Source organism: Algoriphagus sp. UBA3586 (genome assembly GCF_002376385.1).
Classification (GTDB): domain Bacteria; phylum Bacteroidota; class Bacteroidia; order Cytophagales; family Cyclobacteriaceae; genus Algoriphagus; species Algoriphagus ornithinivorans.
In genome coordinates this window covers 57,672-112,821 of the sequence record NZ_DFMT01000032.1, presented here as the reverse complement: position 1 = coordinate 112,821, position 55,150 = coordinate 57,672, and the positions used below count along the sequence as shown (strand labels likewise).

General features: G+C 41.3%; 52 protein-coding genes (1 of these 52 running past the window's edge). 29 read left to right on the top strand and 23 right to left on the bottom strand.

Annotation, left to right across the window (positions count from 1 at the left end):
- Positions 1-65: 65 nt before the first annotated feature.
- From B2906_RS12200 to B2906_RS12165, 8 genes are all read right to left on the bottom strand, one after another.
- Positions 66-1,847: a glycoside hydrolase family 15 protein gene (locus B2906_RS12200; protein WP_091651359.1), complete on the bottom strand. Its 1,782-nt coding sequence runs from the start codon at positions 1,845-1,847 to the stop codon at positions 66-68.
- A gap of 228 nt (positions 1,848-2,075) precedes the next feature.
- A complete protein-coding gene (locus B2906_RS12195; RefSeq protein ID WP_219957654.1) occupies positions 2,076-2,363 on the bottom strand; it encodes a hypothetical protein in 288 nt (95 codons plus the stop codon).
- Positions 2,364-2,590: 227 nt separating this feature from the next.
- The gene (locus B2906_RS12190; RefSeq protein ID WP_219957655.1) at positions 2,591-3,718 is read right to left on the bottom strand and encodes a 6-bladed beta-propeller; all 1,128 of its coding nucleotides are present in this window, start codon (positions 3,716-3,718) and stop codon (positions 2,591-2,593) included.
- A 62-nt stretch (positions 3,719-3,780) separates the two neighbouring features.
- A complete protein-coding gene (locus tag B2906_RS12185) occupies positions 3,781-3,984 on the bottom strand; it encodes a hypothetical protein (protein WP_219957656.1) in 204 nt (67 codons plus the stop codon).
- A 183-nt stretch (positions 3,985-4,167) separates the two neighbouring features.
- Positions 4,168-4,734: a nicotinate (nicotinamide) nucleotide adenylyltransferase gene (gene nadD, locus B2906_RS12180; RefSeq protein ID WP_091651348.1), complete on the bottom strand. Its 567-nt coding sequence runs from the start codon at positions 4,732-4,734 to the stop codon at positions 4,168-4,170.
- Positions 4,735-4,737: 3 nt separating this feature from the next.
- Entirely contained in the window at positions 4,738-5,310 is a 573-nt protein-coding gene (gmk, locus tag B2906_RS12175) for a guanylate kinase (protein ID WP_091651345.1), read from the bottom strand.
- A gap of 6 nt (positions 5,311-5,316) precedes the next feature.
- On the bottom strand, positions 5,317-5,589 hold the full coding sequence (locus B2906_RS12170) for a mycothiol system anti-sigma-R factor (protein WP_091651343.1): 273 nt from the start codon (positions 5,587-5,589) through the stop codon (positions 5,317-5,319).
- Positions 5,590-5,602: 13 nt separating this feature from the next.
- The gene (locus B2906_RS12165) at positions 5,603-6,196 is read right to left on the bottom strand and encodes a sigma-70 family RNA polymerase sigma factor (RefSeq protein ID WP_091651340.1); all 594 of its coding nucleotides are present in this window, start codon (positions 6,194-6,196) and stop codon (positions 5,603-5,605) included.
- A 117-nt stretch (positions 6,197-6,313) separates the two neighbouring features.
- Between B2906_RS12165 and B2906_RS12160 the strand changes: the two genes are divergently transcribed.
- From B2906_RS12160 to B2906_RS12120, 9 genes are all read left to right on the top strand, one after another.
- Positions 6,314-7,150 (top strand): lysophospholipid acyltransferase family protein, encoded by an 837-nt coding sequence (locus B2906_RS12160; RefSeq protein WP_219957657.1) that lies wholly within the window; start codon positions 6,314-6,316, stop codon positions 7,148-7,150.
- 109 nt (positions 7,151-7,259) lie between these two features.
- The gene (locus B2906_RS12155; protein WP_286939854.1) at positions 7,260-9,533 is read left to right on the top strand and encodes an ATP-dependent helicase; all 2,274 of its coding nucleotides are present in this window, start codon (positions 7,260-7,262) and stop codon (positions 9,531-9,533) included.
- 245 nt (positions 9,534-9,778) lie between these two features.
- Positions 9,779-10,408 carry a DUF4290 domain-containing protein gene (locus B2906_RS12150; RefSeq protein ID WP_091651332.1) on the top strand — a complete coding sequence of 210 codons (630 nt, stop codon included), beginning with the start codon at positions 9,779-9,781 and terminating at the stop codon, positions 10,406-10,408.
- Positions 10,409-11,713, top strand: coding sequence for a UDP-N-acetylglucosamine 1-carboxyvinyltransferase (gene murA, locus B2906_RS12145; RefSeq protein ID WP_286939853.1), 1,305 nt, complete (start codon positions 10,409-10,411; stop codon positions 11,711-11,713).
- Between the two features lie 154 nt (positions 11,714-11,867).
- Positions 11,868-13,586, top strand: coding sequence for an IlvD/Edd family dehydratase (locus B2906_RS12140; RefSeq protein WP_286939851.1), 1,719 nt, complete (start codon positions 11,868-11,870; stop codon positions 13,584-13,586).
- Positions 13,587-13,634: 48 nt separating this feature from the next.
- Positions 13,635-14,396: an SDR family NAD(P)-dependent oxidoreductase gene (locus B2906_RS12135; RefSeq protein ID WP_286939849.1), complete on the top strand. Its 762-nt coding sequence runs from the start codon at positions 13,635-13,637 to the stop codon at positions 14,394-14,396.
- Entirely contained in the window at positions 14,389-15,066 is a 678-nt protein-coding gene (locus B2906_RS12130) for an acetoacetate decarboxylase family protein (RefSeq protein WP_286939848.1), read from the top strand. Before B2906_RS12135 ends, B2906_RS12130 begins: the two co-directional genes overlap by 8 nt.
- Positions 15,059-15,841, top strand: coding sequence for an SDR family NAD(P)-dependent oxidoreductase (locus B2906_RS12125; RefSeq protein WP_286939846.1), 783 nt, complete (start codon positions 15,059-15,061; stop codon positions 15,839-15,841). The genes B2906_RS12130 and B2906_RS12125 overlap by 8 nt, the downstream gene beginning before the upstream one ends.
- A 34-nt stretch (positions 15,842-15,875) precedes the next feature.
- Positions 15,876-16,517 (top strand): hypothetical protein, encoded by a 642-nt coding sequence (locus tag B2906_RS12120; protein ID WP_286939845.1) that lies wholly within the window; start codon positions 15,876-15,878, stop codon positions 16,515-16,517.
- 51 nt (positions 16,518-16,568) lie between these two features.
- Here the strand turns inward: B2906_RS12120 and B2906_RS12115 are convergent, their stop codons facing one another.
- Positions 16,569-16,988, bottom strand: a complete 420-nt coding sequence (locus tag B2906_RS12115) for a hypothetical protein (RefSeq protein WP_286939843.1) — start codon at positions 16,986-16,988, stop codon at positions 16,569-16,571.
- A 38-nt stretch (positions 16,989-17,026) separates the two neighbouring features.
- The gene (locus B2906_RS12110; RefSeq protein WP_217643090.1) at positions 17,027-17,224 is read right to left on the bottom strand and encodes a hypothetical protein; all 198 of its coding nucleotides are present in this window, start codon (positions 17,222-17,224) and stop codon (positions 17,027-17,029) included.
- Positions 17,225-17,648: 424 nt separating this feature from the next.
- On the opposite strand from B2906_RS12110, the gene B2906_RS12105 reads away from it, so the two are divergent.
- Entirely contained in the window at positions 17,649-18,557 is a 909-nt protein-coding gene (locus B2906_RS12105) for a DUF6263 family protein (protein WP_286939839.1), read from the top strand.
- Between the two features lie 80 nt (positions 18,558-18,637).
- Here the strand turns inward: B2906_RS12105 and B2906_RS12100 are convergent, their stop codons facing one another.
- The 3 genes from B2906_RS12100 to B2906_RS12090 form a co-directional block, all read right to left on the bottom strand.
- Entirely contained in the window at positions 18,638-19,231 is a 594-nt protein-coding gene (locus tag B2906_RS12100; RefSeq protein ID WP_286939838.1) for a gluconate 2-dehydrogenase subunit 3 family protein, read from the bottom strand.
- A gap of 3 nt (positions 19,232-19,234) precedes the next feature.
- A complete protein-coding gene (locus tag B2906_RS12095) occupies positions 19,235-20,941 on the bottom strand; it encodes a GMC oxidoreductase (RefSeq protein ID WP_286939836.1) in 1,707 nt (568 codons plus the stop codon).
- A gap of 82 nt (positions 20,942-21,023) precedes the next feature.
- Positions 21,024-21,455, bottom strand: coding sequence for a DUF2147 domain-containing protein (locus tag B2906_RS12090; RefSeq protein ID WP_286939834.1), 432 nt, complete (start codon positions 21,453-21,455; stop codon positions 21,024-21,026).
- 701 nt (positions 21,456-22,156) lie between these two features.
- Here B2906_RS12090 and tnpA point away from each other — a divergent pair.
- The 3 genes from tnpA to B2906_RS12075 all read left to right on the top strand — a co-directional run bounded on the left by tnpA (position 22,157) and on the right by B2906_RS12075 (position 26,332).
- Positions 22,157-22,603, top strand: coding sequence for an IS200/IS605 family transposase (gene tnpA, locus B2906_RS12085; protein ID WP_286939832.1), 447 nt, complete (start codon positions 22,157-22,159; stop codon positions 22,601-22,603).
- Between the two features lie 569 nt (positions 22,604-23,172).
- A complete protein-coding gene (locus B2906_RS12080; protein ID WP_286939831.1) occupies positions 23,173-24,462 on the top strand; it encodes a M20/M25/M40 family metallo-hydrolase in 1,290 nt (429 codons plus the stop codon).
- A 4-nt stretch (positions 24,463-24,466) separates the two neighbouring features.
- A complete protein-coding gene (locus B2906_RS12075; protein ID WP_286939829.1) occupies positions 24,467-26,332 on the top strand; it encodes an alpha-amylase family protein in 1,866 nt (621 codons plus the stop codon).
- A gap of 190 nt (positions 26,333-26,522) precedes the next feature.
- On the opposite strand, the gene B2906_RS12070 is transcribed toward B2906_RS12075, so the two are convergent.
- Together B2906_RS12070 and B2906_RS12065 are read right to left on the bottom strand one after the other, a co-directional pair.
- Positions 26,523-27,350 (bottom strand): outer membrane beta-barrel protein, encoded by an 828-nt coding sequence (locus tag B2906_RS12070; protein ID WP_286939827.1) that lies wholly within the window; start codon positions 27,348-27,350, stop codon positions 26,523-26,525.
- Positions 27,343-28,629, bottom strand: coding sequence for a T9SS type A sorting domain-containing protein (locus B2906_RS12065; RefSeq protein WP_286939825.1), 1,287 nt, complete (start codon positions 28,627-28,629; stop codon positions 27,343-27,345). Before B2906_RS12065 ends, B2906_RS12070 begins: the two co-directional genes overlap by 8 nt.
- A 210-nt stretch (positions 28,630-28,839) precedes the next feature.
- On the opposite strand from B2906_RS12065, the gene B2906_RS12060 reads away from it, so the two are divergent.
- From B2906_RS12060 to B2906_RS12035, 6 genes are all read left to right on the top strand, one after another.
- Entirely contained in the window at positions 28,840-29,157 is a 318-nt protein-coding gene (locus B2906_RS12060; protein ID WP_286939824.1) for an alpha amylase C-terminal domain-containing protein, read from the top strand.
- Between the two features lie 100 nt (positions 29,158-29,257).
- Entirely contained in the window at positions 29,258-30,232 is a 975-nt protein-coding gene (locus B2906_RS12055) for a hypothetical protein (RefSeq protein ID WP_286939822.1), read from the top strand.
- A 7-nt stretch (positions 30,233-30,239) separates the two neighbouring features.
- Positions 30,240-31,562, top strand: coding sequence for a hypothetical protein (locus B2906_RS12050; protein ID WP_219957674.1), 1,323 nt, complete (start codon positions 30,240-30,242; stop codon positions 31,560-31,562).
- Complete coding sequence (locus B2906_RS12045; RefSeq protein ID WP_219957675.1) at positions 31,562-32,848, top strand: PQQ-binding-like beta-propeller repeat protein; 1,287 nt, start codon at positions 31,562-31,564, stop codon at positions 32,846-32,848. Before B2906_RS12050 ends, B2906_RS12045 begins: the two co-directional genes overlap by 1 nt.
- A gap of 28 nt (positions 32,849-32,876) precedes the next feature.
- The gene (locus tag B2906_RS12040) at positions 32,877-33,506 is read left to right on the top strand and encodes an outer membrane beta-barrel protein (protein WP_219957676.1); all 630 of its coding nucleotides are present in this window, start codon (positions 32,877-32,879) and stop codon (positions 33,504-33,506) included.
- A gap of 405 nt (positions 33,507-33,911) precedes the next feature.
- The gene (locus tag B2906_RS12035) at positions 33,912-34,712 is read left to right on the top strand and encodes a glycoside hydrolase family 25 protein (protein WP_219957677.1); all 801 of its coding nucleotides are present in this window, start codon (positions 33,912-33,914) and stop codon (positions 34,710-34,712) included.
- A 44-nt stretch (positions 34,713-34,756) separates the two neighbouring features.
- On the opposite strand, the gene B2906_RS12030 is transcribed toward B2906_RS12035, so the two are convergent.
- Together B2906_RS12030 and B2906_RS12025 are read right to left on the bottom strand one after the other, a co-directional pair.
- Positions 34,757-36,412 (bottom strand): sulfatase family protein, encoded by a 1,656-nt coding sequence (locus B2906_RS12030; protein WP_286939819.1) that lies wholly within the window; start codon positions 36,410-36,412, stop codon positions 34,757-34,759.
- A gap of 149 nt (positions 36,413-36,561) precedes the next feature.
- Entirely contained in the window at positions 36,562-36,702 is a 141-nt protein-coding gene (locus B2906_RS12025) for a hypothetical protein (RefSeq protein ID WP_219957679.1), read from the bottom strand.
- Between the two features lie 348 nt (positions 36,703-37,050).
- Between B2906_RS12025 and B2906_RS12020 the strand changes: the two genes are divergently transcribed.
- From B2906_RS12020 to B2906_RS11995, 6 genes are all read left to right on the top strand, one after another.
- Positions 37,051-38,559 (top strand): Gfo/Idh/MocA family oxidoreductase, encoded by a 1,509-nt coding sequence (locus tag B2906_RS12020; RefSeq protein WP_219957680.1) that lies wholly within the window; start codon positions 37,051-37,053, stop codon positions 38,557-38,559.
- Positions 38,560-38,743: 184 nt separating this feature from the next.
- Positions 38,744-39,679 (top strand): TIM barrel protein, encoded by a 936-nt coding sequence (locus tag B2906_RS12015; protein ID WP_144602162.1) that lies wholly within the window; start codon positions 38,744-38,746, stop codon positions 39,677-39,679.
- A 6-nt stretch (positions 39,680-39,685) separates the two neighbouring features.
- Positions 39,686-40,048 carry a glyoxalase/bleomycin resistance/extradiol dioxygenase family protein gene (locus tag B2906_RS12010; RefSeq protein WP_144602161.1) on the top strand — a complete coding sequence of 121 codons (363 nt, stop codon included), beginning with the start codon at positions 39,686-39,688 and terminating at the stop codon, positions 40,046-40,048.
- Between the two features lie 9 nt (positions 40,049-40,057).
- Positions 40,058-41,863 carry a serine hydrolase gene (locus B2906_RS12005; protein WP_286939817.1) on the top strand — a complete coding sequence of 602 codons (1,806 nt, stop codon included), beginning with the start codon at positions 40,058-40,060 and terminating at the stop codon, positions 41,861-41,863.
- Positions 41,864-42,339: 476 nt separating this feature from the next.
- Positions 42,340-42,546 (top strand): type II toxin-antitoxin system VapB family antitoxin, encoded by a 207-nt coding sequence (locus B2906_RS12000; RefSeq protein ID WP_144602159.1) that lies wholly within the window; start codon positions 42,340-42,342, stop codon positions 42,544-42,546.
- On the top strand, positions 42,546-42,944 hold the full coding sequence (locus B2906_RS11995) for a PIN domain-containing protein (protein WP_219957682.1): 399 nt from the start codon (positions 42,546-42,548) through the stop codon (positions 42,942-42,944). The genes B2906_RS12000 and B2906_RS11995 overlap by 1 nt, the downstream gene beginning before the upstream one ends.
- A gap of 56 nt (positions 42,945-43,000) precedes the next feature.
- Here B2906_RS11995 and B2906_RS11990 read toward each other — a convergent pair whose 3' ends face one another.
- Positions 43,001-43,780, bottom strand: coding sequence for a hypothetical protein (locus tag B2906_RS11990; RefSeq protein ID WP_219957683.1), 780 nt, complete (start codon positions 43,778-43,780; stop codon positions 43,001-43,003).
- 38 nt (positions 43,781-43,818) lie between these two features.
- On the opposite strand from B2906_RS11990, the gene B2906_RS11985 reads away from it, so the two are divergent.
- Positions 43,819-44,022, top strand: a complete 204-nt coding sequence (locus tag B2906_RS11985; RefSeq protein WP_219957684.1) for a hypothetical protein — start codon at positions 43,819-43,821, stop codon at positions 44,020-44,022.
- Positions 44,023-44,343: 321 nt separating this feature from the next.
- On the opposite strand, the gene B2906_RS11980 is transcribed toward B2906_RS11985, so the two are convergent.
- Positions 44,344-44,946: a DUF7010 family protein gene (locus B2906_RS11980; protein WP_219957685.1), complete on the bottom strand. Its 603-nt coding sequence runs from the start codon at positions 44,944-44,946 to the stop codon at positions 44,344-44,346.
- Between the two features lie 141 nt (positions 44,947-45,087).
- Between B2906_RS11980 and B2906_RS11975 the strand changes: the two genes are divergently transcribed.
- The gene (locus B2906_RS11975; RefSeq protein ID WP_219957686.1) at positions 45,088-45,588 is read left to right on the top strand and encodes an RNA polymerase sigma factor; all 501 of its coding nucleotides are present in this window, start codon (positions 45,088-45,090) and stop codon (positions 45,586-45,588) included.
- A complete protein-coding gene (locus B2906_RS11970; protein ID WP_286939815.1) occupies positions 45,575-46,144 on the top strand; it encodes a hypothetical protein in 570 nt (189 codons plus the stop codon). Before B2906_RS11975 ends, B2906_RS11970 begins: the two co-directional genes overlap by 14 nt.
- Before the next feature lie 155 nt (positions 46,145-46,299).
- On the opposite strand, the gene B2906_RS11965 is transcribed toward B2906_RS11970, so the two are convergent.
- The 4 genes from B2906_RS11965 to B2906_RS11950 form a co-directional block, all read right to left on the bottom strand.
- On the bottom strand, positions 46,300-47,874 hold the full coding sequence (locus tag B2906_RS11965) for a glucoamylase family protein (RefSeq protein WP_286939813.1): 1,575 nt from the start codon (positions 47,872-47,874) through the stop codon (positions 46,300-46,302).
- Positions 47,875-48,026: 152 nt separating this feature from the next.
- Positions 48,027-49,514 (bottom strand): RagB/SusD family nutrient uptake outer membrane protein, encoded by a 1,488-nt coding sequence (locus tag B2906_RS11960; protein ID WP_286939811.1) that lies wholly within the window; start codon positions 49,512-49,514, stop codon positions 48,027-48,029.
- 13 nt (positions 49,515-49,527) lie between these two features.
- On the bottom strand, positions 49,528-52,527 hold the full coding sequence (locus B2906_RS11955) for a SusC/RagA family TonB-linked outer membrane protein (RefSeq protein ID WP_286939810.1): 3,000 nt from the start codon (positions 52,525-52,527) through the stop codon (positions 49,528-49,530).
- Between the two features lie 234 nt (positions 52,528-52,761).
- Entirely contained in the window at positions 52,762-54,654 is a 1,893-nt protein-coding gene (locus tag B2906_RS11950; protein ID WP_286939808.1) for a 7TM diverse intracellular signaling domain-containing protein, read from the bottom strand.
- Between the two features lie 139 nt (positions 54,655-54,793).
- On the opposite strand from B2906_RS11950, the gene B2906_RS11945 reads away from it, so the two are divergent.
- A protein-coding gene (locus B2906_RS11945) for a VOC family protein (RefSeq protein WP_286939806.1) crosses the window boundary here: on the top strand, positions 54,794-55,150 show its 5' portion. Its footprint extends 30 nt past the window's final position; only the first 357 of its 387 coding nucleotides appear in the window; its start codon is at positions 54,794-54,796; its stop codon lies off the right edge, out of view.

The window sequence follows — 55,150 nt, the reverse complement described above, 5'->3', positions numbered from 1 at the left end:
CCTACTGCTTCTGCCTACTGCCTACTGCCTCTGCCTACTATTCTTCTAGGGAGAAAAAATAAGTATTACAGAAAATTCGGCATATCCAATCTCTTTCCTATCCTAAAGGCCGCATTCATCAAACCCACATGGGAATAAGCCTGCGGGAAGTTCCCCCATTGGCTTCCTGTAGCCTGATCCACATCCTCCGAAAAGAGATTCAAATGATTGCAATACTTGGTCAAAGTTTCAAATCCCTGAATGGCCTCATCCAATCTATTCACACAAGCCAATGCTTCGATATACCAAAATGCACAGATCAAAAACGTGGTTTCAGGCACACCAAAATCATCCATGTGCTTATAGCGATAGAAAAGAAAATCCTTTGCCAACAATTCCTTCTCCAATTGCTTCAAGTGATTGTTTGCCCGCTCCAGATCGTCTCCGAAATAACCCATGGTAATTAATTGCAGAGTCGAGGCATCCATATGTTGGGCTCCTATTGCCTGAGCGTAAGCTTTTTTATCAGGTAAATAACAGGCCTCAATCTTTTTCACTGCCTCTTCCCGAAGTGCGATCGCTTTTTGATACATCGCTTCATTCTTCATTCGGATACCGATTTTTGCGGCAGCACAGGCGCCTGCCCAGTGAAATAAAAAGGTATAACAATGCTCTTGAGCCAGATTCCTGAATTCCCATAATCCTGCATCTTTCTCATGCATAGTGGCCTCAATCTTATCCAAAAGATTCATAATCATGGGCTCAGAGTGACTCCGCTCAGACTCTGTAAATCTATGATCAGAGTATAGGGGAAGCAAAGAAACCAAAACCTGTCCATATAGATCATTCTGAATATGGGTATAGGCTTGATTACCAAATCTTACTGGCTTGTTGCCTAAGTATCCATCCAAATCAGATATTTCCTCAACCAACAATCCATGACCCGAAATGGAGTACAGTGGCTGATATCTTCCTTCAGGCCCAACAGGTAGATTTTGGATATATTCAAAATACTTTTCTAACTCTTCAAAGTGTCCCAAACTGTTGAAACAGGTCAGGGTATAATAGGTATCACGAATCCAGCAATAGCGGTAATCCCAGTTTCTGGTAGAACCGGGGGATTCAGGTAATGAAGTGGTTGAAGCTGCGATAATCGCTCCGGTATCTTCAAATTGGTGAATTTTCAGAATCAACGCGGATCTCAAAACCAGTCTTTGGTGAAAATTGGGGATGCTGGTAGATTTGACCCAAGCTTGCCAGTACTCACGGGTGGATTGCAAGAATCGCTCTGAGGTAGATTCTATTGGTGCTTCTAATGGTCTTCCGTAGGTAAGAACCAGGTAAACGGGTCTCTGGAGAGCAAAGGACTTTTTTTCGCAGACATAAGTCAGGGGAGCATTGGTGGTGAGTCTCAACTCCTGATCAATTCCCATGTATCTGATATGATTGCTGCCTTGACTTGGAGTAAGCTGAATCTGACCCCGCTCAGTTACAGGCTGACACTCGATTCTTATCTTTGGTGATCCAGAAATAGGCTCCACCTTACGAATCAGCATCAGAGGCTTATAATATCTATCATAGTTTTTGAAGCGCGGTGCAAAGTCCGTTACCTTATAGCTATCACTTCCATTTCTTACAATCGTTTCGAGAATGTTGGTGTTCTCCACATAAGTTTGTGTGGAAGTATAATCTCCGGATTCTGGCAGTACGGTAAATTTCCCGCCTTTTTTTCGGTCCAGCATTCCACCAAAAATAAAATCCGAATCAAATCGGGGCATGCAAAGCCAGGAAATATTGGTGTCTTTTTCGATATGGGCGATATAGGCACAGTTACCGATCAGGCCGGAGTCATAGGTATGTTTGCTCATAAGGTCTTAACTAAGGTTTGAAAAAAATAGTGCGGCTAATGGGTCATTAGCAAATAAGTAAAAAAGGGGATAGGATGCAAAAAAGGCTCTTCTTTATTCCACTCGTAAAGAAAATGTAATTATTTAGGCTAAAGGAGTTGTTTGAATTATAACAGATTGAGCTTTAAGCCATTTCAAAATCCTCCTTCTTCAGTTTTCTTTATACTAAACGTAACTTTTATATATAATTTAATTGATTGAAAGAAATTGCTTGACCTGTTTATCGAATAATTCCGGAACTCCAGGTTCCGCCGATTCCACAACTTTCTGGTCATCTACTAAATAAATTTGGATATCATTCAACTCATACGGGAAAAACTGCAGGTTATTGAGGTCAAAGAAAGTGTTTTCTTCATCATAAAGGACTGCAAAGGGAACTTCATGTTTTAGCAGAAATTCTTCTAAAAATGTTTGATCAAGCCCTTTGCTCACATTTTTTCCTCCAAATACATATATGACATTTAAGTCTGGGTACAATGAGGGAATTTTCTTGAAGGTTTTAAGGGTCATTTGAAAATATGTAAGTGAACGTGTATTGTTCATCCCAAAGTACGCAACTAGTTTTTTTTGGCAATGTAAGCAAGGTTTAATTTGTCCCTCTCCGGTATTGACCAATTCAAGATTTTCATGAAACCTTAATTCTGAGACCGTCTTTTTTTGACAAGAGACTATCAGAATTATAAGAAAGGAAAAAAGAATTTTATTCATATCGAGGATGGAACTTTTACTTTGAACATAACTGGATAGTCATACTTTCCCTCCATTAATTTATTTTTCAATGTATCGGGGATGGTTTTTCCGAGTTTATCAACCACTGTAGAGTGACTAGAAAAAAATGTGATTTGGTTATCAGAAATATGAATAGGCTCATTAAAAGGGTCGCCTTCCAAAGCTGTACTTTCTAGAATTTGGGTATTCCTTGTTAACTTATTGACGATTGCCAGCTTTTTAAATGACCCTCCTTTTTTTTGAATATGTATGTTGAAAAGTATATAATCTCTAGTTTCAAAAGCAGCTTTATAAATTGCAAAGCCCTTTTCTGATATGTTTTTCAGACTTTCCAAAACGCTGATATTCCAAAAATCTGATGGTAATGAGTATTTGCCAAAATGCATTTTGGACAATGGCTTTAACTGAAAATTTTCTACTTTATAAATAGTATCATTGAATATTTCTGAATACAGAATACTATTTTCGGATTCATAGAAGTTCCTTTCAGCCGTTGGAATCATTTCATTTTGATAATTATTTGGTAAAAATGAATCTATTTTCTTTCCGGTAGAATCAGTTAAAATAACTCTCTCTGTAACATAGGGGAGATTATGTCCTCCTGAAAATAAATAGTTTCCAGATCCCAAAACTGTAAAGGAACTTGCCAAATAATCGATGTCAAATTCTTTTGTTAAATTCCCAGTGATAGAATGCCTATACAGGAAAGATTGATCTCCAATTGAAGATAGAATAAGAATATCTCCATTTTCAACTATTTGAAAATCCTGCATGCCAAGAACTTGATCTGGACCTTCACCTACAGAAACGGCAGAACCTAAATATTTCCCTTCTAGAGAAAATCGGTGGATCGCATCTCTCATCCCAAGATCCATGATGTAGTAAGAATCTTGAGTCTTTCTTACTCTAACATCTAAAGTCATTAAATTTTCTGAAGTTGTTTCCAGTGGGATAATTTCAAGTATTTCAAAATACTCCTGACTGATAACTTTTGAATTTTCAAGATCAATCGATATCAAACGGGGATCTGAATTAATGGGGCTTTCTTGCGAGCATGCCCAATTAGTCCCTATCAAAAAAAGAATTACATATATTTTATTCATGATGTAGTTATTTGAAAAAGTTCGGGAGCTATTTACTCCCGAATAAGCATTTTTGAACTTAGTTAAGTGATTGCATCACATTTATAACAGTGCGCATAAACTTTAGAACATAAATTCCCTGTTGCATAATTTTCACAATTGTATGCTTCAAGCTCTCCTGCACACCAGTACATTCTCTGATAGCATCTGGCAGCTTCTGCGTTGGTACTAAAACCCGAAAACGCCATAGCCCCCAAAAAGGCTATTCCAAATAATACTTTTTTCATTTTGTTAAAAGTTAGAATTACTAAAAAGTTTTTGGCCCAAAAACGACTTCAACTCTGAAGCTGTAACTAATCTATTGTAGTAGTTGTATTTATCAAAACCAAACAATTAAAAAAAAAATCTAAAATTTACGTAGAAGGCATTTTTTTTTTTTTTTGATCGGTAGCCTGATTGGCCAAGGTTTGCTAAAAGTATAGTTTTTTAGCCTGAATATACTCTTCCACTTGTCTGGGCAAGAGGTATTTGACGGAATGTCCGGATTGAATAGAATCTCGGATAAAAGTCGCCGAGATATCCAGTAAAGGGGCGTCTACTTCCTGTACAGAAGGGTGAGTGAAATCTGTTTTTTCACCTGGACGGGGATAGACATAGACTTGGTAATGCTCCAAAATCTGTTCATAGTTTTTCCATTTGCGGAGCTGTTTCAGATTATCTGAGCCTAAAAAAATACTGAAATTATGCTGTGGATACTGCTCACTGAGATAGGTCAAGGTATCTATTGTATAGCTGGGTCTCGGCATGTGAAACTCCACATCACTGGCCCTGAAATGAAAATTATCCTCGATTGCCAATTCAACCATGCGAAGCCGATCAAACTCATGGATGAGTGACTTTCTTTTTTTCAGGGGATTTTGGGGACTGACCACAAACCATACTTCATCTAAGTCGGTCCGATCGTAGATGGTATTGGCAATAATGAGATGACCGATGTGAATAGGATTGAAGCTACCGAAGAAGAGTCCGATATTCACGGCTTAAGAGGCTATAAATTCCCTGACCAATTGCTCTGCTTCTTGAGAGGATCTCTCAAAATCGTCATTAAGGATGCTGACGTCAAACTGAGGCTCAAATTTCATTTCAAATTCTGCTTTGAAAACTCTGCGGGAAAGAGATTCCTCCGTTTCCGTGCCTCTCTCATTCAGCCTTGACTTCAACACTTCAATGGAAGGGACTTTGACAAAAATAGCCAATGCCTGATCGCCGAAGTATTTTTTCAATGCCAATCCTCCTTTGACATCCACGTCAAAAATCACCGCCTTGCCGGAATCCCAGATGCGCTGAATTTCTTCTTTGAGCGTGCCATAAAAGTTTCCGGCATAGACTTCCTCCCATTCAATGAAGGCTCCTTCATCTATTTTTTTAATGAATTCTTCTTGGGTTAAAAAATAGTAATCTTTCCCATGAACTTCATGTCTGCCTCTTCTGTCTCTGGTGCAGGCAGAAATCGAAAATCCCAGATTGGGCACATGCTGGATCAGGTGCTTGACGAGCGAGGTTTTACCGGATCCTGAGGGTGCCGAAAAAATAATTGCTTTACCTTGAGTCATCCGGATTTATTTCACTTCCTGAATTTTTTCACGGATGCTTTTCGCCAATTCATTGGGGACAGCCTGTTTGGTGCACTTGTTTTTTAGCACTTCTCTGATGGCTTGCTCCAGGTGAAAATGCTCAAAACAAGGTTGGCACTTCGCCAATTTTTCCTTGAGCACTTCCTTGCCCGGATCGCCCATTTCTCCGTCTAAAATACTTTCCAGCAGCTCAAAGCACTTGTTTACATCGCTGCATTCCATTTTCCGCTGCCCGGATGATTCTTGATTCATTTCCATGCGTATTCGATAATTATTCCTCCTCGTCCGTATTGTATCCCATATGCTGGGCATACCCTTTTAATTTTTCTTTCAGCAAATTTCTGGCTCTGTGAAGCCTTGATCGGACTGTTCCGATTGGAATATCCAAGATCTTGGCCATTTCCTCGTAAGTAAATCCTTCCAGGTCACACAAGATAATGACCGTTCTGAAATCTACCGCCAAACTGTTCAAAGCATTGGAAATCTCATCTCCCAACATGTCTTTGACAGATTCTGCACGGAGATCAGTGGTTCCTTGAAAGTCAACATCATCTGAGTTGTAATAAGTTTCAACTTCCTGATAATCTACTTTAGCAGGTTGCTTGCTCTTCTTACGATACTCGTTGATGAAACTGTTTTTCAGGATGCGAAACAGCCATGCTTTGGCATTGGTTCCCTGCTCAAACGAATTGATGAAACGATAGGCCTTCAGATAGGTGTCTTGCACCAAGTCTTTGGCATCATCCTCATCAAAGGTGAGTCGGTAGGCAAAGTTGTACATAGAGTCTATGTGAGGCATAAACTCCCCATCAAAGATGGAATTTTTCTCTTCCTGAGAATATTTTCTGCGCTGTACTTCCGACATAAGATTCAAAAGTAATGATCTGGTTAAATTATAACTAGGAATCGGGAAGTTTTCCCCGCTTTTCCTTTATTTTGTTGCTACGAAAAGGCCTTATTGCCTCTAATCCTCCGATTTACTATGTTTTTCTTTCGGTTGCTGTCCCGACTTCCGCTACCCATACTTTATCTGCTCACGGATTTTCTTTACCTGATTGCCAGGTTTGTAATTCGGTATAGAAAGAAGGTCATAGATGAGAATCTCATGCATGCTTTTCCCGAGCTATCAGATAGGGAGCGAAAAAAGGTCCGAAACCGATTTTACAGGAATTTTACTGACACATTTGCCGAAACGATCAAAATACTGACAATATCGGAGGCAGAATTCAGACAAAGGTTCCTGATAGTCAATCAACCGGATCTGGACAAACCTGTTCAAAATGAGGTGAGTTCACTAATGATGGCAGGCCACATCTTCAATTGGGAAATGGGGGTAGTAGGTACAAATTTGTATTCCCAAGTACCGGTTGAGACAGTGTATCTCAAGGTCAACAATCCCTTTTTCAACGAACTGATGAAAAAAATCCGGACAAGATTTGGCGGATATGTGACCGAAAAAAAGGAGTTTAGAAGAGGGATGCTTACCTTGGGAAAAGATCCGAGGATCGTTCTTTTGGGTTCTGATCAGCGTCCTCCCTCATCAGAAAATCGCTATCAGCGGGAGTTTATGAACAGGCCGGCAGTGTTTTTTGAAGGAGCAGAGTTTCTCTCAAAAAAAATGAACTTACATGTTCACTACGGTAAAATGACCAAGGTTAAAAGAGGACATTATCGCTATGAATATATACCTCTAGCGCAACCTCCTTATGAGGGGCATGCTCCGCACTCCATCACGGATAAGTTTTGTGAAATGCTGGAGCAAAATATCCGGGAGCAGCCGGACATGTATCTTTGGAGCCATAAGCGCTGGAAGATATAAGTTAATCGTTGGAAAGGGTGTAAGATTTGAAAATAAGGCTGAGATGAGAGTTTGGCCTTAGGTTTTTAATTGCCCGCGTCAATCGTAAATCGTATTTCGTATTTCAAAAATGGATTATCTCAAAGAACTTAACCCCCCGCAGCGGGAAGCAGTAGAACATACAGAAGGGCCGGTGATGATTATTGCGGGCGCAGGATCTGGAAAGACCCGGGTTTTGACCTATCGGATCGCTCACCTTATTTATGCAAGAGGTATAGATCCTTTTCAGATTTTATCGCTCACCTTCACCAATAAGGCAGCGGCTGAAATGAAGCACAGGATTGAGTCTTTGGTGGGGCTGGATGCACGCAATACCTGGATGGGGACTTTTCACTCTGTTTTCGCTAAGATTTTGAGAGTTGAATCCGAAAAAATAGGCTATCCTTCCAATTTTACGATTTATGACACAGATGACTCGAAGTCTTTGATCCGTACCATCGTCAAAGAAATGCGATTGGATGATAAAGTCTACAAGCCAGGAGTGGTACTTTCCCGAATTTCCGGGGCCAAAAACCGATTGATTTCCTGGCAGGCCTATCAAGCTGATCCTTTTGTCAAAGCGGATGACGAGGCAGCCATGAAACCCAAAATGGGAGATATCTATCAGCGCTATCAAGACCGGCTTTTTAAGGCGGGAGCCATGGATTTTGATGATTTGCTATTTAATACCAATGTGCTCTTCAGAGATCATATTGATGTGTTAAACAAATATCAGCAGCGCTTCAAATATGTCATGGTGGATGAGTTTCAGGACACCAACCTTTCTCAATACCTGATTACCAAAAAGCTGGCTGCAGTTCATCAAAATATCTGTGTGGTGGGAGATGATGCCCAAAGTATTTATGCTTTTCGCGGAGCGGATATCCAGAATATTCTCAATTTCGAAAAGGACTATCCAGATCTGATGGTGGTCAAACTGGAGCAGAATTACAGATCTACCAAGACTATCGTGGAGGCGGCTAACTCCATCATTGATAAAAACAAAGCACAACTGAAAAAGACCGTTTGGACTTCCAATCCTGACGGAGATCTGATCGAGCTGATCAAAGCAACTTCAGATAATGAAGAGGGGCGAATAGTTGCGACCACCATTTTCGAAGAAAAAAACAATAAAAAGCTTAAAAACAGCGACTTTGCCATTCTTTACAGGACTAACTCTCAGTCTAGAGCTATAGAAGAAGCCCTTAGAAAGATGAATCTGACCTATAAGATTGTAGGAGGACTTTCATTCTATCAGCGTAAAGAAATCAAGGATTTGATGGCTTATATGCGATTTACCGTTAATCCGGTAGACGAAGAGGCCTTTAAGCGGATCATCAATTACCCCAAAAGAGGAATTGGAGATACCTCTCTGGAGAAAATTTTGGTTGCTGCCTACGATCATGATATGCCTTTGTGGGATGTGGTTCAAAATGCTCAAAACTTTTTACCCGGTCGAGCAGGAAGCTCGGTGGATGATTTTGCTACCATGATCAAAGCTTTTCAGATTGAAGTGGAGCGTAAAGACGCCTATGAAGCAGCCAATTCCATTGCGAAGCAAAGCGGTCTATTGAGAGAATTGTATGAGGATAAAACCATAGAAGGACTCAACAGATATGAAAACGTCCAGGAATTGCTCAATGCAATCAAAGAGTACGTGGACAATGAAGAAAATGAGGATAAAAGTCTGGGAGCATTTTTACAGGAAATTGCCCTCTTGACAGACAATGACCGGGACAAGGATACCACAGACGCAATCACCCTCATGACTATACACTCCTCCAAAGGACTGGAGTTTAAGCAGGTATTTGTGGTAGGGATGGAGGAGGATTTATTTCCTTCCCAAATGATGATGCAAAGCAGGGAAGACTTGGAAGAAGAACGAAGACTTTTCTACGTGGCGACCACCCGTGCGATGGAAAAATTATATCTTACCTATGCCTTGACCCGTTATAGATTCGGGCGTTTGCTGAATTGTGAGCCTAGTAGATTCCTGGAAGAGGTTGATCCAAGCTGTATCAAAGTGAGTAAAAAACTTTCCGCGACCAGAGAGATGCCGGGAGCATTTAGACGGGAGGGTTTACCGGGAAGCAGTGCAGAAAGGCCGGGTTTCGTAGGCATTAAGAAAAAGCCGGAGTCCCGAGTACCTGCTCAAATGAAGATTCATACGCCAAGTCCTGACTTCAAACCAAGTAACACCAATAATTTACAGGCGGAACAACTGGTAGAGCATCCGAAGTTTGGTTTTGGAAAGGTTCAAAAGATTGAAGTTGAAGGTCTTAACAGAAAGGCTACGATTCAATTTGAACATTTTGGAGAGAAGACTTTATTACTTAGCTTTGCGAAGCTCAGAATTATTGACTAATTACCTATCTCTCTGCCTAATGGTGATTTTTTGTTACCTTTTAAGAGAATAAAAAAGAGAGCTAAAAGAGCGAAATAAAAGAAATTACTGATTTTGAAATCAAACAGAGTTTAATAACCGCGGATAGAAGTGGTTTTAAATTTGCAAGACTCTCCAAACATGCGCTATTTGAAGCGGATCATTTGGGGATTGGCCTGAGTCCTACAAGACGGATTTATGAGCCTCAAAAAGACAAATAAATACAAATGAAAGAATACGGAAAGAACATTCAAGGCTTGGTAGACCATGTCTGCGGCATTGAAGACAGGGAAAAGCGTACGGCAAGTGCCTACACAATTGTGGAAATCATCAAGCAGTTGAATCCCTCATTGAAGCAGGAAAATGACCAGAAGCTTTGGGATGATTTATACATCATGTCAGATTTTAGATTGGATGTAGATGGACCTTTCCCTATGCCTGAAAAGGAGCTCTTGGGCAAAAAACCTTTACCGGTAGGATATCCAAGAGGAGAAGTGAGATTCAAGCATTATGGCCGAAATATTGAAAAGCTGATTGAAAAGGCCATCGAGATTGAGGATGATGAGGAGCAGGAAACAGCCATTATCTATATCGGCCAGTTAATGAGAAGTTTTCATTCAACCTGGAACAGAGATAATTTCGACGATGGAATTATTTTGGATGATATCAAGACACTTTCCAAAGGAAAACTTCATATCGACCTAGATAAAGTAAAAGAAAACGGACTTTTTGAATCCAATACCAGAAGAGATTTCAAAGTGCCTACACATGAGCAATCAACTTCTAACGGGAAAAATAAACGCGGGAATAATAACCGTAGAAGAAATAACGGAGGACATAAAAAACGCAGAAACTAAATGGCATCTTTTCGAGTAAGAGGAGGAAATCAATTGAAAGGGGAAATCATCCCCCAAGGAGCAAAAAATGAAGCTTTGCAGATACTTTGTGCTGTATTGCTCACCTCTGAGAAAGTTACTATCCACAAAATCCCCGCTATTCGTGACGTCAACAAGCTGATAGAATTGTTGGGAGATATGGGAGTGAAGGTCACCAAATTGGGACCTGAATCCTATTCTTTCAAGGCAGATGATGTCAACTTGGATTACTTGGAGACAGAAGATTTTTTAGCTAAAGCTTCAGCGTTGAGAGGCTCTGTCATGATTTTGGGTCCACTTTTGGCTCGTTTTGGAACGGGGAAACTATCCAAGCCAGGAGGTGATAAAATCGGGCGTAGAAGAATGGATACTCACTTTTATGGTTTCCAAAAATTGGGGGCCAAATTCCATTACGACGCCCAAAATGAGATTTTCCATATTGATGGAAAAAATCTTAAAGGTACCTACATGTTACTGGATGAAGCATCTGTAACAGGTACAGCCAATATAGTAATGGCTGCGGTGATGGCCGAAGGAAAAACCACGATTTACAATGCCGCTTGTGAGCCATATCTACAGCAATTGTGCGACATGCTCAACCGAATGGGTGCTAAAATCACCGGTGTTGGCTCCAATCTTTTGCACATTGAAGGAGTAGAAAAGCTGGGTGGAACAGAGCATACTATGCTGCCTGACATGATTGAAATTGGCTCATTCATAGGGATGGCAGCCATGACTCAATCTGAAATCACCATCAAAGATTGCCAGATTCACAGATTGGGAATCATTCCGGATACATTCAAAAGAATGGGTATTCAGATGGAATTCAGAGGGGATGATATCTTTATCCCTGAGCAAAAACATTATGAAATAGAGACATTCATCGACGGCTCTATTTTAACCGTAGCAGATCAAATCTGGCCAGGTTTTACCCCGGATTTGCTTTCTATTGTTTTGGTAACTGCTACCCAAGCCAAAGGAACAGTTTTGGTACATCAAAAGATGTTTGAATCCAGATTGTTCTTTGTGGATAAACTGATAGATATGGGTGCACAGATTATCCTTTGTGATCCCCACAGAGCCACAGTAATTGGTTTGGACAGAAAATATCCATTAAAAGGAATTAGAATGACTTCTCCTGATATTCGTGCAGGGGTTGCCTTGTTGATTGCAGCCTTGTCGGCAAATGGTACTTCTGTGATTGATAATATTGAGCAGATCGATAGAGGATATCAGTATATCGACAAACGCTTAAATGCTTTAGGAGCAGATATTGAAAGATTATAGTCTTTCAGCTTTTCCTCAAAATTATAATCCCGAAGAAATACGCTTCGGGATTTTTTTTGTTTGATTCATACATTTATTACCTCCCGTCCTTTCCTGCAGGGAATTGTTTCCAATTTTTTATATCTTCTGAGAAATTTCTCAACCCAGATAACCTATGTCTAAAAAGAAACTCAGAAGCCAGGAATGGTATGGTCGAACCGGCAAGGACGGTTTTATCTATCGTTCATGGATGAAAAACCAAGGTCTTCCCCATCATCTTTTTGAGGGAGAAAAGCCGGTGATCGGAATATGTAACACTTGGTCTGAATTTACCCCTTGTAATGCGCATTTTAGAGAATTAGCGGAATCCCTAAAGCAGGGTATTTGGGAGGCTGGGGGTTTCCCTTTGGAATTTCCCGTCATGTCTCTAGGTGAATGTTCGATCAAACCCACAGCCATGCTTTTCAGAAATCTGGCGTCAATGGATGTGGAGGAAAGTATAAGGGCCAACCCCATGGACGGTGTAGTCCTGATGTGTGGTTGTGATAAAACTACCCCCTCTTTGGTAATGGGTGCGGCCTCTGTGGATTTGCCGACTTTGGTGATTTCTGGAGGCCCCATGTTGGTAGGAAGATTTAAAGGCAAAAAGATAGGAACCTCCGATGTCTGGAGGTTTGCAGAAGATTATAAACTGGGGAAGCTTTCTCAGGAAGAATTTATAGAAGCTGAAGCCGCCATGTCCCGTTCCAGAGGCCATTGTGCTCCAATGGGTACAGCATCCACTATGGCAGCCATGGTAGAAGCTTTAGGTTTGGCTTTGCCCGATAATGCTACGATTCCAGCCGCTGATTCCAGAAGAAAAGTCTTGGCGCATATGGCCGGTATTCGGATCGTGGAAATGGTCAAGGAGGATTTAAAAATGAGTAAAGTTTTGACTAGGAAAGCTTTTGAAAATTCTATTATGGTCAATGCAGCTATCGGAGGCTCAACTAACTTTATCCTACACCTCACAGCCATTGCCAAGCGAATCGGAGTGGATATTGATTTGACTGATTTTGACCATTTTTCTTCCAAAATACCTTTGATCGCTAATGTGCAGCCTTCAGGAGAACATTGGGTGGAGGATCTTTTTTATGCCGGAGGAATGCCGGCGGTCATGAAGGAGATAGAGTCCCATCTACACAGAGACTGTATCACAGTCAACGGGAGGACTATTGGAGAAAATATAGCTTCAGCAGCATGTTATGATAGAAATCTGATCGGTACGCTGACTAATCCGATCAAGCCAGAGTCCGGGATTGCAGTTTTGAAAGGAAATCTCTGTCCAAATGGAGCTGTTATCAAGCCTTCTGCAGCTAGTCCGCATTTATTGGTTCACAAAGGGAAGGCTCTGGTTTTTGAAAACATCGACGAATACAAAGCGAGAATTGATAGCCCTGATTTGGAAGTGGATGAAAATACAGTTTTAGTGATGAAAAATGTAGGCCCAAAGGGTTACCCGGGAATGCCGGAAGTGGGTAATATGGGCTTACCAGCTAAGATTTTGGAGAAAGGGATCAAAGATATGGTTCGAATTTCAGATGGCAGAATGAGCGGAACAGGATATGGAACTGTAGTCCTTCATGTTTCGCCGGAGTCGGCCATTGGGGGACCATTAGCACTTGTGCAGACAGGTGATTGGATTGAGTTAAATGTTCCAGCGAGGAGTCTTAACCTCTTGATCAGTGAGGAAGAGTTTGAAAACCGAAGAAATAATTTTCAGCCTACCCAACTTCCTTATGAGAGAGGTTACGTGAATTTATTTTTGGACAAAGTGAATCAGGCGCACGATGGGGTTGATTTTGATTTTCTGCAGGGGAGTTCAGGTTCTGAGGTAAAAAGAGATTCACATTAATCTGATTTACTAAACCCTAAATAAATCTGGGGTACTGACCTAGAAACTATGAAAAAAGCGAAAGTAGCCATTGTCACCGGAGCAGGGCAAGGAATTGGCTTAGAGATCGCCCGAAAGTTGTCCAATCAAGGATCTCATGTGATTTTAAATGATTTGGAGAAAAGCCTGACTCAGGAAGCAGTTGCTACCCTGTCTCGCCAGGGCAATGGTAAGGTCATCGGCTGTTCTGGAGATGCTGCTGATGAATCAGTGATTCAAGAAATGATTGAATTAGCTATCAATAATTTCGGTAGCGTAGATCAGGTCGTTGCGAATGCCGGGATTACTCTTTTCGGGAGTTTTTTGGACTATTCCAGCAAAGACTTCATGGAGGTTATGCGGGTTAATTTGTTGGGTTCATTTCTACTGACCCAAGCCAGTGCACAGGTGATGAAAGAACAAGAAGAGGGAGGAGCCATATTATTGACATCTTCTGTTACTGCACATCAAAGCCATGAGAATCTATCTGCCTATGCTATGAGTAAGGCAGCTTTGGAAATGCTCGCCAAAAACCTGGTTTTGGAATTGGCTCCATTGGGAATACGGATCAATGCAATCGCACCGGGCGCTACCTTGACAGAGCGAACTACTTCAGACCCTGATTATGCCAAGACTTGGTCCAAACTGACTCCTTTGGGCAGACCTGCTTCTGTGGAAGATATAGCCAATTCAGCAGTTTTTTTACTTTCCGATGCCGCAAGACATATTACCGGACAAACCTTAATCATTGACGGAGGCTGGACCTCCATTAGCCCTTCGCCTTATGCCTGAAAATCACTCAATAGATGCGGGTAAATCCCTCAAATTGTATAAAAAGGCTCCTGCACCTTGGAAGCTGAAAGGTCAGGGAATTATCATGGTCTATCGCTTTTCCAAGAAATGGATAGAAGAGCATGCAGGATTGCCATTGCATCTTCAGGGAAAATATAAAGGCGGGTTGGGCTATGTAATGCTGGTCAATTACGAAGAAAGCCCAGTTGGTCCTTATAAGGAGTTATTACTCATTCCGGGGAAATTTAAAGGTTCGGGCAAGCAATCAATTACTAAAATCTATGTGGATTCCGAGTCCAGCACCCAAAATGGAAGAGCTAATTGGGGAATACCCAAAGAGACTGCGAAGATCCATTGGAATGAAGAGGGCAATACAACTTTGATCAGGGTTCAGTCCAAAGAGCTTGAGTTATTTTCCTGCGAAGTCAAAAGCTTCGGATTCAGGTTTCCCGCCAGTACTGGGATTTTACCTATTGATTTGCATCAGCGCTGGGATGGGGTGGATTATTACACCAAACCGCGAGGAAGTGGCAAAGCGAAGCTGGCGAAGGTAAATGTCAAGCAGGTTCACAAAGATTTTTTCCCGGATATCAGCTTACAGCGACCATTGTTTGCAGTAAAAATAGAACCTTTTCAAATATTTTTTCCCAAACCAACCTTTCATGAATAAGAGCTTTGCCAATTCTTTTGTCCTGGTAAGCGGAGCTGCTTCCGGAATAGGGAGGGAATTGGTTCAGCAACTTTATTTGGTTCAGGCAAAGATTTTGGCAGTAGATATAGATGCAGATGGCCTGCAGGATTTGAGAGCTCAATTTCCTAAAATTGAAATTTTGACTTTGGATCTTACAAAGGGGAAGGCATTGGAAGAAATAACTCTTTGGCTGGATAAAAACTGGAAGCAACTGGACTATTGCTTTGCCAATGCTGGGAAGGCCTATTATGAACCCTTTGAAAAGCAGGGATTAAACAAAATCGAAGAGCTTTTTCATCTCAATGTTTTTGCTGTATTGGAATTGGGGATTGTTCTAAGACAAAAATTCCCTAGTCTATATCTAACCATTACTTGTTCGGCGATGGCATATTGGCCATTGCCCGGGTATGGGATTTATTCTGCCACCAAATCCTCCCTTTTGGCTTGGGCTCAGGCAGTTTGGTTAGAGTCAGATGAACAATGGTTGAGTTTGGCTTTTCCCATTGCAACCCAGAGCAAATTTTTTGATCAGGCGGGACAAGGAATACCAAGACCATTTCCTTCTCAAAAAGCTGAACAAGTCGCGGATAAGATTCTTAGAGGTGCCAAAAAGAATCAGAAAAAGATTTTTCCTTCTGCTTTGTTTCGAGTTTTACTTTATTTAAATCGGTATTTGTTGATAATCAAACCTATATATCAATATTATGAGCTTAGGAAATTCAAAAAATGGATAAAAAAACAATCCAATTCCTGACTCTGTTATCTTTGAATAAAAACCACCTTTGACAATGAAAAAAATCACACTGATTGTTTGTGCAGTTTTAGCCTATGCCTCTTGCCAACAAAAGGAAGTAGTAGAGGATACCCTTCCTATGAAAGTAGCAAAAGCCTACGGATTTGATAATTTTGACCAGGTAAACAGCATAGCTTATACTTGGAATGTACAGCGGGATTCTATCAACGTGTTTACTCGGGATTGGAAATGGAATCTGAGAGAAAACACGGTTTATTATTCCGGGCCTGATACCACCATGACTTATTCTTTGGATGCCGACTCTTTGCCTCCAGTGGACCGTGGCTTTATCAATGATAAATACTGGATGATGTATCCTTTCCAATTGGCCTGGGATACCGGCTATACTTGGGATTCAGAGGAGAATGTTGCTTCTCCAATAGGAGGTACTAATGCTACCAAGCTTACAATTGTGTATAATTCTGAAGATGGCTACACACCGGGCGATGCCTACGATTTGTATTTGGATGAGAATTATAAAATTTTGGAATGGACCTTCCGAAAAGGCAATGGACTTGATGGTCGTACATGGACTTGGGAAAATGAACAGTCCTTCGGGCCGATCACCATGGCTACTGATCACAAGGGACAAGATGGTCAACGGGTGATTTGGTTTACCAATGTAAAAGTGGATTAGAAAATAAAGGGGCGAATTGAAAAATCCGCCCCTTTTCTATTCTTAAAAGCCTTAATTTTTTTCAAAGGCTTTTTCTACTTCACCTTTTAGATTTTTCCACTCTTTTTCGATATCCGCAGTGGTTTTACTAACCGACTTTTTAACATCGCTCCAAGTATTTTCACTTGCTTTTTGGATGTCTTCCATTGCTTTTTCCAAGTCAGATTTTTCACCTCTAAGCTCCTCTTGCATTTCCTCTATTTCAGCCTGCATTTCTGCATTAGCTTTCTCTTTTTTGGCCTCCAATTCGGCGATTTGCTTATCAATATCCGACTGAATTCTTTCTAGCTCTTTTCTAAGTTCAGACTTCTCTTCTTCAAGATTTACTTCCACCTCTATCACCTCTTCGTTCTCAGTCGATTTTTCTCCGCAGGAAGCCAAGCCGAAGCTGACAGTCAATGCGGATGCGATGGCAAAAATTCTCGTTTTCATGATTTTGTGTTTTAGTTTAAAATAGAAATTGATTGGTATTAGAATTTTCTTAATTCTTCTTTGATTTCATCGGTGGTCTTACCCAGCCTCTTCTCCAACCTCAAAAAAAGCTCTTCATCTCTGCCTCTAATATAACTTAAATCTTCTTCGGTAAGGCTAGGGTGATGGGCTTTTAATTTTGTTTTTACCTCATCCCAATAGCTTGCCAGTATATGTTGCAAATCTATATTCATCATAAAAATTTCCTTGGTATGGATCGGGTAAGGAAAAGCCAAAGTGGGTGCCAAGTCCGAAATGGGGCATTTTGAGAGTTAAAATCACAAATTGTATGAATCAAGTGGGGAAAAAAGTAGCAGATTGGTGAAAATAGCCCCCTGGTTTTTGAGACAAATTATTTGCAATAATTCATTTCGGACTAATTTTTCTTGTAAAAATAGCTTTTATTTGAGCCAATAAACTAAATCATTGTTATGAAATGCCCATGAGAAAAAATCTCACACAAGGGGATGCCCCGATAAATCGGGGTAGGGCATTCCATCTGACCTCTAAAAATCAAAATATAAACAGATGAAATCGAGCACGAGGGAAAACCTCACACACAGGCATGATTATAAGTGGTGCGAGATTCCATCTGACCACTGAAAAACAAATTATAAACAGATGAAAAAGCTCTTCTTTTCTTTTTTCTTGTCTTTGTTTTTTATAGCTGCTTTTGCACAGAAAACAGACCTGCAATTAAACTTGGTGGTAAATGAAACTTACTTCCAAAAATCCAACACCTCCATGTCAATTGCCCAAAATGTGCAGGGTATGCAAATGGATATCGAAATGAATTTGATCGGGGAATTAAGTTTCAAAGTAGTTGACTTCAAGGATGGAGTCTATGACATGGAAGTACAATATAATTCCATGGAAATGGATATGAAAATGCCGATGGGAGGAATGAAGTTGAAAAGTGGAGATGACTCTAATCCCATGTCCAAGATGTTTACCAACATAGTGGGAGTCCCCTTTAACTTGAAAATGAATCAATTGGGAAGGATTCAGGAAATGAGTGGTTTTGAAAACCTCTATGAAAAGATGTTTTCTGATTTTCCTGGAATGAGTCCAGAGCAAATGGCGCAAATGAAGGAGCAAGTTTCAGGAACTTTTGGAGAAGAAAGCCTGAGAGGAAATCTTGAAATGATTTTAGCTATTTATCCAGCTCAGCAAGTAGCACCGGGAGATAATTGGAACATTGAAAGTGAGCTCAATTCCTCCATCAATGCTTTGGTAAATACCCAATATACCTATCTGGGTTCGGATGATGCTCACCACAGAATATCGGGAGAAGCAAGCCTAACGAGTAACCCAGTTCCCATGGAAATGCAAGGAATGACTGTTCGCTCTGAAATGAATGGGAAGGTTAAATCTGACATTTTAGTGGATAAAAAAACCGGCTGGGTATATGAAGCAAAAGTGTCTCAAGAGGTGGAAGGTACCACGATTATGGAAGCAAATCCTCAAATGCCCGATGGAATGCGAATTCCTATGAAAATGAAGGCTGAAATGGTTTTTTCAAATAAATAGGAAATCAATATAATACAGAAGGCAAGGTTTGTTGACCTTGCCTTTTTTTGTTTATGTGAGTTTTACTTTTCTATAAAATCCTACAAGCTCCAAATATTTCCTACCTCTGATAGAGGCATACATCCTCGGTATTCTCCCGGAATTGGATCATAGCTCAGGACATTTTTACCAATCTCTTCCGAACTGAAATAAGCCCAAAGTACAGTAGATTTCAATCCTCGATAGAATCCCACGGGTTCACGAGGTCCCACCGCACCTCCCCAGACAGTTTTAGGGAATTTTGGAGAATTTGCCTCATGCTCTTTGAAGCAATTTGCTTTGTCTTCTGCCGAAAGTTCAGCGAAGACTTTACCATATTTTGTCTTGCAATCAGCATTGAATTTTTCAATGTCCGCAACAACCTGATTTTGCCCTGCCTCATCATAAGTTTTAGCATACATCAGATCTATGAACACATCTGCCTTCACATCTAATCCTCCCGGAGTTTCGGTTTTTGGTAAAAGGAAATCCACGAAAGAAGATATAAATCTGGCTTGATCTTCACTCAAAAATTGAGGAGTCCAAGTCAATCGATCTGTTTTGGCACAAGCTTGAAGTAGGCTAATCAAGGTAGGTGCTCCAGCCGCTGCTCCCAATGCCAAAGCTGATTTTTTTAGTGCATCGCGTCTATTCATGGCTTAGAGATTAAGTTTTTTGAGTTCAGATACGGCATGATTGGCAGCCCGAGCGGTTAGTGCCATGTAGGTCAAGGAAGGATTGACACAGGAGGAAGAAGTCATGCAAGCCCCATCCGTAACATAAACATTAGCGCAGCCATGCACCTGATTGTTTCCATTGAGTACTGAAGTTTTTGGATCTCTTCCCATTCTTGCTGTGCCCATTTCATGGATGCCGAAGCCCATTTCATGTTTATTGTCAAACTCCATCACATCCTTCAATCCCGCACGTTCCAGCATTTCTTTGGCATCCTGTCGAGCCTGATCATTTAGCGCCAATTCATTGGCTTTCCATTCTGCATCAATAGATAGTGTTGGCTGTCCCCATTTATCCAAGACATCTTTATTGAGATACACTTGATTTTCATGATAGGGAAGACATTCTGAAAATCCGGTTATGAAAAACTCCCAAGGACCAGGTTTCATCAAACCGTCTTTGAAATCTCCTCCAAAAGCCTCCTGATTGCTTCCTGCTCCCCAACCGGCTCTTCCTCCACCACCTTGGAAACCAAATCCTCGCACAAACTTTTCGGATTGAGGGCCATCTTTGAGGTTAACATAGCGGGGAATATAGATTCCATTCGGTCTACGACCTTTGTAATATTGATCTTCAAAACCTTCCACGGTTCCCATTGCACCTACCCGATAGGTATGATCCATCAGGTTATGCCCGAGTTCTCCGCTGTCATTTCCCAAGCCATTTGGAAAACGATTAGAAGTAGAGTTCATCAAAATCTGGGTGGTGCTTAAGGTGGAGGCATTGACAAAAATGATTTTAGCCTTGTATACAATCTCCTCGCTTGTTTCCGCATCAATGATTCTTACACCAGAAGCTTTTCCTCTTTGTTCATCATAAACGACCGACTGAACAATGGAAAAAGGCCGAATGGTTAGGTTACCTGTTGCATTAGCTGCAGGGAGAGTAACCGCGTTACTTGAAAAATAGGCGCCATAAGGGCAGCCACGATCGCATCGATTTCGGAATTGGCATTTGCCTCTGCCGTTCAAAGGCTCAGTCAGATGGGCTACCCGCCCAATAATCAGGTTCCTCCCATTGAAATCCTTTTCAATTCGTTCCTTGACGTGTTTTTCTACACAATTCAACTCCATAGGAGGTAAAAAGTGAGAATCTGGCAATTGGGGAAGTCCTAAGGCCTCGCCACTGATCCCAGCAAATTTCTCTACATAGGTATACCAAGGGGCTATATCTTTATAGCGTATGGGCCAATCAACTCCATGTCCGTCTTTGGCATTGGCTTCAAAATCAAGATCTGACCACCTATAGGTCTGCTTTCCCCAAAGCAGGGATCTGCCTCCCAATTGGTGAGCACGAACCCACATAAATGGCTTTACTTCGGTGTATGGGTTTTCGAGGTCATTGGCATGAAAGTGCCCGTTGAAAGCTCCGATAAATCCGGATCTTCCGCCTTTAGGATGTTTAGCTTTCTGCTCTGGAGTTAATCCACCTCGAAGTTCATGTTCCCAAGGATCTAATGTCATGGTGGGGTAATCCACCACGTGTTCTACGATACGTCCCCGCTCGAGGACTAGGGTTTTGAGCCCTGCTTCGCAAAGTTCTTTAGCAGCCCAGCCTCCGCTGATTCCTGAGCCGATGACGATAGCATCATAGGTTAGGTCTTTATCTGCATCGATATTAAAATTGGCCATTTACAATAGGTTTATTCAACCTAAGTTTAGCCAATTTTTTGGTGAAAACAGAGTTAATTTTAAAAGGGATGATGAGGGAAGACTATTTTTGTTTAGTCCACTCTACGGTTCTCCCAAGCATAGAAAATCCAACATATCCTCTCACTTCCAGAACTTCCGGGTTTTTCAAATTCATCACGCAGGAATAGGTTTTGCCATTTTTGGGATCATAAATCGTCCCATCTTCCCAAGATCCATCATCGTAAACGAATCCTTTTAAAAGTTTCATCCCCATGATCGGTTGGTTTCTCAAGGACTTATCTGCATTGTTTTTATCCAATTTAGGTTTTCCATTTTCGGTAGGCTCTTGCAGCCATACGATCTTGCCGAAATACTTGCCATTTTCTTTGTAAATCTCAATTCTGGCGTCTTTTTCCGTGTTATTCCAAACACCCAAAATTGCATCTGCATTTTGTGCTTGAAGGGAAAGTGAGGTAAAAAGGATCAGGAAAAGACTTGCAAACAGGGTTTTCATAAATATGATTTTTGGTGATTTTTTTGAATTAACGAAGTTTTGAGGACTTGGTTTGATTCGAAAATAGAAAAAATTTGAATTTAATCTTAGCTTCTTATGCGCGGTGCTGATCAAATCGTTCCTTTTGCTTTGCTGGGTATGCTTTAATATTTGACATACAATACAGATCGCCCCGTTGGGGCTCTGGGTTGGTTCATTTTATTAGGAACCCAAATTGAATTTGGGCCCGCCTGCATTGCAGGGTTTTTAAAGAGCGCGCCGTTGGTGCTTAGGCAAGAAATTACTTTGAGTAGGTCTTGAAACCTTTGAGGAATTAATGCCAAAGGCATTACTTGTAGTAGCCCAGAATTCAATTCTGGGCAATTGGTGGCGTGGTCCTATTCAGAGTGCCAACGGCACGATCTGTATTAAATCAGTCCTGATGACCCTATTGGGATTCTGGTATATGTGTTTACCTCAAGACCCCAAATTGAATATGGGCTCGCCTGCCCTAGATAGGGTTTTTAAAAACAGCACGTTCAGCGCTTTTCTGGCCACTTCCAAAATTCATATCAATTCTTAATTAGTGGGGATAGTGCCAACGGCACGATCTGTCAAAACAAAAATTTAATTCGTTGATTAATAATAATTTAGTAAATTTCTACGGCAGTATTTGAATTGTAACCAGATTCATATTTTTCAAACGCATAATTTTTAACCCTATGCCTCAATCTCTAGCCAAGGTCTATCTCCATTGTGTTTTTTCTACCAAGAATAGAATACCCATGATTTCTGAAGAATTCCGACCTAATGCCCAAGCTTATTTTGTACAAGTTGGATCAAATTTGGGTAGTTTCACTGAAGAAATTTTCATAATGCCAGATCATATTCACTGGCTTTGTACACTTCCAAGAACAATCACTATTGCTGAGTTAATCAAAAACCTGAAAATATCTACCTCAATAAAATTCAAGGAAATTATCAGAAGGGATTTCGAATGGCAAAAGGGATATGGAATCTTTTCAGTTAGCCAATCAAAATTGGGTATTGTTAAGAATTACATTCTGAATCAAAAAGAACACCATCAAAAACTCGATTTTAAAACAGAATTCAGAAGATTTTTAGAAGAATATCAGATTGAATATGATGAGAAATATGTTTGGGATTGATATACAATACAGATCGCCCCGTTGGGGCTCTGGGTTGGTATATTTTATTAGGACCCCAAATTGAATTTGGGGTTAATAAAGAACGCACCGTTGGTGCTTAGGCAAGAAATTACTTTGAGTAGGTCTTGAAACCTTTGAGGAATTAATGCCAAAGGTATTTCTCGTACCAGCCCAAAATTAAATTCTGGGCCAAAGATTGAGACCATAGAGTGCCAACGGCACGATCTGTATTATCAAAAATTCAGTACAGATCGCCCAGTTGGGGCTCTGGGTTGGTATATTTTATTAGGACCCCAAATTGAATTTGGGCCCGCCTGCATTGCAGGGTTTTTAAAGAGCGCGCCGTTGGTGCTTAGGCAAGAAATTACTTTTAATATTGCTTGAAAGCTTTGAGGAATTAATGCCAAAGGCATTTCTTATACCAGCCCAGAATTCAATTCTGGGCAATTGGTGGCGCGGTCCTATTCAGAGTGCCAACGGCACGATCTGTATTAAATCCCTTCCAAAAATGATTTAGGATTAAATATTAAATCTTGCCCCAACTCATAATTTCCCCTATTTTTCCACCTATGAAAAAATCTGCCTTTATCATCATCTTGGCCATTCTGCCTTTTCTGACATTTGCTCAACAAAAACTTAGTAAAGAGGAGAAAAAGCTTCTGGAACTGGTTGACAAAAACTACCAAGAGACCGTTGCTTTGCTGGAAGAGGTATTAAACATTAATTCCGGCTCGCTCAATAAAGAAGGCGTGCGAGAAGTAGGCCGTGTTTTCGCCCGTGAATTTGAAAAAATCGGCTTTGAAACTGAATGGGTGGAAGTTCCTGCAGAAGTGAACCGTGCCGGGCATTTTGTGGCTACCCGAAAGGGAACTAAAGGCAAAAAGCTTTTCCTGATTGGGCATATCGATACAGTTTTTGAAAAGGATATGCCTTTTACACCTTTTACCTGGCTGAATGACAGCACTGCGACTGGGCAGGGTGCTAATGATATGAAAGGAGGGGATGTGCTCGTTTTTGCGAGCTTAAAAGCGCTTCATGAACTCGGACTTTTGGATGATCGAACCATCACCGTGTATTTTATGGGGGATGAGGAGAGTTCAGGTGACAATGAGCTTTCCCGCAGGGACTTTATCGAGCGATCTAAATCTCATGATATCGCTTTAGGCTACGAAACAGCCCAGGGTTTCAACTCTGTGACAGTAGCTAGAAGAGGTTCCAGCGGATGGACCTTGAAGACTACAGGCCGTCAAAGCCACTCCAGCGGGGTTTTTCGTGAAGGAGTTGGATACGGAGCCATTTATGAGGCTGCCAGAATTTTGACTGAATTTCAAAAAGAGCTTGCAGGAGAGCAGTATCTGACCTTTAATCCTGGACAGATCGTAGGGGGATCGGATATTTCCTATAATTCAGAAACTGGAAAAGGAGAAGCTTTGGGCAAAACCAACATCGTTGCACGAGAGGCTTTGGTAACCGGAGATCTACGCTTTTTGGGTGAAGAACAAAAAGAACGAACACGTGCCAAAATGCAGGAAATCGTCGATCGAAACCTCAATCAAACCGATGCTGAGATTACCTTCCGAGATGGCATTCCCTCCATGAGCCCAAGGGAAGAAAACTACGAACTGGCTACTGTACTTAACCAGGTGAGTTTGGATATGGGATTTGGCGAAGTGAAACCTGGTGATCCAGGAAGCAGAGGTGCTGCTGACATAGCTTATGTGGCTGATATTTTACCAGGATTGGATGGTTTGGGAGCTTCAGGATCAGGAGCTCATGCACCTGGAGAAACCATCAATATGAAACAGTTTCCCTTACTAATTAAAAGAAACACGCTCCTCTTGTATCGATTGACCAGATAAACTCATGAAGAGATTTTTATCCCTAGCCGCTTTTGCAGCTACTCTTGTTTCCTGCGAAAGCAATTCCCCTGAAATTACAGAAACTGAAGCCATGAAACCTCAAAAAATTGTTGTCTATCAGGTTTTTACCCGACTTTTTGGCAATACCAATACGAACAACAAACCTTGGGGAACCAAGGAAGAAAATGGAGTTGGGAAGTTCAATGACTTCACAGATACCGCTTTGGAAGAAATCAAAAAGCTAGGGGTGTCCCATATCTGGTACACGGGAGTCCCTCATCATGGCGTGATCGGGGATTTTCCGGAGATCGGGGTGAGTTCAGATGATCCGGATGTGATCAAAGGCCGCGCAGGTTCACCCTATGCCGTACGGGATTACTATCAGGTCAATCCTGATCTGGCGGTGGATGTGACCAAGCGTATGGAGGAATTTGAAGCGCTGATCGCCCGAACGCACAAGCATGGAATGAAGGTAATCATAGACATTGTACCCAATCATGTATCGCGTCATTATGAAGGGAAAAATAATCCCGAAGGAGTGAAAGACTTTGGAGAGGATGATGATACATCTGTAGAATATGCCAGAGATAACAACTTTTATTACATCCCGGGAAAGGCATTTCAAGTGCCCGAACCCAAAAATGGCTATCAACCTTTTGGCGGAGAAAAGCATCCCTTAGCTGACGGGAAATTTGACGAGAACCCTGCCAAATGGACAGGGAACGGTTCCCGATTGGCTCAACCTGACTTCTATGACTGGTATGAAACGGTCAAAATCAATTATGGGATCAAACCTGATGGTAGCAAAGATTTTGAAGAATTGCCTGCTGGCGCGGATTCCTTGGACTGGAAAAAGCACTATGAATTCTGGCAGGGAAAAGAAGTGCCGAACTCGTGGAGAAAGTTCAAGGACATCACTCAGTTTTGGTTGGGCAAAGGAGTGGATGGATTTCGCTTCGACATGGCAGAAATGGTGCCTGTGGAGTTTTGGTCTTATTTGAATTCCCATATTAAGAATACCAAGCCGGATGCTTTTTTGATGGCAGAGGTCTATCAGCCTGCCTTATATCGGGATTACCTTTTTAAGGGAAAAATGGATTACCTCTACGATAAAGTAGAGCTCTATGATACCTTGAAAAACATCATGTACGGGCATGGGTCTACGGATCATCTCCCTGCGATTTTTGAATCGCAGCGTGACATCGAGCATCACATGCTTCACTTCCTGGAAAACCATGACGAGCAAAGAATAGCCAGTCCGGAATTTGCCGGGAACCCTTGGAAAGCCATGCCCGCCATGGTCGTGTCAGCAACCGTTTCTACTTCTCCTACCATGATCTATTTCGGGCAGGAAGTGGGCGAACCCGGAGCAGAAGATGCAGGTTTTGGCGACCCTAGCCGAACCTCCATCTTTGATTACATCGGGGTACCGCAGCATCAGAAATGGATGAATGGAGGGAAGTTTGACGGAGGGCAACTATCTGAAAATGAAAAAGCCTTGCGAAACTACTACTCTGAAGTGCTTAACTTCACCCGAGGCAGTTCAGCGCTGATGGGAGAGTATATGGAATTGCATTCCTTCAACCGATCCCAAAACCCAGCCTATACCAACAAAGCCTTCGCTTTTGCTCGCTGGGATGAAAGTCAGAAGCTAATAGTGGTCACCAACTTTGATGAATTCAATTCGGTGAAAACAACACTAAAACTTTCTCCGGAATTGCTCAAGGAATGGAATTTAAGACCCGGCGAACGGGAGATTAAAGAGCTGATGTTTGGGAAGAAAAAGACTATGCTTCGGGTCACTGATGAAGGGGCTGAAATTGACCTGAACTTTGGGCCTTATGAGTCGGCAGTGTTTGAGGTGAAGTAAAAATGTGAACCCCGAAGAACACGAAGAAACGCAAAGGATTAGATTTCATTTCTATGCAGCTTTCCAACTTTGCAGGGATTCTACCCCCTGCCGAAAAGTCAAGTCTGGAAAAATAAGGTTATTATCAACTCCCAAATATCCGATGAACTCTAGAATTAGATAATAGTCACCTTCGATGATTCTTCACTTTTCACTCACCTCCAAACCGATAAGAAATCCCAAATTGAACCGCAAGATTTCTATATCGAATTTCATCTTGAATTTTATAGCCAATAGATGCTGCCAGCAAACTGGTCCAATAGTCATGAGGATGGTCAGAACGATGATAGGTGGCTGAAAGCTTCATATTGAACTTTTTAGACAGCGAGTAGGCTACTTTGGTTTCGAGTCCATAAGCAAATTCCCGTAAGCTATTCGGCACTGGTCCATCTACAGGAAATGGCCTGAGTGGAATGGCTGTGGTCTCTGAAATCTGATAGGTCCAAGAATAAAAAGGAAACTCCATGTTATTTATCCCTGCCAAGCCAGTAAATCGAACCTCCAGGCGATGAATAGGCAAACGATACCCTATTCCCAAATAAAAAAGATTAGCGCGATAAGGGTCGCTTTCCAATCTTCCCGGAACTTCAAATGGCACTCCATTTAAATCAATTTCGGATTTAAAATTGGCATCGTAATAGATTTGTTGTGGACGGGTATCTATGGAATGTTTGGTTTTAAGATAATTTAGGCTAATAAATACCGAAGAAGTGAGATGATAGCTCAGGTTTAGTCCCAGACTGTATCCCAGTTGTGCTTGGCCTCCTTCATTTTTGAGAAATCCCTGAAATCTCTCCGGACTAGAGCCCGGTGGGACAGGTTCTAAAGATGGAGCGACAGAAATTTCCTTAAAATGACCAACCGGTACAGCCCATCCACCGGAAAAACCAAATTCGATTTTTTCAATGAATTTCTGTTGTGAAAAAGCTTCCGCTGATAAGATTGAAAGTATAATAAACAATAGAGGAGCCTTATTCATTTTTTATCAATCTAGATTCCAAAACCACATCCTCACCTATTTTTACTCTGACAAGGTAATCTCCCTTTGGAAGATCCTGGATATCCACTTTTTCATCAGCAGTGATCTTAAATTCAAGAATTTTACTGCTCTTATATAGTGGAATGATCTCCAAATCCATATGGCCATTATAATCGCTCTTAATGCTGATGATAGAACTACTCGGATTAGGGTAAAGACTAAAGTTACCATAATTGTAATAGGTCACATTTCTCACAGCCAAGGTATCATTGCTGGAGCTGCGCGCATATATTCGAAATGAAACGTAGTTACCAGATTGCATTGTGAAATGCATCTGATTGGTATGTGCCCAAAAAGGAAGATTTCCTTGGTATCTCTCCCAAACAAAATTATTTATCCCCGTCATAGATAGATAGGTGGATATATTTCCTGAAGGTACCTGATTTCCATTTCCCAAAGTATGATTCGTTGAGTTGGACGTGGTATAGGTCCCTGATATGTTTATCGCAGGGACAATAATCGTAATTATCTGTTCTTTTGGGGGAATTCCTGAGCAACCAGAAACGGTGACTTTAACCTGTGTAGTACCAAAGGAATCGCCCTGTAGGGAAACAGACGCTCCATTGGTAGCCGAGGTAAACGACACTATTCCGGGAGGCCCTATTATGGACCAAGAATAGGTAGCACCCGGCTTTGATAGTAATGAAATGGGTTTTATCTGACCTTTTGGGACGTAGTACTCAGTTTTTAATTTTCCTAAATAAACATAATGTTTGTCAGGTTCAGTTTTGCTGGCATTATTGAGTTCATACCAGGTGGAATTCAAGTCATGCCTGATTACCGGACTTTCAGTACCGTACTTTGAAATAAATTTAGGGTTGAAAATGGTATTTCGATCTCTAACCAAGGAATGAAACCCAGGACTTGACCCATATACTTGAGTTACGACGTCTATATTCGAGAGACTTTGACCACAGACTTGCACATAGAGTGGAGAATCCCGAAAGTATGTTTCTGTGGGACCACCCCCCGATTGAGTATATTGAGTTTTTACGTTTACGATTCCAGGATTAGTAGAATTCAAGGAGGAACCTTGGGTAAATCCGTCTTCCCAATAGGCTGCTGCAAATCCATGGCAAATAAAATCTCCACAATTGGAGGAAAGTCGTTGGGTACCAAATTGGCTACCAATTTTCCAAAATCCATCGTCTCCGCAGCTCTGGGAAACACCTTCTAATGCAACGAAAAATGATAGGCAAAAGAAAATTAATTTTTTCATGTGATGTAATTCTATTAAAACTAATGTCTGTAATTTTAGTATCAAGCTTTAAGTTATTTTTTTTTTAGTTTTTCTTCTTAGCCATTTTCCTCATAATCACTAAAATTGATTTTATAATTACTCCTTCAGGGATAATATTCATAAAATGAACAAGCACCACGAAACTACTACTCCGAAGTGCTCAACTTCACCAGAAAAAGTCCGGCGCTGATGGGAGAGTATATGGAATTGCATTCCTTCAACCGATCTCAAAACCCAGCCTATACCAACAAAGCCTTCGCTTTTGCCCGATGGGATGAAAGCCAAAAGCTGATTGTGGTGACCAACTTCGATGAATTCCAATCGGTCAAGACAACGCTTAAACTATCTCCGGAACTTCTCAAAGCATGGAACTTGAAAGCGGGAGAGCGGGAGATCAAGGAAGTGATGTTTGGGAAAAAGAAAACCACGCTTCGGGTAACTGACACAGGAGCAGAGATCGACTTGGACTTTGGGCCTTGGGAGTCGGCGGTGTTTGAAGTGAGGTGATTGTGTAATTAAGTTTTAATTAATTTTTGACAACAGTTTGAATATTTGGCCTTTCGTTATTATAATTGATTAGTTTATTTTAAACCTTAATCAACTTTTCATGAATCCAAAAATTAAAAATGAAAGGATAGAGATGATTTCTCTCTGCCTTTTTAGTCAATCTAGGGGGGGCTTAGGTGATTTCACCTTTTTAAATGCCCTCGTAATTGTCACATTGGTCCTGTCTGGATGTAGTCAGGAAGTAATCACCGGAGATCAAGTCGCGGAAGGAAATCCACTTTTAGGGAATAAAGGCCTAATGCAAGTTTCTTGGGAATCAGTTATCTCCACAGACTATCAGGGGGACTTAGGATCTCTGAGTGAAAACTCCCTGTCGGCACTCAATCCATTTGAAGAGAAGCAGCGGGTGGAATTTTTGCTTCATGAAACTGGAGAAGCGGAACTTACAATCAATCACTTGTCTGAAAATGAAGGAATTAAAATCCCTCATGAAGATCTACCTGATGATCGACCACCTGTCAAAAAGACTGTCATCTACGGGGGGAAAATCTCTTGGTATGACGGTTCTGGAGCCTTATTGGGGTCAGAACCCATGCAACGATTGGATTACTCCACGTGGATTACAGAAATAAAAAAAATCAAAGACACCAATTCCAAGGAAGATATCAATCGAGCCTTGCGAAACTTCCAGTCTCAGTTTTTTAAAGCAAACTTGGAAAATTTTCTGGCACAAATCAAAGCAAGTAATCCTATAGTGCGGGAAGTAGAGGAATTTCAGATTTTGGAAGAAAATGAAGCCTATGTCACCATCCGAGTAGATATGGCGCAATTTGAACCCGGACAAACAGGCATCAATGTCATGCTGATTGATAAAGAAAAAAATCGAATGGTAGCAAATAGGATATATTCTGAAGGTGATGAAATCCTCCAGACTACCTATTATGGCTATGCAAAAGGGGCAACGGAGGCACTTGATGCCATTCGAGTGGAAGAACCTCTTCTCCTTGAAGAACAGGCGGAAATCACCAAAGTGACATTGACCAAAATTTCTGACTTAAACATTTCCCTCAATTGATTTAGCTATGAAAAAGTATTCAATATGTCCGTTTTTCTTCGTCTTTTTTCTGGCATTAGGACTGCAGGCACAAAATAAAAATACCTACTGGGTTCACGGACTCAACGATAACAGCACAGCCTGGCAGCATTATGCTTCTATATTTGAGGCCGAGCGTAGAATGAACAGTTCCCGACCATCCTATCCCTCCAGTTCTGGAGTTACTGCTTCGACTAGTTCTGTATCAAGCTTCATTCCTGTAAATTCTCAGAATATAGGAATCGGTCATAGTATGGGCGGGGTTGTACTGAGAAACTTAGACCGAGTCAGCCCTTCCTCCTCAAGGAGGATAAATGGGTTGATTACCATAGCAACTCCAAACTCGGGGGCAGGAATAGCCAATTCTTTTGAGGATAATAGTCTATATTCTGCAAGTCAAACCGCCTGTAACGATTTAAGTGCAGGTCCTCTCACTGAGCTTTTTGGGATTCCTTGGAACGTAGCAACTCTGAGTTTCACCTCGGCACTTGGGGCTAATTTAACCACCAGTAAAATCTGTGAACTGCTAATTACCAACGACTTATTGAGTCAATATGCTGGCTCTGCCCAGGCAAGAGCGGATTTGAAAATGGGAAGTCCTTTTCTATCTCAAATTGATAATTACAGTTCTTCCATCCCACGGCTTAGTATGATCGCACAGGAAAATAGGCCTGTACATTGGAGATTATTGAGTAGCACAATTACACGAAATAGTACTAATCCAAGCGATCAACTATTACCTGATGCGATTACCGGAGTTGAGGTTATTTACAATGGTTTTTTTGTTGCCAGAACTGCAGGTACAATTGTAAATGCGATTTTAGGATTTATTAATCCGGTGTTGTTTGTTCAGGCAGCCATCAACGCAAACAAGGCAGTGCAATGGAAAAAAGGAGTTGACTGGCTCAATGAAAGTGAGACAATCTGGAATGGACTTACCAAGTCCAGTAGAATGGAACCTGAAACCTATTGGGTATGGACTTGGGTCCCCTGTGAGGCTATCCCAGGTAAGCAACTATTAATAGATGATGTGGGTAGAGATCGTGATGAGTCCTGCGGCGAGTGGGGGTTTGTCGAGCGGACCCGACAGGTGATGGTCCATTATCCTTCCGACGGATTTATTCCCAGCTATAGTCAGGACATCTCTTCGCTTCCGGCTTCCAACCGATACTTTATCCAGGGTGCCAATCATATCGAGGTGCTGAATATGTCTAACAGCAAGCTGAATGGGCAGCCGAATGATGCAACGAGGGCTCGTCTTAATGAGGTCTTCAGAGATAGGGGAGATATATTTCTAACGCCTCCAAGATAATGAAACAGATTAGCTTAGGAGTTATTTGCCTCGCTTCCATCTTAGTCAGCTCCTGTTTCTTATGGGATAATGATGAATCCAAGCTAAAAAAAAATGAGGAAGGGGAAGTGATTTCCCTTCCTTATCTATGGAAAAAAAGTCTTCATCTTTTTGGACCAGAATTCAATGGAACCTTAAACTATCCAATTTATTCCGGCGGGAATCCAATCATTCCCATGACCAAAGGAACAAAAGGTAGAATGCTAACAATGGTCAATCCAAAAGATGGTAATACCCTTTGGGAATGGGATGATCGTTTCGTTCAAGCCACAGAAGAAATCCAAATAAGTAGAGCTCATCAATTCGCAAACCTTATAGTTTACACTAATGGAAGTCGAGTTTATGGAATTAATTTGGAATCAGGCCAAACTCAATGGAAAAGCAGGAATAATTTGGACAGGTCATTCTGGTCACATGTATATGGCAAAGATGAAGACTTTTATCTTTTCGGCAGATCCGATTCATTTCCCGACAGTATTGACCAAACGGTCATTTTCAAAGGGAATATCCTAAATGGGGAGTATGAAGAGTACCTGATCCCAAACTTTACGATGGACTATTTCTTTCCGGGTAATCGGATTGGGGATGTGACCGCAGCCCTGCCGGTGGATTTGGACGGAAAAGAGTATCTGGCAGTGGTCTGGCAGGAGCCTTTTTTTGAGTTCTTCTGGCAGTCCTACCTGGGGCTCTACGATCAGAGCACACGGGAGTGGATCTATGAGAAAGCCATCATCAATCCTGAGAAAAGCTTCAATGGAGTGCTGCTTAATCCTCCGGTGATTTATAAGGATAGAATCTATATGGCCGTGGGATTTGAGCTGGCCTGCCATGATCTCCGTAACGGACAGCAGTACTGGCGAAAGAAATTTGACGGGGAGATTTTCTTCTCCAACTTCCTGATCGAAGAGGATATGGTCATCGTAAACAATGAGGATCAATACGTCTATGCGCTTGACCCCATGACCGGTAATCAGCTCTGGAAGACTCGGGGCTCGGGTACTAGCAGCAAAATGAGCTATATGAATGGGGTGGTCTATTTCAACGGGGGAGCAAGCGGCAGGCTCCATGCGATAGATATCCGGGAGGGAAAGACTGTTTGGAAGATCGATCCCAAACTGATCGGAGAATTTCCCAATGAGATATTCTGGGGAACGGCTATATATACCCTCCCAGGAGAAAACGGAAAGAAGGGAAAAGTGATCTCTCTGACAGGTAATAATGCCTATTGCTTTGAAGCGTATAGGTAGGTAGAATCAAAACAAAATTAATTACAAAATGAAGAATATTTGGATTTTATTGTTTCTTAATCTTTTTGCAATAGGGGCAATGGCTCAAACGGAAAAAGGAAAACTGTTCTTCAGTGCGGGAACCTCCTTGGGTATCGGTCAAAGTGATGGCCTGATGGGTCTGGCATTTAATCGCTCCACTTTGGAGTTAGCTGATGGAAGTGAATTGGAAGACAGGACGAGCTCTTTTTTTATTTCTTCGAAAGGAGGATACTTTATCACCGACCGGTTTGCGACAGGTTTAGAGTTGGCCCTTTCGACAAGTAGTGGTAGCACCGAGACCGGCGGAGTGGAGCTTAAATCCACCTCTTCCTTTTTTGGGGTCGGTCCATTTGCCCGGTATTATTTCTCATCTAAAAAAATTATTCCCTTTGCAGAAATCAATACTCTTTTTGGAACAAGGAATCAGGAGACATCAGGATCAGGCCTCGAAACCGACACAAAGTTCGGAGTATCCAATGCGGGGGGAGGTTTAGGTTTGGCCTTTCTTTTGGGCGAAAGAAGTTCGTTTGACCTTATGGCCAGTTATAATGCTACTTCGCTCAAGGAAAACGATTTGGATTTGACAACACCACAAAGTGCTTTTGGACTTAAATTTGGATTTACTATATTCTTTTAGTGGTTTTATTAGTTTGGTTAACACAAAAAGGAAACTTGATTCTCGAGTATTGAATAAGGAGTAAAAATCGACCTGGATTTTGGCCCTTGGGAATCGGCAGCTTTTGAGATAAAGTAGAGGTTTAGGTCTGGATGCTATAGACTTAAAGTTTTGGGCTTAGAAATACCGAAGCAACCAGAATCAGTAAGGATCTGACTTCAACACTTTAAGCCTTTCCGGCTTTGCAAGAAGTGTATTCAAGCATTGCCAAATCCCAATATCCAATAAAACCTGAGATCTAATTCAATCCTTTATGGGGCGAGCCAGATTCCGTCTGTCTAATCTGACCTAAATCACTTGGACTCGCTAAGAGGTCTTTCGAATTAAATATTCTTTTTTCATATTTACGAGAGTTTTAATTCTTCTATGCCCCGAAAGAAAAATTCAGGTTTTTGGTCTTGGATCATCGTTGTTTTATTTTTTCTCTTAGTTGGTATCGGTCTTTTTCTTTCGACATTTCAAAAGAAGATCAATCGGAGTTTAGGTGAGTATACTAGAAGCGCCCCTCCTTATAGAGAGGAACTGAAGCTGCAGCACGTTTTTAGAAATTTTCCAGCAGGCATTTTGGGAATAGATGTCAGTCAATATCAAGGCAGGATTAATTTTGCGGGGCTCCAATTACAACTTGAAAATCATCGTGTACAATTTGTTTTCGTGAGAGCAACAATGGGCGAAGATGGGATAGATGCAAGATTCCAACAGAATTGGAAAGGCTTTTCTAATTTACCTGTGAAAAGAGGAGCATATCATTATTACCGCCCAAATGAAAATAGTAGTAAACAAGCTCAAAACTTCATCAGAAATACCAAGCTTGTTAAAGGGGATTTGATTCCTGTGCTGGATATTGAAAAGCACAGTACTATCCAGCCCAAGGAAAAATTAAGAGAGGGTCTGAAGAATTGGTTAAAAATCGTGGAGGCTCATTACAAGGTAAAACCCATGATTTATACTGGAGATAAGTTTTTCTGGGATGTACTGCACAATCAGGGATTTGATCAATATCCAATTTGGGTTGCTAATTATAATCGAGTTCAAGAGCCTCAAACCCGCGGGTGGTTGATTTGGCAGTTTACAGAGAAGGGAAGCCTTCCAGGTATTGGGGAACAAATTGATCTCAATATTTGGAGGGGAGATCAAACTGACTTGGAACAGATGATTATACCCTAAAATAAAATTTGGTATATAATTCATCTAAAAGCCGGACGGATAACCTAATCCAACTTTCTGGAAACCTCCGCCGCCTCAAAGCCTATTCGGTGGCTATTCACATATAATGAATCTCCTACCACCGCCTCAAAAGGCTCGGTGTATATCTTCCAAGTCTCGCCACTGGAATTTCTCCATCCGATCAGAGCTGAAGGTGTAGGGCAAGTAAGAGTAACCATTCCTTCGGAGAAACTTACCTCAGCCTCGGCAGTGACGGGAGGGTTTTCTCCTCCATTCCACCAGCTTCGTACCATTTCCATTTCATTCATTTCACCCTTGTCCCCGTACTTCACAACCCAATCCTCATGTGCTTTGCGTAGCTCAGCAAGCTTTTCTGCGTAGTCCGGATTACCTACCAGATTGGTAAATTCCCAAGGGTCAGATTGGGTGTCGTACAATTCTTCATCGGGTTTGCTTTGGGCAAACCAGCGGGCTTGATTTTCATTTAGTTCTCCTTGCTTATTCAGTTCCAAAAGGTGACCCATCAAGGGGTTTTGAAGTCGATATTGAATATTCTGATAATTGGGCTTCTCTGGCATGTAATTTCGGATGTATTTAAATCTCCCGTCTGAAACAGCTCTAACCCGATCGTATTCACTATCCATACGATCCCGAGCTGCATAGACATATTTCCGAGGTTCTGCTTTCTGAGGTCCCAAAAACGCCTGACCCTGCATCGTCTCGGGGATTGGAATTCCCGCAAGCGAAAGTACAGTAGGCCCAAAATCCACAAAACTGACCAGCTCCTCGGTTTTCGTCCCGCCTTTTATCCAAGGAGCTTTGACCAACAAAGGCACTTTCAAACCCCGATCGTACAATTCCCGCTTGAAATAGGGCATCCCATCACCATGGTCAGAGTAAAAGAAAATGATGGTATTCTCATAGAGCCCATCCTCCTTGAGCTGGGCAATAACTTCTCCCACCTGCTGATCCATCCGCATCACATTGGTAATAAATCGGGCAATAGTCCTTCTGGTCAGGGAATCATCGGGGTACACAGGGGGGACTGTTACTTTTTTTGGATCGACCAACAGGCTATCCTTTCCTTCCCGTGCCCAAACCTGAGACTCATGAGTAATGGTAAAGTTGAAAATGGAGAAAAACGGCTGATCGGGATCTTTGCGGTTTCTCCAATGAGCCTTATTGCCACTTTCATTCCACATGGTCACCGGGCTTTGAAACTGGTAATCTTCCTTGGAATTGTTGCTGGTGTAATAGCCATTGAGCCGGAGATATTCTGGATAGGTGCGCATACCTTCTGGCAATACAACGGAATAACTTTTAAACCCAGGAGGATAGGCATCTAAGGCGTTGGCAGACATTCCGGTGGTTCGCATATGCATGGCGCCAATGGAACTCTGATATGCTCCGGTGATCAAAGCTGCCCTGCTGGGAGCACAGACTCCTGCTGTGGAAAAGGCATTTTGGTATTGTAAGGATTCGGCTGCCAAAGCATTCAAGTGTGGCGTCTTTCCACCTGTGCCTCCATAAGATTCCAAATGCTCGGGAGACATATCCTCACAAACGATCCAGACAATATTGGGACGCTTGGGATTTGTTATTTGGCTGGGTTCTGAGGATTGTTTCTGACAGGAGAAAAGAACAGAACTGATCAGGGTGAGGAAGAAAAGCTTTTGCATGACAGAAGTATTTAACTTCATAAGATAAGCTTTTCCGATAAATTTTTAGCCTGCGTCAGAGTAGGTCAGAAAGTCAAAGATTGGCAGCTCAAGAAAAAGCAAAGTCCTTGGATGGTTAATAGGATTTTGCCCAGCTTTTGGAACAGAAGGGGGGCCAGCAATAGAATTACTTAATACGCTCTCCACCCGTCTACAATTCCTTGCTTAATATCCGGATAGTTCCAAATCAAAAGAAATAAAAGCCCGAGAACCAAAATAACTTTCCAGTTTTGGATGATTCCCTTTTCGATTCTTTTCAAAGAAGTAGTCATAAGTGTTAATTAACTAAGGGATTTTGAAATTTGCTTAAACTAAAATACAACGGACTAGAGCAACTGGCGAAGAAAAATACAGCAGCGAATATTTTAATGGATCAAATCCGTTTTTTGATTATTCTGACATTTTACCTAGATTCTTTGAATGACTTTATAGAACCCTCCAAGGGTTTACCTTTTTTGGTTTATGACGTATCAATTTTGTCAATATTGAAAAAATAAAAACCCTTGGAGGCTTGTATTAGTGATAGTCAAGCCTTTGCCAGCAAATGATCTTAGAGGGATAAGCAAACTTTTTTAATCGGAATTCCCTAAATTCCATTTCAAACCCAAAAGACCTAAACCATGTCAAAGATCAACCGTCGCGATTTTCTGGCCTCTACCGCCACCTTCGCCGCCTCTTTTAGTATTGTGCCGTCTAATGTGATTGCTGGACTAGGGAAAATCCCTCCCTCCGATCAATTGACGGTAGCCAATATTGGTTGCGGAACTCAAGGCTTACGGGAAATGGGATCACTTTTACAAAATCCTAAAGTTCGGGTGGTCGCCGTCTGCGATGTGAATAAATTTTCCACCGATTACATCGATTGGTCTCCTCACGGCATCCGAAACGATATCCGAGAAACCCTTGGTGACGATACTTGGTGGGAAGGAAAACCCGGAATCCCAGGAGGGCGGGACATAGGACAGGAATATGTGGAGAGGTTTTATGCCAAAAATAAGCCTTCTGGCAAATACAAGGGTTGCGCTAGCTATGAGGATTATCGGGAGCTTTTTGCTAAAGAAAAAAAAGGAATCGACGCTGTCAAAATCATGACTCCCGACCATACTCATGCGCCGATTGCTTTGGCAGCTATGGATCAGAGAATGCATGTGGTCACACACAAACCCATCGCCAACCGACTTTTGGAAGGTAGAAAAGTCATCCAAAAGGCGAAAGATACCGGATTAGTTACTCATCTTCTGGCATGGTCGGACAGACCTGAATACCGACAGATTAAAGCCTGGATGGATTCGGGATTGATCGGCGAATTGAAGGAAATCCACAACTGGTCCTATCGCCCTGTCTGGCAGCAGTGGACCAAGAGACCTTCAGAAGCTCAAGCTATTCCAGAGGGATTGAATTGGGAGCTTTGGCTTGGGCCTGTGCCGGATATCCCTTATCACAAAAACTATACGCATAACGTCTTCCGGGGCTGGTATGAATTCGGCGGAGGATCGGTGGCGGATATGGGGCATTACAGCTTATTTCCGCTTTTTGAAACCTTGGGCATTGATCGAAGTCCTGTTTCCGCTCGGGCTTTTGGCACTACTACCCGTGAGGAAATCAATCAGGTCTATCAGTGGGTAAAGAATGACGTCGCCTTTCCGGCTAGCTGCACTATTAAATGGAATTTTCCTGCCCAAGCCTCACTACCTGCATTTGACCTTTTTTGGTATGATGGGGGAATGAAGCCCTTTGCCTGTGAAGAATTGGAAGTCGATGGAAAAGACACTCCCGAGGAAGGTTTATTGATCCTGGGTTCTAAAGGAAAAATCCTGGGAGGGTTCCGAGGAGAAAATCCGGTGCTTTTACCGGAAAGTACCATGATGGCAGACCGAGATTCCGAACGGATTAATTCCCGGGAAGTAGACCGTAAAACCGACCAATGGGTAGATGCCATGCTGGAAAAGCGACAGACCCCGGGGAGCTTTACCCGAGCCCAGTGCATTACTGATACGATTAATTTGGGAGCTGTAGCGCTTCGAGCTGGCAAAAAGGTTGAATTCGACGCCAACTTGGTCAAGATCACCAATGATGAAGAGGCCAATCGCTTGCTGACAAGGGAATATCGAGCTGGATGGGAGTTTTAATTAAGCTGAAGGCTAAAGTGATAAATCTGAAAAGTAGGCAGAAGGCAGGTTCTGAGTTCTCGCCACAAACTACCATTCAGTCTGCCAGCATATTATCCAAATACTTCAAAGCAATCTTCTTCAAAAATCTTAACTTATCCTATTCCTTTTACTACTAACTCAAAAACCATTAACCCAATTCCCTATGACCAATAGAAGAACCTTCCTCAAAACTTCCAGTTTGGCCGCAACCGCCCTTGGCTTGGGCCTTCCTCAATTGACTTTAGCCAAAAATAAGTCCGACCTCTTGTTTAAAATCTCCCTGGCGGAATGGTCGGTCAACAGACTCCTTTTCTCTAAGCAACTGGATCATTTGGATTTTCCTTTGGAAGCTAAAAAGCATGGCATCCAGGCCGTGGAGTATGTGAACCAGTTTTTTATGGACAAAGCCCAGGATCAGACCTATTTGAAAGAAATGAATACCCGCTGCGAAAATGAAGGGATTACTCAGGTTCTGATTATGGTAGATAGGGAGGGGATGTTGGGAGCTCGATCCGATGCAGACCGGAAAGAAGCCGTGGAAAAACATAAAAAATGGATAGAGGCTGCAAAATTTTTGGGATGTCATACTGTACGAGTTAACGGCTACTCAGATATTGCCTGGTCGGAAAACCCTGCTGATGCGACCGAAGCATCCAAATTGGTAACCGACGGCATTCGGCAGCTTTGTGAATTTGCGGCTCCTTATGGGACCCATATCGTGATCGAAAACCACGGAGGATTTTCCTCCAATGGAAAATGGCTGGCAGAAACTATCCGGAATGTTCAACATCCATTGGCGGGAACCCTTCCAGATTTCGGGAACTTTAGAATTGGAGCAGTGGATGGAAATCAAGTTTCTTACGATTCCTATCGAGGTGTAGACGAACTCATGCCACTGGCTACCGGAGTGAGTCTCAAGCCGAAAGTTTGGGATGATGCCGGAAATGAGTCTGAATTGGACTATGAGCGGATGATGAAAATCGTTCTTTCCCATGACTATCACGGCTATGTAGGCATTGAACATGGAGAGCGGGATAGAGAGTGGGAAAGCATCGTGGAAATCCGGGAGATTTTGGAAAGATTACAACAAACACTTTGACATATCGTGACCACTGAGTTTCTCCAAGCAGTCCCTGTCCTTCCCTCCCAGAATATCGAAAGAGATGTGGAATGGTATAGCAATAACTTGGGATTCAGTAGGGAGTTTGGAGATGGGATGTATGCAGGAATTAGGCTAAATGAGATTTGGCTTCATCTTCAATGGCATGCTGATACTCCTGAGGACCCCTTGTTGGGGGGATCAGTCGTCCGGATTTTTGTAAAAAACATCCAAACCTATTTCGAAGCTTTAGTCACCAAAGGAGTGATCCCTCCAGATAAGCTTCGCTTGAATACTCCTTGGGGAACCCATGAATTTGGCCTGTATGACCTGAATCAAAATGCTATCTTTTTTGTAGAAGACCTTTAATACCCACTTATGAAAAAATTATTAACTCCGATTCTGATCCTACTATCGATTTCCTTCGGTTACGGACAGAGTAAAAATTTTAATTTTAAACAACTCGAAACCGAACTCGAAAAAGCCCGCATTGCGCTGAATACGCCAGGTTTTGCTGTAGCTATTGTTCAAAAGGATAAAATCGTCTATGCCAAAGGATTTGGCTACAAGGATGTAGAAAATCAGGTTCCGGTAACTGAAAACACCCTTTTTGCCATCGGTTCCTCTTCCAAGGCCTTTACATCGGCAGTTTTGGGTGTTTTGAGAAAGGATGAAAAAATCGACTTTGACGAGAGGCCCAGCAAATACATTCCAGAACTCCGGTTCGCAGAACCCTGGATGAATGAACAAATCATCGTCAAGGATTTGATGGCCCATCGGACCGGGTTGCCTAGGCATGACTTTTCCTGGTTTATGTTTCCTTCCGAGTCTAAATCCGAACTGATCAAGCGCATCGAATTCCAGGAGCCTTTCACCGGATTGCGGCAACAGTGGTATTACAATAACTGGATGTTTTTCCTCCAAGGAGAAATCGGTGCCCGACTCACGGGCAAAAGCTGGGAGCAGAATGTCAAGGAACTCTTTTTTGATAAACTGGGCATGACCCGAAGCAATTTCCGCATTCCGGAGATGGAAAAGGAGGCAGACAAATCCTTTGGCTACTCGGTGGACTTGGATGGAAAAACCAAGCGGATGGATTACTACAATATCGCAGCTATGGGTCCTGCAGGAGCGATCAACTCCAGCGTGTCCGAAATGTCCAACTGGCTCATCACCTGGATCAACGGTGGGAAATTCAAGGGCGAACAAATCATCCCCGAAGACTACGTCAAGGAAGCGATGAGTGCCCAGATGGTGGTGTCTGCTGGCACCCCTTCCAAAGAGCATCCCGATGTACAGTTTTCCAACTATGGCTATGGCTGGTTTTTGGCCTCTTACCGAGGTCACTACCGGGTGGAGCATGGGGGAAATATCGACGGATTTTCAGCTTCCGCCTCCTTCTTCCCTATAGACAGTCTGGGAATCATGATTCTGACCAATCAAAATGGCTCTCCCCTTCCCAATGTCGTCCGGAATATGATTGCCGATCGCATGCTGAATCTGGAGCCTGCAGATTGGTTGGGCGAGACTGTCAAGCGACTCGAGGAAGCCAAAGAAGCACAAGCCAAAGCCAAAGCGGCTGCCGACTCTACGGCCAAAGCCAGCCTGACCAAACCTTCCCACATACTGATGGACTATACCGGCACTTACGAACATCCCGGCTACGGCAAGATGGAGATTGACCTGAAAAATGATACGCTCTTTGTGCAGACGGGGCTGTTGGGTGGATTCTTGGAACACAAAGATTACGACACCTTCAATATGTATCTGATTTATCAGGGAGAACCCAATAAGGACAATGCCTTTCCTTTTCAGTTTGTCAGTAATATGACCGGAGATATTTCCGGATTAAAAGCTGCTTTTGAACCAACCCTCGATCCGATCGAATTCAAGCGGACACCAAAGGCAAATGAGCTTTCGGTGGATGACTTGAAAAAGTACGAAGGAGCCTACCTCCTGATGGGCGTGCAGGAGGTGAAGGTTTACATCAAGGAGGAAAAGCTCTATGCCTTTGTGCCCGGTCAGCCTGAGTACGAACTGGTCAATATCGGCGAGCATGAATTTAACCTGAAGGTCCTGGAAGGTTTTAAGGTGAAGTTTGAGGAAAAAGATGGGGAGATCATCGCGGTAAGTTTTATTCAGCCTAATGGGACCTTTCGGGGGGAAAGGAAGAAAGTTGAGTAAGTCATAAAGCTGAAATCAGAAAGCTGAAAAAACGCAAGAACCTTTGAGGTGTCATACCAGCTCTTCGAGATTTGCAATCTCGAAGCTCTATCCGGAGATTTTTAATCTCTAAATCCAAATTCTATTTAAAACAGAAACTAAAAGGTTTATTCGGATTGAAAATCCTATGATCGAAGTTCAGGATTACAAATCCTGAACAGCTGAAATCCTGAACAGCTGAGACCTCCAAGGTTTTGTTCTGAAACATTTATACGACCAGCTCTTCGAGATTTGCAATCTCGAAGCTCTATCTGGAGATTTTTAATCTCTAAATCCAAATTCTTTTTTAAAACACAAACTAATAGGTGTACCCGGATTAAAAATCCTATGATCGTGGTTCAGGATTACAAATCCTGAACAGCTGAGACCTCGAAGGTTTTATATATTGAAACAATTATACGATCAATCATCGTATATTAGGGCAAAATCTGATTACAATGAAAGTAACTGCCTTGATATCTGATGAGTTGATTGCCGAAGCCATGGAGCTTTCTAAGGCGAAAAACATCAGCGAAACGCTCCGAATAGCTTTGGAGGAATATATTGCTACTCAAAAAATTAGATCCGCTGCTCAGGAAATTGTGGCTGAACCCCTAGACTTTTATTGGACGGCAGAGGAACTTAGGAATAAAAACAATTCTTAATGGGCGTAATCTTTGACACTTCCATTTGGATTGAGTATTTCAAAGCCAATCCATCTTATTTCTCAAGCTGCCAGAGTCTTTTAGACCAACGATCAGTTTGGACCTTGAATATCATTTTTGGGGAATTGGTCCAGGGAGCAAGAGGGAAAAGAGAAATGGAAATACTGGACATTTTTTATCAAAACACACCAAAAATCAAAGATTCAAATCTTGGATACCACGCAGGCCTTTTTTCCCAAAAATACAAACTGTTGAATCAGGGAATAGGCCTTATTGACACTGTCATTATTTTAGCGTGTCTGGAAAACGGACTGCAACTTTGGTCTTTGGATAAAAAGATCAATCGTTTTTTGGAGGAATATTATTCAGCTCATGTCTTTGCTCATCCAGGAAGCTAACCTTTGAGGTCTTTTTGACCTCGAAGGTTTCAAACATTGACTTTAATTTTTGCAATTTAAAACTTCGGGATACCAACAAAATACAAATCAAATCCACCCAATCCACCGGGACGGTTGGAGGAGAAAATCATCAATTGATTTTCAAATTCCCAAGCGTCCGATACCACAGGTCGGTATTCATCGAATTCGGAATTGACTTTGGGGCCAAAGTTTTCCGGCTCGGTCCAGCCATCTCCGCTGCGAAACGAGTAATACAAATCGTAGCCTCCATATCCTCCCGGACGGTCTGAGGAAAATACCAGCATATCCCCATAGACAAATGGCATGTGGTCATTAGACGTGGTATTGATCCCGATTTTTTGGATTTCCTTTTCTTCGGCACTTTGAAGGAATTCCAGCACGGACCCGCTTGCCGGAAGATCCACCTCATAAATATCAAATACCCCATCCCGATCCGAGCTGAATAGCATTTTTTCAGGTCGGCCTTGGCTTTCTACTCCAGCACCTTTCAAATAATCGCCTCCATAAAAGGAGGGGTACATTTCACTCGATCCATTTTCCATTAGTCTCAAAGATGCCTCAGCACCATCGATCTCCTGTGAGTTAGCTTCTCGGGGTTCGGAAAGAATGGAATAAACGCCCTCGGAATTGTCCCGGCTAAAAAGCAAAATTTCTCCAGCTTCCGAATCAATGAAGGTGTAAGGACCTTTTTCATTGAAATTCGTTTCCGTTTTTCTCACCCAATCTCTCAACCAAGTATCAAAAAGAGTATTTCCTTGATCTACTCTTAAGAATCCCTCTGATTTATCCCAATAAAATCCAAGATTAGATTCCACCAAATTAAAGTGATTGGGTTGGGAATTAATTCGATTGGATGAAAAAAACAATTTTAAATCCAAATGTGATTGCAGGTATGTCTGAGTTAACATCATCAAATGGGGAATTGATTACTGACAAATTGGTCGCTTCCTCTGGAAAAATACCGATAGGGTATTTGTTTTGGTTACAGGAGAGACAGCAAACACCTAGAGCAAATAAAACTATTGACTTTTTCATCGTAGACCAGTTATCACTTTAAGACCATTATTATTATTTGTTCCTGATGATCCATAGGTCGGAAAAATTAGAAGTTAAAGACTAAAAGTTAAAAAAATATTCTCTTAAATCAACTAAAAAATCAAAAGTTTAATCATTTTTTAATACCTATTTTTCTTGGATAAAGCATATTTATAATTTGCTCTCAGCTCTTCGAGATTTGTAATCTCGAAGCTCGATCAGAAGATTTTTATTCACTAAATCCCAATTCTCTTTAAAACAGAGACTAAAAGATGTATCCGGATTGAAAATCCTAGGATCCTGGTTCAGGATTGCAAATCCTGAACAGCTGATTTTTGAAACCTCAGAGGATTGCTGCCTGATTACCTTGCCCGATTTTTAATCGATAATCCCTCACCAATCCCAGCCCCAAAATCCCCAAACAGCCCGAAACAAAAGCAGGGATCAGTCCGATCATTTCTGGGAAGTAAATGGAAAGGATCCACGATCCAAATGGAATCAGCCCGGCAAAAAAACCAAACCAATTGGTCTTATAATACCAGGCATAGGGAAAGAAATGTGCTCCGGTGATGATGGCATAACCCAAGGCAAAGTATTCAGGCTTATTTCCCAAAAGGATAAATAGAAAAGGGAAATAAAAGAGTTGAGCCAGGTTGAAAATCATCCCAACCTTATTCAGGGGATTTCCTTCCACATTCCAAGCCGTTTTCATGATTTTCCCGAAGCCCCATGCCAGTGGGAGCATTAGTCCAGAAATAGAAAAAGTGAGAATACTTTGATTGTACAAGCTCAACTCAAGATTCCAGATCACTGCAATTCCTGCCCAGATTAATGCCGCTCCAAAAATAAAATTGATTCCATTTTTACAGCGTATACTTAGTTCGGTTCTCCACTCGTCGAGCAAATCTAATTGGTGTGCGTTCATGGTTTTCGTAGTCGTTTTCATTTTTTGTGATTTTTAAGGCTTAGAGTGTGCCCCCTTCAGATTGTTACAGATTTCTAGATTTTTTCTATTGGAGAAAAAATTTTCGGATTTTGTAACAATACCCAAGAAGCATACTCTAATAATTAGCCATCGAAAAAAGCCTTGAGCAGCAGCAAAGAAGAAAAACTATTCAAAACCCGATTTGAGGAACACAAGGATGCGGTCTTCCGGCTCTGCTTGGGCTATTTCAGACAAGACAGTGCCTTGGCTGAGGACGCCTTACAAGAAACCTTCGTAAAAGCTTGGATTCACAGAAAGCAATTCCGAGAGGAAGCGAATTGGCAAACCTGGATTTATCGAATTGCCGTGAATACCTGCTTGCTTCATTTGAAAAAAGAAAAGAAAGAAGCCCAAAAAGCAATGGAATTAGCGATTCAACCTCAGTCGGAATACGATCCTGAAAAGGAGCAACAGATTCAACGCATGTATGCCTGCATTGATCAGCTCAGCCCTCAAAATCGACTACTTATATTGATGGTGTTGGAGGGCATCCCTTACGCCACCATTGAAGAAACCTTGGGCCTGAGTTCGGAAAATCTTCGCGTCAAAATTCATCGAATCAAAAAACAACTTTATCCCTGTATCAGCCATGGAAACACTTGATCCCCTTCAGTCGATTTATAATTCACAAGTTAAAAAGTCTCCCACACTACAGGCAGACCAAATACTGAGTTTGGCCAAGTCAGCTCTCAAAAAGCTGAAAAAAGACCAATATTGGACTATAGGAATCTTATCGACCACATTGCTTGTCTTAGCTTTCTTCTTTTATGAAATTGGTCAATTTGGAGATTGGAAATTGATCATGGGACTTTCGCTGATGCTTGGCTCCCTCGGGATTCGGGTATTCTTGGAGTTGTGGAGTCGCTTTCAGCTCCGTCAGCTCCAACCTCATCAGGCTACGGCTGTTTTTGTGGAAAAAGTCCGCCGATACTATGAAAACCGCAAAAGAATTCAATTTGTATGGACGCCCATCATTTATCTGACCTATGGAATTGGGCTTAGCTTCTTTTTGATTGCTATTCAACCCCATCTCTCTTTCGCTTTCTTTGTTTATTGCCTGATCACCGGGATCGGGTTTTGGCTCGGATTTATTTGGGTGATCCGAAAAAGCTATCAAAAAGAGCGGGAAACTTTGAATCAATTGGGAAGGTTGTGGTAGAAAGAAACATAGTTAATTGATCTAGAAATAATTGCCAAAGCATTTCTTATGTCTCAAAGCTAAGCATACTAAATTCCACAATCTTTCCTGGATTTTAAAATGCTTAAAAAGCTCCAAGAGAAAAATCACTTGGAGCATTTAGTAAAATTGAAATTTTATGGGTGGGTAAAATCTAACTTTTTTAATCCTTCTATTACTTCTGGAGCATTCATGAATAATTTCCATCCTAAACCGGTTCTGTGGTTTTCAATCATGGCTATCATGGGACCTTGGTCAATTGCTAAATAACGATTTGGGAAATATTCGTGATGTGGGCTCATAGCATCATAGAAACCATATTTTCCAAAAGTTTTATCTCCGTAGTTGTAATAGAGGTTTTTGATGACGGCTATGGATTCATTGGGAGTATAGGGAATAGAAGAAATAGCAGCCGTTGGAGAAATAACTCCTGTATCATTTCCTGGTTTGTGGGCATTGTAAAAATTTACAGAATAGGAAGCTGTCAATCCCCATAAGTCCTCTCCATAACCTTTAAAGTTTCCTGGGTTATCAAGACACCAAGCCCTATTTATGAGGGTGTGATTACGATTTTCCTTTTCGTAGTCTGCATAGCGGTCTTGTAACCCCATCGGGTTTAAGCCCAAATAAGAGTAATGCGCCCAAAATAGGGGCCCTCCGTATTCTTGGGATCCATTATGGCTGAGTTGCAACTCGTATCCATAAGCATTCGCTGTAGTTTTGATATCCCCTCCTCTTGCCCAGCCTTGATGATATACCTCAGGGTCAATGGTGTGAGTAGGAGAGGATGCGGCCAAGACATAAGTTATCAAGCATTCATTGTATCCTTCCAAAGCAAAGTTCATATCCCATTCAAAATTTGGAGACCAATGCCAGTAAAGTACATTTTTACCCCCTTGGGTAAACCAATCCCATTCCATTTCTTGCCAAAGAGTATGGATCCGGTCTGATAAAGCTTTTTCTTCTGAGTTTCCGTTTTTGTAATATTCTCTTACCGCCAATAGTCCTTGCATAAGAAATGCAGACTCTACCAAATCGGCTCCGTCATCTTTTTTGCTAAATGCTTTTGTTTTACCGGTTTGACCATCGATCCAATGGCCCCAAATTCCGTGGTATCGGTCTGCAGATTCCAAAAAGCCTACAATCTTTTCCATTCGAGTTAAACCTTCTTTTCGGGATACCCAGCCTCTCTCAATTCCAGCGATAATACCGAATAGTCCAAAGCCTGTTCCTCCTGTTGTCACGATATGAGCATCATTTTGGGGGTATTCGCCGTCGAGGTGGATTCTTTCAGGTGCCATGCCTGAATTGGATTCTGCTCCATGCCAAAAGTATCTAAATGTGTAATATTCCACCATGTCCAAGAGTTCTTCATCGGTCATTTTTCGCGTCTGGGCAGAACCAGAAGCAATAGTTGTGAAATCACCTTCATTGGAGGCCTTCACTTCATATTGAAGTTGAAGTTCACTGCCAAGATCTGACACAAAATCCAAAAATAAAGTATCTTTAGTCTCCCCTCTTTGAGTGAAATTGGCGCCATCTAAAGAGACCCAGATGGAGTAAGAATCTATTTCTTCCGATGGGGACCACCGAAGTTCCACATGCTGCTCATAAGCATCTATTTCTAAAGATGCTTGCGTTTCTTTTTCATTGCAAGAAACAAGAATTATAAAGAAAGCAAAGAATATTTTAAGTTGAATTTTTCTGTTCATTTTTAGCATTTGGTTTTAGATTAATTATTCGAGGAATAATCTAACTTCTGAATGATTTTTTCGGAATAACCACTCCATTCATGCAGAAGGAAAGAAAAAATCCGGACAAGAATCATTTTCCATTGTCCGGATTTGGATAGGTATCCCTCTTGTTAATATCCCGGGTTTTGCAGTAAAGTTCCACCACTGATATCAATTTCAGCCTGTGGGATTGGAAATACTTCGTGTTTGCCTGGAACCCATGTTATACCTAAATTTTGATAAATTTGTTGGGCTCTTCCTTGCCTCACTATATCAAAATATCGGTGTTGCTCCATAGCCAACTCCACTCTTCTTTCTCTCCATATTGCCTGCCGTAATTCAGTCTGATTGGTAGTTGTGACGTCTGGCAGAATACTTGAGTTTCCTTGTCTAGCCCGGGCTCTTACCTGATTTAGATAATTCAAGGCCTGAGATTGATTTCCGATTTCATTGGCAGCTTCAGCAGCAATCAACAAGAGGTCGGAATATCTAAATAAACGAATATTTGCTCCTGAATTTCCAAATCCAATAGGAGGACGCTCTGGTAACCATGCTTTTCTGCTAAATCTTGCATTAGGGCCCATATTGGGGTCAGCCCGAACAACTTCCCCACTGGGGAGTGTATCACCGTTACTAATGACCGTGGCTCTCAATCTGGGATCTCCCTGCTCAAAAGCAGCAACTAAATTGGCAGATGGGCTGTTGAATCCCCAACCGTTATTTGGGTTTCCCCGTATTCCCTGCACCTCGTTGAATTGAGATCCTCCTCCTCCTTGTTCTAGTGCAACTGTGGTAACTTCAAAAATGGATTCTGAACTGTGCTCACCTTCTTTTCGGAAGATTGCTTCATAGTCGGGATAAAGGGCATATTCACCACTGGAAATTACCTCTTGCGCAACTTGAAATGCCGCCTGAAAATCATTTTGGAATAAATGGACTTTTGCAAGAAATGCTTTGGCAGCTCCTGATGTCGCTCTGCCCAAGTCTGAGGCACTGTATTCAGATTTTTCAGGTAGATTGTCTGCAGCAAACTGAAGATCTTCTTCTATAAATTCATATATTCTTTCCTTTGGTACTCTTGCTTGACGGTACTCAGCAGGATTCAGGGGACGATCTATCAAAGGAAGATCACCATAGGCTCGGACTAAAAAGAAATAAAAATAGGCTCTAAGAAATCTAGCTTCAGCTAAGTATTGGGTTTTAAGCTGTTCATTCATAGCAATTCTCGGGATATTTGCTAATACCTGGTTGGCTCGAAAAACACCTTGATAATACCCCCTCCAAGTCCCATTCACTGCTGTATTATTGGCATCAAAGGTAAAATCGTTAATATCCTGAAGGAATCCAGCATCTCCTGGGACAGATCCTTTATCGGCATCGTCGGAGGCTATATCCGTCAATCCAATGTAAGAAAATACATGAACATTGAAATTTCTTAAATGTGAATAAATGGCATTGACTGCTTGTTCCGCATGGTTGGCATCCTGAAAGAAATTATCGGAAGTAAGTTCCCCTTTTGGGGCTCTATCTAGAAAATCATCTGAACAAGCGCCTAAGCCTAGACTCAGACCGGCGATTAATGTCCAAGAAAGTATTTTTTTGTTTATGCTATTTTTCATTTTGGGTCATGATTTAGAAGTTGGCAGTAATTCCTACGTTTACTGTTCTGGCTATCGGATAAATCCCATTGTCAAAACCAGTACCCAGGACATTTCCTCCACCTATTTCAGGGGTGTATCCAGAGTAGTTTGTGATGGTGAATAAGTTAGTTCCGGATATATATAGCCTCAAATTTTGAAGTTTGGCTTTTTCCAACATTCCTTGGGAGAAGGTATATCCAATTTGAAGATTTCTAAGTCGCATAAAAGAACCATCTTCGATAAATCGATCTGACACTTCATAATTATGGCCTCCGTTTGTTACTCGAGGTTCTGAGTCACTCGTGCCCTCACCAGTCCAACGATCTAAGAAAGAAGTTTCAAAATTGTAAGTATTGAATCGAACCTGTTTTTTGGAGTTATAAATCTCATTTCCTAAAGTCCCATTGAAATCTGCTCTAAAGTCAAATCCCTTATAATCAAATCCGAGATTGAATCCAAATATCAAATCTGGGATTGGGCTACCTAAAATGACCCGGTCATTATTGTTAACAACTCCGTCTCCATTGGTATCTTGAAAAATCAGATCTCCAGGTCTTTCTGGGCCTCTTCTAGGGGTGTTGTTGATTTGCTCCTGATTTTGAAAAACACCAATAGTCTTGTACCCATAATAGTGACCAATTGATTCACCTACCACCGTACGGCTACCGAGTAGTCCGCTGATTCCTACAGCACCTGCGAAAATGGCTTCGTTACCCTCTCCAATATCCAATACTTTGTTGTTTACTGTGGAGGCAACAATTCCGAAATTATATCCGAATTCTCCTTTGCGATCCCTCCAATTTAAAGTTATATCCAGTCCTTTATTTTCTACAGATGCTGCATTTATTACTGGATTGTTGCTTGCGCCCACATAAGCGGGAATCGGAACTCCAACTAAAATGTCATTGGTTCTTCGGTAGTAGTAATCGATTTCACCTGTTAATCTATCGTCTAAAAACCCAAATTCTAATCCTAAATTAGAGGTAACTGTCTCCTCCCATTGAATGAATGGATTGGCCAATCTTAATAAGGTTGCTCCGAAAATCAAGCTTTCATCAGCTCCAAAAACAGCATTTTGATTGCCTGTCACTACTGGTCTTCCCTCATAAAAAGCAATTTTGTCATTTCCAATAATACCCCAGCTACCTCTGATCTTTAGATTGGAAAGGAGGTTCTGATTTTGCAAAAAGCCTTCTTGAATAAGTCTGTATCCTAAAGCCAAAGAAGGAAAATTTCCATAGCGGTTTTCTCTTCCAAAACGTGAAGATCCATCTCTTCTAAAAGTACCCGTAACTAAGAACTTATCTTTATAAGTGTAGTTTGCCCGGAAAAGATAAGAGAGCATTGCCCAATCCCCTGCGGTATTGGAATTGGTCTGAGTGGTCAAGTCTCCAGCACTCAAATACCAAAGTGAAGGATCATCGCCAGGGATATTTCTTCTACTTCCCGAAAGAGTTTCAGTGTAAAAACTTTGAGTAGTTATACCACCCAATAAATTTAAACGATGATCATCCCACTCTTTATTAAAGTTGATAGTATTTTCCCAAAGGATGTTTCTGTTTCTTGAATTAAAAGCAGAAACTGAATTTTCAAAATTTTGCTGAGTTGGAGATACAAAGAATACGGGAGTAAAACTTTTTCCATCTTGGAATTCTAAGTCTAGCCCTAGATTACTTCTAAAGGAGAAATTTTTGAGAAATTTTACATCCATAAAGAAGTTGCCCACTCCCCGATAACTATGGTTTCTATTATTGGAATTATATTCAAATTGAGCCACAGGGTTTCCTACCGGTGCTGTATTTGTATATGTTCCATCCGGATTTCTTGGTGAAAAAATTGGATACGCTCTGTAGGCATTTCCAATAACACCTGGTTCATTTTGCTGATTGAAATAGATGAAGGAGAAATTATGACCAAAAGTGACTGCATCGTTAAACTTATATTGATTATTCAACCTTACGGTTAATCTTTCAAACTCAGATTCCTTGATGATTCCCTTTTGATCGAAATAATTGATACTTAAGTTATAACTCGTATTGGCATTTCCTCCAGAAGCTCCTACAGTGACATTGTTAATAGGTGCGTTACGGAAGATTTGATCTTGCCAGTCTGTACCTATTCCATAATCATTTACATTGTACAGTGGTTGGTTTCCGACGTTTTGCTCTAATTCATTGGCTAATTCGGCAAATTGTCTCGCATTGACTAAGTCAATTTTTCTTTCCACTTGCTGTACACCTGTATAGGCATCTACACTTATTTTGGTCTTAGCATTAAAGCTACCTTGTTTGGTCGTCACAATTATAACGCCGTTAGCTCCTCTGGAACCATAGATTGCCGTTGCTGATGCGTCTTTTAAAACTTCCATTGATTCAACATCATTGGGATTTAAGAAATCTATATCATCTAATAGCATTCCATCCACCACGAAAAGTGGATTAGCGTTATTAAGTGTTCCTACACCTCGAATCCTCACTGTAGTTCCCGCACCTGGAGCTCCTGAATTAGAAGTTATCTGAACTCCCGATACTCGACCCTGAAGAGATTGTGTTACATCTGAAACTGGAAGTCTTGAAATTTCCTCTGATTTTATTGAAGAGATGGAACCTGTCAAATCACTTTTTCGCTGCAGGCCGTAACCCACAACGACAAACTCGCTAAGATCAGATGTGTCATCGCCTAAAGTAACATTGATTTGATTTCTCCCATTTACAGGTATTTCCTGGGTAGTAAATCCTACAAATGAAAAGATAAGAACAGAGTTTGGCGCGACATTCAAATTATATCTTCCATCCAAATCTGTTACTGTGCCTGTGGTAGAACCTTTGATCACCACATTGACTCCTGGAAGTGGTTCGCCTGTCGAATCCACTACTGTGCCCCTGATTTCATTTTGTTGAGCATAAAGGACATGACTGCTTTTTAAAAAGAGAAGGAGGCAGACCCAGAGGATCAGTTTTCCATTACTCCCTTTTTGTAGTAATTTTTTCATAAAGGTTATGGGTTTAGTTTTTAAAAATCCGGAATGTCCGGCTCTTCAATATGAAACTATATACACCCAATTACTGAGAGGTAATATTTGAAGAAAAAAATTAGGTTTGACCCTCGAAATCGATTGAATAATTTAAAGAAATTCCCTCTTGGATTTCAAGAAAAAATGCTCAAATGATCAAAATACAAGTATTTTTTACTTTTCTTTCCCGCTTCAATATCAAGCTTGTTTTGCTTAGTCAGAAATTGCATTTTCCTTCATTTTTGAGCTCTGATCAAGCAAAAGATCTTCCCAATCTGGATGACTATTTTGGGACTCTGAAAGGACTGATTTTATTTTGATTTTGAAGCTGGAGATAGCATTTACTCTCAAATCCAAAAATTCCGAAATCTGCTCCAATGTATAGTTGTTTTGTCCTGAAAGAACTAGGTAGGAGAGGAAAAATGCTTTTTCAAGAGGAATTCTTATTCCATGAAAAACAGTCCCTGCTGTACTGGATTCTAAATGACCACACTTTCCGCATCGTTTAGTGAAAATTTTTGGGGCTCGGGCTTCTTTTTGATAGCCACATGATTTACAGGTAAACCCCTTGCCCCATTTTATTTCTGCGAGATATCTATGGCAAGCATTAGGGTCCGGAAAAATAAGTTTAAACTCCTGATAATCCATCTTTCTATTTGTAACCCTAGCTTTGAGACCTTCTTTAACCTGTGATTTGAGCTTCCAGATATCTTTGTCTAAGAGTGAATTAATCCGTTTGATTTCTTGATCTTTTTCTATTAACTGCTGATTGGATTGCTCTAGTAAAAAGGTTTTTGATTCTAGCTCTCGAGTCCGGTCCAACACTTTTTGCTCTAATTCAGCATTGACCTTATCTTTCAATTTCGCGTTCATTTCAGCCTGACGGAGGCTTCTCAAAAGAGCTTGATCTTTGGACTCTTTCAAAATCTTGATTCTGTCTCCCAATGCCAAGGTGAGTAATAGCATTTCTATCAAAAAAGCAATATGTAAACTATAATATATCAAGGTAGTATGTGGTACCCAGGCTGTTTGGATAAGAATTTTTAAAAAGACTCCAAGAAATAAAATAGAGTAGGCAATAACAAATAGCCTAGCAACCTTATATCCTTTTTTCCAAACTTGAATACTTGCTACCAAGATCAAAGCAAAGGGGAGAATGTCATAATATTGAATTTCCAATAACTCCCTGAATTGTAAAACTCCCAATAAAAACAGTATAGTTTTTAAAATTAAAGTTGCCATTAGGGTAAAATACATTGGCTTATAGCGATGTCTTAGATTTAAAAATTTGATAGAAAACAAAATAGCAAAAACAATGATGCCAAATCCAAAAATACCAACGGCTATGTTATTGATCGAAGGCATTTTAGGCCATAAATACTGAAACCCTATACCGTCTACCGACATAGCAAAACCTACTACACAAAGAAGATAAAAAACATAATAAAGATATTTGACTTCCCTTATCGCGGCGTACATGAGTAGGTTGTAAAGGGTAATGATTAGAATCATCCCGTAAAAAATACCATACAAAAAGTACTCGTTTAGAGAATAGTAAACAAAACGATTTACTGATCTGAAAGCTACCCTAATATCAGCTTTTTGAGAGGAAGTAATTTTGAAATAATAGTTGTCTATTCCCTCAATTTGATTAGATACTGGAACTTCAAAATTTTTATGGGAAAATACCCTCTTTTCAAATGGCAGACGGTCCCCCAATTCAATTGTTTTATATGTATTTTTTTCTGGTAAAAAGGCAGTAATTCGATCAATGGTCTGATCATAAAATTCTAAAATCCAATAATATTCACTTTGAGGATTCTTTAATACAGATACCTTTACCCAATAAGTACTGGACGGATTGAATAAACCTTTAGAGAAAGCGGGATTAATTTTAAACTTATCCTGAAACCCAGGTTGACTAACAGTTTCAAAATTTAATTGATTAGACGTGTCTTCGAAAAATTCTAATCGGTCAATGGCATAGATTCTTTCCTGTAGCTGATCATCTATTGCAAATGTATAGCCTCCCGATATTTTTTGCGCATTAGCAAATGAGCTTATCAAGAGGACTAAAAATAATATATAAGAAAAAGAAAATCTCATCAGGTTGGTACTTTTGAAAAATCGGCCTTTATTGAAAACGAAATAATATGGCAGGAGTTTCTGGATAACTTAGACTTTGAAATAAGGTTAAAATTTGGTTTAAAGCTCAAGTATCCTGTTATAGCAAATTGAAAAATTTATGGTCCAACAACTCGGACAAATCTCCCTCTTAGTCAAAGACTACGACGAAGCGATCACCTACTATACTCATGTTTTGGGCTTCGAACTTTTGGAGGATACCCAACTTTCCGAAACCAAGCGCTGGGTTCGTGTGTCACCTCCGGGTTCGAGCTGTCATCTGCTTTTGGCTAAAGCAGCGAATGAGGCCCATGAAAAGCAAATCGGAATGCAGGCAGGAGGAAGAGTGATGTTTTTCTTGTATACAGATGACTTTTATCGGGATTATGAAAACTACATTTCCAAAGGTGTGGAATTTATCCGGGAGCCTGCCAAGGAGGAATTCGGAATCGTTTCGGTTTTCAAAGACCTTTATGGA

Bases quoted from the DNA above. Each gene is read 5' to 3' on its own strand.
- B2906_RS12120 (WP_286939845.1), top strand. From the start codon at position 15,876: ATGAAAAAAATCACACTGATTGTTTGTGCAGTTTTAGCCTATGCCTCT.
- B2906_RS12185 (WP_219957656.1), bottom strand. From the start codon at position 3,984: ATGAAAAAAGTATTATTTGGAATAGCCTTTTTGGGGGCTATGGCGTTT.
- B2906_RS12035 (WP_219957677.1), top strand. From the start codon at position 33,912: ATGCCCCGAAAGAAAAATTCAGGTTTTTGGTCTTGGATCATCGTTGTT.
- B2906_RS12090 (WP_286939834.1), bottom strand. From the start codon at position 21,455: ATGAAAACCCTGTTTGCAAGTCTTTTCCTGATCCTTTTTACCTCACTT.
- B2906_RS11980 (WP_219957685.1), bottom strand. From the start codon at position 44,946: ATGAAAACGACTACGAAAACCATGAACGCACACCAATTAGATTTGCTC.
- B2906_RS12160 (WP_219957657.1), top strand. From the start codon at position 6,314: ATGTTTTTCTTTCGGTTGCTGTCCCGACTTCCGCTACCCATACTTTAT.
- B2906_RS12165 (WP_091651340.1), bottom strand. From the start codon at position 6,196: ATGTCGGAAGTACAGCGCAGAAAATATTCTCAGGAAGAGAAAAATTCC.
- gmk (WP_091651345.1), bottom strand. From the start codon at position 5,310: ATGACTCAAGGTAAAGCAATTATTTTTTCGGCACCCTCAGGATCCGGT.
- B2906_RS12115 (WP_286939843.1), bottom strand. From the start codon at position 16,988: ATGAAAACGAGAATTTTTGCCATCGCATCCGCATTGACTGTCAGCTTC.
- B2906_RS12060 (WP_286939824.1), top strand. From the start codon at position 28,840: ATGGGAGAGTATATGGAATTGCATTCCTTCAACCGATCTCAAAACCCA.
- B2906_RS12170 (WP_091651343.1), bottom strand. From the start codon at position 5,589: ATGGAAATGAATCAAGAATCATCCGGGCAGCGGAAAATGGAATGCAGC.
- B2906_RS12135 (WP_286939849.1), top strand. From the start codon at position 13,635: ATGAAAAAAGCGAAAGTAGCCATTGTCACCGGAGCAGGGCAAGGAATT.
- B2906_RS11955 (WP_286939810.1), bottom strand. From the start codon at position 52,527: ATGAAAAAATTACTACAAAAAGGGAGTAATGGAAAACTGATCCTCTGG.
- tnpA (WP_286939832.1), top strand. From the start codon at position 22,157: ATGCCTCAATCTCTAGCCAAGGTCTATCTCCATTGTGTTTTTTCTACC.
- B2906_RS12045 (WP_219957675.1), top strand. From the start codon at position 31,562: ATGAAACAGATTAGCTTAGGAGTTATTTGCCTCGCTTCCATCTTAGTC.
- B2906_RS12100 (WP_286939838.1), bottom strand. From the start codon at position 19,231: ATGAATAGACGCGATGCACTAAAAAAATCAGCTTTGGCATTGGGAGCA.
- B2906_RS12065 (WP_286939825.1), bottom strand. From the start codon at position 28,629: ATGAAAAAATTAATTTTCTTTTGCCTATCATTTTTCGTTGCATTAGAA.
- murA (WP_286939853.1), top strand. From the start codon at position 10,409: ATGGCATCTTTTCGAGTAAGAGGAGGAAATCAATTGAAAGGGGAAATC.
- B2906_RS12110 (WP_217643090.1), bottom strand. From the start codon at position 17,224: ATGATGAATATAGATTTGCAACATATACTGGCAAGCTATTGGGATGAG.
- B2906_RS11970 (WP_286939815.1), top strand. From the start codon at position 45,575: ATGGAAACACTTGATCCCCTTCAGTCGATTTATAATTCACAAGTTAAA.
- B2906_RS12005 (WP_286939817.1), top strand. From the start codon at position 40,058: ATGAAAAAATTATTAACTCCGATTCTGATCCTACTATCGATTTCCTTC.
- B2906_RS12125 (WP_286939846.1), top strand. From the start codon at position 15,059: ATGAATAAGAGCTTTGCCAATTCTTTTGTCCTGGTAAGCGGAGCTGCT.
- B2906_RS11960 (WP_286939811.1), bottom strand. From the start codon at position 49,514: ATGAAAAATAGCATAAACAAAAAAATACTTTCTTGGACATTAATCGCC.
- B2906_RS12080 (WP_286939831.1), top strand. From the start codon at position 23,173: ATGAAAAAATCTGCCTTTATCATCATCTTGGCCATTCTGCCTTTTCTG.
- B2906_RS12130 (WP_286939848.1), top strand. From the start codon at position 14,389: ATGCCTGAAAATCACTCAATAGATGCGGGTAAATCCCTCAAATTGTAT.
- B2906_RS12075 (WP_286939829.1), top strand. From the start codon at position 24,467: ATGAAGAGATTTTTATCCCTAGCCGCTTTTGCAGCTACTCTTGTTTCC.
- B2906_RS12190 (WP_219957655.1), bottom strand. From the start codon at position 3,718: ATGAATAAAATATATGTAATTCTTTTTTTGATAGGGACTAATTGGGCA.
- B2906_RS12020 (WP_219957680.1), top strand. From the start codon at position 37,051: ATGTCAAAGATCAACCGTCGCGATTTTCTGGCCTCTACCGCCACCTTC.
- B2906_RS12030 (WP_286939819.1), bottom strand. From the start codon at position 36,412: ATGAAGTTAAATACTTCTGTCATGCAAAAGCTTTTCTTCCTCACCCTG.
- B2906_RS12015 (WP_144602162.1), top strand. From the start codon at position 38,744: ATGACCAATAGAAGAACCTTCCTCAAAACTTCCAGTTTGGCCGCAACC.
- B2906_RS12105 (WP_286939839.1), top strand. From the start codon at position 17,649: ATGAAAAAGCTCTTCTTTTCTTTTTTCTTGTCTTTGTTTTTTATAGCT.
- B2906_RS12155 (WP_286939854.1), top strand. From the start codon at position 7,260: ATGGATTATCTCAAAGAACTTAACCCCCCGCAGCGGGAAGCAGTAGAA.
- B2906_RS11985 (WP_219957684.1), top strand. From the start codon at position 43,819: ATGAAAAAAACAATTTTAAATCCAAATGTGATTGCAGGTATGTCTGAG.
- B2906_RS11950 (WP_286939808.1), bottom strand. From the start codon at position 54,654: ATGAGATTTTCTTTTTCTTATATATTATTTTTAGTCCTCTTGATAAGC.
- B2906_RS12055 (WP_286939822.1), top strand. From the start codon at position 29,258: ATGAATCCAAAAATTAAAAATGAAAGGATAGAGATGATTTCTCTCTGC.
- B2906_RS12150 (WP_091651332.1), top strand. From the start codon at position 9,779: ATGAAAGAATACGGAAAGAACATTCAAGGCTTGGTAGACCATGTCTGC.
- B2906_RS11965 (WP_286939813.1), bottom strand. From the start codon at position 47,874: ATGAACAGAAAAATTCAACTTAAAATATTCTTTGCTTTCTTTATAATT.
- B2906_RS12025 (WP_219957679.1), bottom strand. From the start codon at position 36,702: ATGACTACTTCTTTGAAAAGAATCGAAAAGGGAATCATCCAAAACTGG.
- B2906_RS12040 (WP_219957676.1), top strand. From the start codon at position 32,877: ATGAAGAATATTTGGATTTTATTGTTTCTTAATCTTTTTGCAATAGGG.
- B2906_RS12200 (WP_091651359.1), bottom strand. From the start codon at position 1,847: ATGAGCAAACATACCTATGACTCCGGCCTGATCGGTAACTGTGCCTAT.
- B2906_RS11995 (WP_219957682.1), top strand. From the start codon at position 42,546: ATGGGCGTAATCTTTGACACTTCCATTTGGATTGAGTATTTCAAAGCC.
- B2906_RS12050 (WP_219957674.1), top strand. From the start codon at position 30,240: ATGAAAAAGTATTCAATATGTCCGTTTTTCTTCGTCTTTTTTCTGGCA.
- B2906_RS12070 (WP_286939827.1), bottom strand. From the start codon at position 27,350: ATGAATAAGGCTCCTCTATTGTTTATTATACTTTCAATCTTATCAGCG.
- B2906_RS12095 (WP_286939836.1), bottom strand. From the start codon at position 20,941: ATGGCCAATTTTAATATCGATGCAGATAAAGACCTAACCTATGATGCT.
- B2906_RS12140 (WP_286939851.1), top strand. From the start codon at position 11,868: ATGTCTAAAAAGAAACTCAGAAGCCAGGAATGGTATGGTCGAACCGGC.
- B2906_RS12000 (WP_144602159.1), top strand. From the start codon at position 42,340: ATGAAAGTAACTGCCTTGATATCTGATGAGTTGATTGCCGAAGCCATG.